Source organism: Microvirga ossetica (assembly GCF_002741015.1).
GTDB classification, from domain to species: Bacteria; Pseudomonadota; Alphaproteobacteria; order Rhizobiales; family Beijerinckiaceae; genus Microvirga; species Microvirga ossetica.
The window spans coordinates 3,707,038-3,761,796 of the sequence record NZ_CP016616.1 but is presented as its reverse complement, the minus strand read 5'-3'; the positions used below and the strand labels follow the sequence as shown (position 1 = coordinate 3,761,796).

Genomic DNA, 54,759 nt, shown 5'->3' with positions numbered 1-54,759 from the left:
CAAGCTGATCGGCATATGATGCCGACCCTGTAACTTCCTACAATATCCGCCGTCACCCGGATGCGCGAGGATTGCCCCATCAATGGAAGATTGGGGATTGCGCAAGATGACCAGAATCCACGTTATCGATAGAACAAATCGAGATTCATACCAAGACATCTTGGATGAATACTTCCGCCTTAGATACGAAATATTCGTGAACGAGCGAGGATGGCGCGATCTACACCAGATCGACGGGCGCGAGATCGATGATTACGACAACGATGATGCGATCTACCTGCTCGCCCTCGATGGAGACCGGGTGGTCGGCGGGCAGCGGCTCTACCCGACCGTTCTGCCGCACATGCTGAGCGAGGTTTTCGGCCATATGGCACCGCGCGGCCTCCCAAAGGCGCAGCATGTTCTCGAGTGGACGCGCTATTTCGTCGTTAAGGAGAGACGGATGGGCCGAACCGATTGTCGGCTTCTCGCAGCCATTCAGCAATTCTGACTCGAGGAGGGGATTACGGAGGTTACGGCGGTCGTCGAGATGTGGTGGCTGCCCCGTTGGCACCAGGCCGGCTTCAAGGTCAAACCACTGGGCCTGCCCACCGTGATCGAGGGCCAGCCATGCATCGCGGCCTCGATCGAGATTTCGCAGCAAAGCCTGGACCGCGTCTGCGGCCTCGCAGGACTGCGCAGTTCCGCCCTTGTCCGCAACGCGCCGCTGCGCGGCCCTCTGAATCGGGTGCCCCATGTCGCTGCCTGACGAGAACCTTCCCCTCGCCTCCTTCGTCCAGGAAGAGATGATCGACCGCGCATCGCAATCCCTGGCACAATGTCTCGCGCAGCTTCCTCCGATCGTGCGCCTCAGGCTTCTCGCCTTCATGCATCTGGTCGAATTTCCGGACACGATGAAAGCCGCGCTCGAGATTACGCCATCCGGCTCCATGCGCCTGATCCTGGATACGGAGGTTGCGCCGGACAATGCACATTGCCATTGAGACCTCATGAAAAAGGCTCCGCGCCCATCGGGAGCGCGGAGCCTTTAAAGGGCAGACCGCTATCAGGCAGCCTTCGTATTCACGCGGGCCTCGGCCAGCTTGGTCAGGAGCAGATCGGTCTTCTTCTCCTCCTGAAGGTTCTGATCGAGGAGCTTTGCGGCATCGCGCATGCCCAGTTCCTCAGCCCAGGTCTTCAACGAGCCGTAACGGGTGATCTCGTAATGCTCGACGGCCTGCGCAGCGGCGAGAATGCCGGCATCGAGCGCCGCGCTGTCGGCGAAGTCTTCCATGACTTCCTTGCCTTCCTCGATGAGGCCGTTGATCGCCTCGCATTGCACGCCGCGGGCCGGCTTGCCGAGCATTTCGAATACTTTTTCCAGCCGTTCGATCTGGCCCTGCGTTTCTTCGAGATGAGTCTCGAAGGCCTGCTTCAGCTCTTCGGATTCGGCGTTCTTCGCCATCTTCGGCAGCGCCTTCAGGATCTGCTTCTCGGCGTAGAAAATGTCCTTCAGCGTATGAAGGAAGAGATCGTTCAGAGTTTTTTCGCTTGCTGGCATCGTGACAACTCCATGGTTGAAGCGTGGACTCAACGAAGGTCAAGCTTTGAGGTTCCTGCCCCGGTCACGCCTGCGTCGCGCGGAACAACCGGGCTTCGCGTCGCGTTCGCCAAAGCCAAGCAAGGAGAACCGAAGTGATGAACGGAGAGCCCAATCTCAGCACCGCCGAACGCGGGGTCTACATGCTCGTGGGCCTTGGCCTCGCCGCCGCGGCAGCCAAGCCGCGCCCGAACCCGCTGCTGAGCGTGCTCGCGCTCGCCGGCGGTTCTTATCTGGCTTGGCGCGGATATGTAGGCAATTGCCCGGTCAAGGCGGCTATCACGGGCGGCCACGACAGCGAACGCCTCGTCTATCGGGGCTGAACGGGAAACGGCCGCAGCAGCGCTGCGGCCTTTCCGTCTAGACGCGCGTGAGAACTCAGTAGGACGAAGTGGAACGGCGTCCGGCGATCAGGCCATAAATGAACAGAACGACGATGGCTCCGACGATGGCACCGATAAAACCTGCCCCCTCATCGGCACGATACCAGCCCAGAGCCTGACCGAGATAGGTGGCGATGACGGCACCCACGATGCCGAGAATGGTTGTCATGATGAAGCCGGACGGTTCGTTCCGGCCTGGCATGATCCATTTCGCGATCAAACCAGCCACGAAGCCGATAATGATGGTCCAGATAATGCTCATGATGCGGTCCCTGTCAGTGTGTTGCCTTCTCAAGGAACGCACAGCTTCGGCTAAGGTTGCGGCGGAAAGCTTTCCCAGCCCCGCTTTTTCATCATCTCGCCTCACTTGAGGCGGACCCTCCCGGCTCGCAACGGAGACAGATGTCATGAACTCTGCCGGAGAACACTGGAATTATGAGGCCGTGCAGGCCCTCCTGGCCCTCGCCAGAGAAGGCGTTCCTGTCTCGGTCATCAGCCTGAAGCTGAAACGCCCGGTCACCGAGGTTCGCGCCAAGCTCGACGACCTCGGCGTCACGCCAGCCGCAGAGGTTTGAACCTCGATACTCCAATGCAGAACCTCGATACTCCAATGCAATGGCCAGGGGCTGCTGCGCGTGAACGAGCAGCGTCGAACCTTGCCTGCATCGTCAATGTAAGGAGAAAATGGCGCGCCCGAAAGGATTCGAACCTCTGACCCCCAGATTCGTAGTCTGGTGCTCTATCCAGCTGAGCTACGGGCGCTTGGTCGGCAGGTCGCTCTTGGGAAGCAACGTTGGCCGAGGCCGGTGACATAGAGGGATCTGATCCGGTTGGCAAGCCTCTTCGTGCAGAAGATATGCGGAAAGCCTCACTTTGCCGCTGCGGGTGAAAGCCGGTCCGGAATGGTGATGCGGAAGCAGGTTTTTCCGTTGCCTTCGTCGAGGCTGATCGTTCCGCCATGAAGCTGGACGAGCTCCGCGGCGATGGGCAGGCCGAGGCCTGTCCCACCCTTCTGGGCCGAGCCCTGGAAGGGCGCGAAGAGGTTGGCCCTGGCCCGCTCGGGAATGCCGGGCCCGTTGTCCCGGATCAGGATGACCACGGAAGCGCCCTCCCGAGAGGCGGACACGTCGATCCGCGGCGTGCCCTCGGGAGATCCCGCCTGGCTCATCGCCTGGACGGCGTTGCGGACCACGTTGACGAGGACGCGAGAGAGCTGATCCGGGTCGGCATCGACCATCAGGTCATCCGACACCTGCGCCTCGAACGTAATTCCCACCTCCGGGGCCAGATCCGTCAGGTTCGACAATTCGTCGATCAGGGGCGCGAGGGGGATCATACGCCGCTGCGGCAGGGGCTCCGTCGCCCGGCCATAGGCAAGGGTGGTCTCGCAGAAGGCGATGGCACGGTCGAGGGTGCTGACGAGCCGGGGCGCGATGCGCTGCACGCTCTCGTCGCTGACCCGGTCGAGGCGGTCGGTGAGAAGCTGCGCCGTCGTGAGCATGTTGCGCAGCTCGTGATTGATCTTGCTCACCGCAAGGCCGAGCTGGGCCAGGCGCCGCTTCTGGCGCAGCTCATCGGCAAGGGTGGTCTCCATGCGGGCCAGCGCCTGTTCGGCAAGCCCGATCTCGTCGACCCGGTCGGTCGGCCGGATCACCCGCGAGGCATCCTCGGGGTTGCTGGAGAACTCCGCGATATTGCCGGTGAGCCGCCGCACGGGACGCACGATCACCCATTGCAGGGTGAGATAGACGAGGCTCGCTGTGATGGCGGAGATGAACAGGGACAGGAGCAGGAGGTTGCGCGAGAACTCGATCATGGCATGGCGCAGGGGGCGCTGATCGAGAATCATCTCGACGAACTCGACTCCCATGCCCGAACCGATGACCCGGATCGGCTTGTCGGCGGGATTGAACAGGACCTCCATGGCGTCCCGGGCCAGGGTCATCCACTGCGCGTCGCGCAGATCGACCGTCTTGCTCACTTCCGGCGGGACATCGCCTGCGGCCAGGAGGCTTCTGCGCCCTCCCCCCTTCAAGGCGATGGCCCTTGCGCCGACGCCCTGCAGAAGGCGCATTTCCAGCTCTTCCGACAGGGTTTCCTCAGGCGCCGCATCGAGAACCATGGCGGCGATCTGCGCCGCCGCCAGTCGGTCGTTGAGCCAGGTCAGCCGGAAATTGGCGACCGAGGGCACATAGATGAGCACCTCCGCGATCATCACGAAGAGCACGGTCAGCAGGAGCAGGCGCGCAGAGAGCCCGAACTGGCTCAGGATACGCCCTGAAAAGGTGGTCTGCTCTCGGCTCATTCCCGTTTCATCTCAGGCGGCGCAGTATGACACAAGCCATAACATTCCATCGCCGCACCCTCATCCCATGGGAAAGACACGGGAAGGCGCCCTCTTCATCCCTCTCCACCTCCCCGTCGGCGCCAATATCTGAGTGCGACCGGGACCAGCGCCAGAATTCCCAACATGGAGAGAGCAGCGGTCAGTTGGGGCGTCAACAGGCTCGCGGCGCTGAGTTCGATCGCGCAATCGCTCCGGCCGGCTGCGAGGCATTGGGTGCGGAGGGCCTCGTGCCGGGCGATGACCTCGTCCAGGCCCGATCCTGCGAACGCAAAGGCGAAGCAAATCGGCAGCATGCCGATCTGGGTCGCGAGCAGGAAAGGCCGCAGGCGCATACCGAAGAAGGCGGCGGCCAGATTCGTGAGCCAGAACGGCATGACGGGGATCAGACGCAAGGAGAGAAGGTAGAGGAACGCCTGACCCCGAAAACCCGCGGCAAGGTTCTGGATCCGGGGCCCCGACCGCGACAGCAGGGGCTGGCCGATGGAGGTGCGGGCGATCAGGAAAATGTTTGCTGCCCCCAAGGTCGCGGCAACGGCGGCGACAAGGCCGCCGAGCGCCCAGCCGAAGAGATAGCCGCTGAGGGTGATCAGAAAGGCCGAGACCGGCAGCGACAAGGTCGCCGCTGCCACATACACCGCGGCGAAGAGCCCGAGCATCCTCATCGGGTGGGCTTCGACGAGATCCTGAAGCCAGGCTTGGTAGCGAAGGAAGGTCTCGAAGCTCAGGGACCGATGCAGCCCAGTCGCGAAGACAGCTCCGACCGCAACCAGGAACAGGACGAGGGGCAGGACCCGCCAGGGCAGGCCGGTCTCCTTTGCGCGGGCGGGATTCGGTTGTGTCGCAGCCACGGATTCTCCTGAATCGGCGTGTTATGTAGTGCCCGGAAGATGTGCGCCCACCGTCCCGCTCAGAGGACGACGGGCGCCGGGCCGATTGCCGCATAAAGACCAGAGCGGCGTTGACTTTGCCCATCCGTTCCGTCATAAGCCCGCAAGCTGACAGCGCTCTTCTGGGGCGCTGATCGTTTTTTCGAGACAGTTTCGGGGGAAACCCCATTCAAACCAGACGGGCGCGAGCCTTCGAGCACCGCTGCCCCATTCGACCGGAGATGTGCCGTGAAGAGGACGTATCAACCGAGCAAGCTGGTTCGCAAGCGCCGCCACGGCTTCCGTGCGCGCATGGCGACCAAGGGTGGCCGCAAGGTCATTGCCGCTCGCCGCGCCCATGGCCGCAAGCGCCTTTCGGCGTAAGCAGCCTAGGATAGCCCGATGCGCGAGCCTCGCGCAGAGCTGAGCCTCGGGCGTCTGACGAAAAGACCTGACTTCGTCGCGGCGGCCTCTGGCCGCCGCTTTCATACCGAGCGGATGTCGGTCCAGGCTCGGCTGCGCGAGGGATCGGGCCTCGGCCTGCGCTTCGGCCTCACGGTGACGAAGCGAGTCGGCCACGCCACCGAGCGCAACCGGATCAAGCGCCGGCTCCGGGCCGCCATCCCCACGGCAGGCCGGGACTACGCCATGATCGATGCGGACGTCGTCATCATCGGACGGCGCGACATCCTCTCCGCCGACTTCGACGTCCTCATCGACGATCTTCGGCGCGCGCTGCGGGCGGTCACCAGGCCGAAAAGCGCGTCTCCGGCAGAGCGTACCAAACCTTCCTCACCTCCCTCCAACGGCGAGCGTCGCGGACATTCCCATGCGTGAAGATAACAAAAACCTCATCATCGCCATCGCCCTGTCGCTGGCGGTCTTGCTGGGCTGGCAATACTTCTTTGCGGCTCCCCAGGCCGAAAAGCAGCGGCAGGCCGCGCAGCAGGCGCAATCCACGCAGGTCAATCCCAACGCACCGAATCCGCCCGCAAGCCCGAGCCAAGCCGGTGGCGCCTCGCCCACCGTGCCGGGAACGGTTCCGAGCACGTCGTCGGCTCCAACTGTTCAGACTCGTGAGGCAGCCCTCGCCAGCTCGCCGCGCGTCGCCATCGACACTCCCTCCATCGCCGGCTCCATCAACCTGCGCGGCGGCCGCATCGACGACGTGTCCCTGAAGAACTACCGCGAGACCGTCGATCCCAAGAGCCCGATCATCGTGCTCCTGTCGCCCACCGGCGCCCAGAACCCCTATTACGCGGAGTTCGGCTGGATCGGCGCACAGGCGGGCAGCCTGCCGAACCAGAATACGGTGTGGACGGCCGACAAGACTTCTCTGACTCCCGGCAGCCCGGTCACCCTGACCTGGCAGAACGAGCAGGGTCTGGTCTTCCGCCGCACGATCTCGGTCGACGACAAGTTCATGTTCGCGGTGAAGGACGCGGTCGAGAACCGCGGCACGGCGCCCGTGACCCTGCAATCCTACAGCCTCGTCTCCCGCCACGGCCGCCCGGTCACCCTCGGCTATTACGTGCTGCACGAGGGCATGATCGGTGTTCTCGGCGACGAGGGCCTGCAGGAGGTCACCTACGCGAACCTCGACAAGAAGGAGCCGATCTCGGGCGGCAATACGGTCGGCCAGATCTGGAACTCGGTCACCGGCGGCTTCCTCGGCATCACCGACAAGTACTGGGCCGCTGCCGTCATTCCCGACCAAACGCAGCCTTTCCAGGGTTCCTTCACTTCGCAGCAGGGCCAGACGACCGATCGCACCTATCAGGCCACGATTGCCGGCGCATCGCAGACGCTTCAGCCCGGTGCCACGACCGAAGTGAACCAGCGCCTCTTTGCCGGCGCCAAGGAGGTCGCGACCGTCGATGCCTATCACGAGAGGTACAGCATCAAGAACTTCGATCTCCTGATCGACTGGGGCTGGTTCTACTTCATCACCAAGCCGCTCTTTAAGGTGCTCGACTTCTTCTTCCACCTGTTCGGCAATTTCGGCATCGCGATCCTGCTCGTCACGGTGCTGCTGAAGATCCTGTTCTTCCCGCTCGCCAACAAGTCCTACCGATCCATGGCGAAGATGAAGGCGGTGCAGCCGGAGATGGCCTCCATCCGCGAGCGCTATGCCGACGACAAGATGAAGCAGCAGCAGGCGCTGATGGAGCTCTACCGCAAGGAGAAGATCAACCCGGTCGCCGGCTGCTGGCCGGTGCTGATCCAGATCCCGGTGTTCTTCGCGCTCTACAAGGTGCTCTTCGTCACCATCGAGATGCGCCACGCGCCGTTCTTCGGCTGGATCCGCGACCTCGCCGCGCCCGATCCGACCACGATCTTCAACCTGTTCGGCCTCCTGCCTTTCAATCCGGGCGCGGTGCCGGTGGTCGGCCACTTCCTCATGCTCGGCGTTTGGCCGATCCTCATGGGCATCACCATGTGGCTGCAGATGAAGATGAACCCGGAGCCGCCGGATCCGGTGCAGAAGCAGGTCTTCGCCTGGATGCCGGTGATCTTCACCTTCATGCTGGGCTCGTTCCCCGCCGGCCTCGTGATCTACTGGGCCTGGAACAACCTGCTCTCCGTGACGCAACAGGCCTTCATCATGAGGCGCAACGGCGTGAAGATCGAGCTCTTCGACAACCTGCGCAAGACCTTCAGCCGCAAGACCAGCCCTGCCAAGAGCTGAGCGGAAGAAAACCGAACATGATCATCCCCGGGCCTCGTCCCGGGGATTTTCTTTTCGGCGCCGGTCTCCCTCGTCGCGATGTTCTCCCGCCTCTCCGCCTCTATATGAAGAAGGGTCGAGACAGAGCGGTGACAGGTCATGAGTGCCCCCGAGAACCGGCTGAAGCGGAGTTCGAGATCGGACATCCCACCCCGGGAGATCGAGTTGAAGCTGGAGCTCGCCTCCGGCACCGCCGACGACCTTCTCACCCATCCGGCCCTGTCCCATCTCCGCCCTCTGCCCGACCAGGGCGGACAGCTCCATGCGGTCTATTTCGACACCGAGGATCATGCCCTGCACCGGGAGGGCATCAGCCTGCGCATCCGGCACCGCAACGAATCTGCCATCCAGACCATCAAGGCCGAAGGCGCCAAAGGAAGCCTCGCCATGGACCGCAGCGAATGGGAAACCCCGGTCAATAACGAGCTCGACCTATCCGCGGCCGCCGGTACGCCTCTCGAATCGCTCGTGGCGGATGAGGCGATGCGGGAGAGCCTCAAGCCTGTCTTTACGGTCGACACGGACAGGAAGGCCTTCGAAGCGGAATTCGACGGCGCCCTGATCGAAGTCGCACTCGACCGGGCCAAGGCCTCCGGCAAGCAGCAGGAGGTCGCGTTTTCGGAGGTCGAGCTGGAACTGAGGCAAGGCAGCCCTGCCGCCCTCTTCGCCTTCGCACGCCGCCTGAGCGAAACCGTTCCCCTGCGCCTCTCGACGGTGGCGAAATCGGAGCGCGGCTACCGCCTCCTCGATGCGGCCTCCGTTCAGCCCTTCCGCGCGGAGCCGATCGCGCTTCCGAAGAACGCCACCTGCGCCGAGGCCTTCCAGATCATCGCGCGGTCCTGCCTGTCCCAGATGCTGCAAAACGAAGCCCTCGTGCGGCAGATTCAGGATCCCGCGGTCCTGCACCAGATGCGCGTGGGCCTGCGCCGTCTGCGGGCCGCTCTCTCCCTGTTCGGAAAGCAGCTGCTGACCGATCCTGAAAGCGCGGCGATCAAGGACGACCTCCGCTGGGCCGGGCAGGCCATGGGCACAGCCCGGGACCTCGATGTCCTCCTGGAGCGGGTCAGCTCCACGAAGGCCGAATACGACAAGACGCAGATCCGGAAGATCAAGCGGCACCGGAGCGAGGCCTACCGCGACCTGCTGGAAACCCTCGAATCGCGCCGGTTCATGGATGTCATTCTGAAGGCTGCCGCCTGGATCGAGGCCGGAACCTGGGCGACCTTGGACGAGCCCGACATGAAGCGGGCCCGTGAGCGCCCCGCGCGGGATTTCGTTTCCGACGAATTCTCCCGCCGCTTCAAGCGCATCCGCAAGAGCGGGAAGCGTCTGCGCAAGCGCAGCGAAGAGGAGCGCCACAAGCTGCGGATCCGCATCAAGAAGCTGCGCTACGGCACCGAGTTCTTCGCCTCGCTCTTCCCCTCCAGCAAGGCGCAGAAGCGCCGCAAGAGGCTCGCGGCCAACCTGGAGGACCTCCAGGAGGGGCTCGGCGAATTGCACGATCTGGCGGTCGGCAGCTCCCTCGTTCCCTCGCTCGTCGAGACCTCGCCCAAACGGGCGAAGCAGCGGCAAGCGAAGCTTCTCGACAAGAGCAAGTCGGCCATGAAATCCCTCTCCAAGACCGACCCGTTCTGGATTTGAGGCGCTCGAAGCCCGGCAGGAAAGCGACCCGGCGCCTTGAACAATGCGATCCGAGCGCCGATAAGAGCCCCATGACCGAGACAAGCCCCCCGAACCAGGACACCGACCCCTTCCTCGAGATCGGCCGCAAGCTCTTTGCGGGCGAAGCCGATTTCATATGGGCCGCCAACTCCCTGCAGAACCTGCCGCCCATGAGCAAGGTAGAGATCGCCTTTGCCGGACGCTCCAATGTGGGCAAGTCGAGCCTCGTCAATGCGTTGACCGGGCGCAACACGCTGGCCCGGACGTCGCACACGCCGGGCCGCACCCAGCAACTCAACTTCTTCAACGTCAACGACCGCTTCCATCTCGTCGACATGCCCGGATACGGCTTTGCTGCCGTTGAGAAGCAAAAAGTTCAGGCCTGGACGCAGCTGATCCACGATTATCTGCGCGGAAGGGCGAGCCTCGCCCGCGTCTATGTGCTCATTGATGCCCGCCACGGCATCAAGCCGGTGGACGAGACGGTGCTGGAGACCCTCGGCACGGCAGCCGTGTCCTATCAGGTCGTGCTGACCAAGGCGGACGAGCTGAAGCCGGGCGAGCTCGAGAAGCGCATGGCCGACACCCTGCAGAAGATCGCGAAGCGGGCCGCGGCCTTCCCGGAGATCCTGCCGACATCAAGCCGGACAGGGCATGGCATCCCGGAACTGCGCGCAGGAATCGCCAAGCTTCTGAGCGAAAGAGGAGCGGTATGAACCTTGCCGCCCGCCTCCTGCTTGTGCTCGCCTCCCTGTCGGGCCTCCTCGGCGTCGGCCTCTCCGCCGCCGAGGAGGCCCATGTCACGGGCGGCAACCTCGAGACGGCGGCGCAGTTCCTCCTGTTTCACGCCCCTGCCCTGCTCGCCCTCGTCGCCCTGATCGCCGCTGGAGCCATCCACCCCGTCCTCGCCCAGATCGCCGGCTATATGCTGGTTCTCGGGCTCGTCCTGTTCTGCGGCGACCTCTCCCGCCGCGCCTTCTCGGGAGTGGCGCTGTTTCCGAGGGCCGCGCCTTCGGGCGGCATTCTCCTCATGCTCGGGTGGCTGCTGGTGGGCATCTCCGCCGTTCTTCGCCTGAGAGCCTGAAGTCTCTGTTTGCAGCGGCCCCGCCTTCGGCTAGAAGGCAGGCCGTTTGAACCCGATCACCGCGCCGGAGCCGTTCATGTCCGATCCGTCCACGCCTCTCCCCGACGTTCATGTGCAGGCCGAGGTGCTTGTGCAGGCCTTGCCGCACATGCAGCGCTACGACCAGCAGGTGGTGGTGATCAAGTATGGCGGCCATGCCATGGGCGACCGGGCGGCGGCCGAGGATTTCGCCGAGGACGTGGTGCTGCTCGAGCAATCGGGCATCAAGCCCATCGTCGTGCATGGCGGCGGCCCGCAAATCGGCAAGATGCTTGAGAAGCTCGGCATCAAGTCCGAGTTCAAGGGCGGGCTTCGCGTGACGGATGCGGCCACCGTCGAGGTGGTGGAGATGGTGCTCGCCGGCTCCATCAACAAGCAGATCGTCGGCTGGATCGGCGCCGAGGGCGGCAAGGCGGTGGGCCTGTCCGGCAAGGACGGAAACATGGTCACCGCCCGCAAGGTGACCCGCACCGCGGTCGACCCGGATTCCAATATCGAGAAGGTGGTGGATTTAGGCTTCGTCGGCGAGCCGGAGCACGTGAACCGGGCCGTTCTGGACCAGGTGCTCCAGGCCGAGCTGATCCCGGTCCTCGCCCCCGTCGCGACGGGCCAGGACGCCCAGACCTACAACGTCAATGCGGATACCTTCGCAGGCGCCATCGCAGGCGCCATGACGGCCAAGCGCCTCCTGCTCCTCACCGACGTTCCGGGCGTTCTCGACAAGAACAAGAACCTCATCCCGGAGATGACGATCGAGGATTGCCGCCGCCTGATCGCCGACGGCACCATCACCGACGGCATGATCCCGAAGATCGAGACCTGCATCTATGCCCTGGAAAAGGGCGTCGAGGCCGTGGTCATCCTCGACGGCAAGGTGCCTCACGCGGTGCTGCTGGAGCTGTTCACCGACCACGGCGCGGGCACCCTGATCCGCAGGGGGTAGGGCTTCGCCCTTCACGGGACGCCCGAGAACGCCTATATTCAAGTCAGTGGGGCCGCACGGCCCCATTGTCGTCTTTGGGATCCATGAACGCCAAGCCAGCTTTTGAGAACCACCTGTCCGCCGCAGATTCCCGGGTCTTCTCCCATGTGGAGACGTGGGTCTTCGACCTCGACAACACGCTCTACCCGCACTCCTCGCGCATCTGGCCGCAGATCGACCAGCGCATCACGCTCTACATCACGAATCTGTTCGGCCTCGACGGGCTGTCCGCCCAGGCGCTGCAGAAGTATTTCTACCACAAATACGGCACGACCCTGCGCGCGCTGATCGACGAATACGATATCGATCCGACCGACTTCCTCGATTTCGCCCACGATATCGACCACACGGATATCGAGCTGAACCATAGCCTGGGCGAGGCCATCCAGCAGTTGCCCGGCCGCAAGCTCATCCTCACCAACGGTTCGCGCAAGCACGCGGAGAACGTGGCGAGGAAGATCGGCATCCTCGATCATTTCGAGGACGTGTTCGACATCGCCGCCTCGAACTTCGTGCCCAAGCCCGACCGGCGCGCCTACGAGATCTTTCTCGACAAGCACGGAGTCGAGCCTGCGCGTGCGGCCATGTTCGAGGACATCGCCAAGAACCTGTCCGTGCCGCACGAGCTCGGCATGACCACGACCCTGATCGTGCCGAAGACCCTCGACCCGTTCCGGGAAAGCTTCGAGCAGGAAGCCGTCAAGACACCGGAAATCGACTACATCACCAACGACCTTGCGGATTTCCTGCGCGCTTATGCGTTGCCGGCGAAGTGAAGCCTAGGCCAATTTTGCGCCCGTCATCACCGGCCTCGTGCCGGTGATCTCGATCAGGCAAGGCGCAGCGCTTTTCAGAAGCGGGATGGCCGGGACAAGCCCGGCCATGACAGTCATGATCGACTTTGAACCCAAAACAAAAATGGCCTCCTTGCGGAGGCCATTTCCGTTCCAATGAACGAAGAGCTTAAGCAGCCTTCGTGTTGATCTTGCTCTCGGCGATCCGGCTGAGCTTCTGATCCGTGGATTTTTCCTGATCCAGGATCTGGTGCAGCACGCCGGCGCAATCCTCGCGGCCGAGCTGTTTCGCCCAGGCCACGAGCGTGCCGTAGCGGGTGATCTCATAATGCTCCACCGCCTGAGCGGCGGCGAGCAGCGCGGCGTCGAGGACCTCCGGGTCGTCGATGTCGCCGGCGATCTCCTGGGCCTCGTCGATGATGCCGTCGATGGCCGGGCAGGTCACGCCCTTCGGATCGTGGCCGTGCATGCGGAACACCTGCTCGACCAGCTGGATCTGCTGCTGCGTCTCGCCGAGATGGGTCTGGAAGGCCTGCTTCAGCTGCGGATCGCTCGCCTTCTCGATCATTTCCGGCAGCGCCTTCGTGATCTGCTGCTCCGCGTAGTAGATGTCCTGCAGGGTATGGATGAAGAGATCATCCAACGACTTGATATCCTTCGAAAAAAGGCCCATGGCGCAATCCTTCCCGGGTTCTGAGAAAGCCAATGTACGAGTGCCATCAACTTGGCGCCTCGTTCAGCTTGGGAAGAACGTTGCCGGTGGGAGGCGGTTCCCGCCTAATCCACGGCTCTCAGATTCCGGCCCTGAAGGCGCAGCCATTCGGCTCTCGCCTCCGTTTCTCCCTCGTCGAATTCCAGGGTCTCGATCCTCTCGCCGCGCTTCACGATCTTGTCGGCGGAGACCCTGATCTGCGAGACATCCTCCTGCGCTTGGCGGAAATGCGCATCGAGCTTCGCCACGCGGGAATCGAGCCGGGTCACGTCCTCAAGCAGCTTCTGCACCTCGACCTGGATCACCCGCGCCTCCTCGCGGATGCGGGCATCGCGCACCAGTGCCTGCATGACCTGGATCGCCAGGGTCAGGAGGGACGGCGAAACGATGACGATGCGGGCGCGATGGGCCTTCTGCACCACGTCGTCGAAATGCTCCGCAAGATCGGCATAGATCGATTCCGCAGGCACGAAGAGCATGGCGATGTCCTGGGTTTCGCCGGGGATCAGGTATTTCTCCGCGATGTCCTTCACATGGACCAGCATGTCGTTGCGCACCCGCGCCGCCGCGTGGCCCCGTGCCTCGTCCCCCTTCGCTTCGCGAAAGAGCGTAAAACCTTCGAGCGGGAACTTGGCATCGATGACGAGCCCGCGCTCGTCGCCCGGCAGGCGCACGAGGCAGTCGGGCCGGGTGCGGTTGGACAGGGTCGCCTGGAAGGCGAAGGCATTGGCCGGCAGCCCGTCGCGGACGATCGCCTCCATCCGCCCCTGGCCATAGGCGCCACGGGTCTGCTTGTTCGACAGGATATCCTTGAGCCCCACGATCTCGCCGGTGAGGTTGGTGAGGTTCTGCTAAGCGGCATCGATCACGGCGAGCCGTTCGTTGAGCTTGGAGAGGTTCTCGCTCTGGTGGCGCGTGGAGGATTCGAGCCCCTGGCCGACCCGGTGCTGCAGCCCGTCGATCCGCTCCGAGATCATGCGGGCGAAATCGCTCTGGCGCGAGCCGAACACCTCGGCCATCGTCCGCATCCGCCCGGTCATCTCCGACTGGATCCGGGTGAGCTCCGCCACCCTGTCGTCCATCTCCCGCGCCCGCTCGTCGGCGATGGCGGATTCCAGCGCCCGCTCCCGGCGGGTGCGCAGAAGCAGGATCGTGACGAGGAACAGGAGGACGAGGCTTAACGCAGCCATTCCCATGACGGCCTGCCCCCAGGTCAGGGAGGTCTTGCCCAGGATCAGGACGATGTCGTTCATGGAGCGTCAGGTTCCGGTTAACGGATGCATCCGAACACAAGTGCCTCGTGCGGAAAAGTGGATTCCGCTTTTCCGCGAGAACGATGCACTCATGAATGATAGGCATCGGATTAGTCCCAAAAGTGGACCCACTTTTGGGTCCGATGCTAGAGACGAACGATTTGACCATCCTCAGCTAAGCCCTTATCTCCCGCGATCATGAGCATCAGACCCCTCGTCATCCTTCCCGATTCCAAGCTCCGCCTGATCTCCGAGCCCATCAAGGAGGTCACGAACGAGATTCGCCGGCTGGCGGACGACATGCTGGAAACCATGTACGACGCACCCGGCGTGGGCCTCGCCGCGATCCAGATCGGCATGCCTTTGCGCATGGTGACCATGGACGTGTCGAAATCCGAGGACGAGCACCAGCCTTTGGTGCTCATCAACCCGGAGATCGTCTGGGCCTCGGAGGAAAAGCGTACTTATGAGGAAGGCTGCCTGTCGATCCCCGAATATTACGAGGAGGTCGAGCGGCCGGACCGGGTGCGATTCCGCTACGTGAACCTGCAGGGAGAGACCGTCGAGCAGGATGCGGACGGGCTGCTCGCCACCTGCGTGCAGCACGAGATCGACCACCTGAACGGCGTCCTCTTCATCGACTACTTGTCGAAGCTCAAGCGCGACCGGGTGATGACCAAGTTCAAGAAGGCGGCCAGGCGCGAGGCCGGGGCATGAGCCTGCGCGTCGTCTTCATGGGCACGCCGGATTTCGCGGTGCCCACCCTTTCCGAGATCGTCGGCCAGGGCCACGACGTGGTCGCCGTCTACACCCGCGCGCCTGCCGCCGCCGGGCGCGGCATGGAGCTGAAGCCCTCCCCTGTTCATAAAATGGCGGACCGCTTCGGCCTGCCCGTGCTGACGCCGAAGACCCTGCGCACGGACGAGGCTGCCGATATCTTCCGCAGCCACGATGCCGATGTCGCCGTGGTGGTGGCCTACGGCATGCTGCTGCCGAAGGCGATCCTCGAGGCGCCGGAACTCGGCTGCCTCAACCTGCATGCCTCCCTGCTTCCGCGCTGGCGCGGCGCGGCTCCGATCCAGCGTGCGGTCATGGCCGGCGACAGGGAAAGCGGCGTCGCCGTCATGAAGATGGAAGAGGGCCTGGATACCGGCCCCGTCGCCATGGTCGAGCGTGTGGCGATCGCGCCGGACATGAATGCGGGCGAGCTGCACGATCGGCTGATGGTGCTCGGCGCCGACCTGATGGTGCGGGCGCTCGCCGCCCTGTCGCGCGGCGGCTTGGGCTTCACGCCCCAGCCCGAGGACGGCGTGACCTATGCCCACAAGATCAGGAACGAGGAAGCCCTGATCGACTGGTCGAAGCCGGCCCAAGCGATTCATGACCATATCCGCGGGCTCTCGCCCTTCCCCGGCGCCTATTTCACCGCCGATTTCGGCAAGGGCCAAGAGCGGGTGAAGGTGCTGCGGGCGACGCTGGCGGCAGGTTCGGGCGCCCCCGGGACACTTCTCGACAACAATGGTATAATTTCCTGTGGCGACGGGGCGATCCGTCTGGTCCAGGTTCAACGAGCCGGCAAGGGGCCCGTGGCCTTCGACGAATTTCTGCGCGGCGTGAGGCTTGGTCCGGGCGCCCGCTTCGGGTGATGCATGACGACGATCCGTCTGGAGGAATCCACAGACTGGCCGGCAATCTATGCCATCTACGACGCCGCCTTCGCCCAGACGGCGGAAGCCGACCTCGTCCGCGACATGGAAAGCGAGGGGGATCTGATCCTCTCGCTCCTGGCTTATGACGGGAAGCCGGCGGGACATATCGCCTATTCCCACTTGGCCCTGCATGAAACCCCTTCCGTGCGAGCCTGCGTGCTGGCGCCGCTGGCGGTCTCGCCCGCCTTCCAGAACCAGGGCGTCGGGACGGCCCTCGTCCGGCGGAGCCTGCAACGCCTGACGGATGACGGATACGATCTCGTCGTGGTCCTCGGGGAGCCGTCCTTCTATGGACGTTTCAGCTTCGATCCGAAGCTGGCGGAGCGCCTGAAAACCCCTTATGACGGACCCTATCTCCAGGCGCTTGCCCTTTCCGACACCGGAAAACGGGCCCATGGTCCGGTCGCCTATGCCCGGGCCTTTGCAGAGCTGAAATAGACATGCCTCGCTACAAGCTTGTCGTCGAATACGACGGCACGCCCTTCACCGGTTGGCAGCATCAGACCAACGGTCTCTCCGTTCAGCAGGCGGTGGAGGATGCCATCGCGCGCTTCGCCGGCACGGCCGTGCGGATCCATTGCGCCGGCCGCACGGATTCCGGCGTTCATGCCACGCATCAGGTCGTGCATGTGGATCTGGACAAGGAGTGGCGGCCGGATACGGTGCGGGACGCCACCAACGCGCATCTGAAGCCGGCCCCCGTCGCGATCCTCTCGGCGCAGATCGTGCCCGAGACGTTCAATGCGCGCATCTCCGCCGTGAAGCGGCACTACGTCTATCGCATCCTCAACCGCCGGGCGCCGCCGACGCTCGATGCGAGCCGGGTCTGGCACGTCGCCTGGGCGCTCGATGCCGAGGTCATGCACGAAGCCGCGCAGCTGCTGATCGGGCGGCACGACTTCACCACGTTCCGCGCGGCCGAATGCCAGGCCAACAGCCCGATCCGCACGCTCGACCGTCTCGATGTGGAGCGGATCGGCGAGGAGATCCGCATCTATGCCTCCGCCCGCTCGTTCCTGCACCATCAGGTGCGCTCGATGACGGGAACGCTGGAGCGGGCAGGTGCCGGGCGCTGGTCGGCGGAGGATGTGCGTGCAGCCCTCGACGCGCGAGACCGCAAGCGATGCGGCCCGATGGCCCCGCCGACGGGCCTCTACCTGATCGGCGTCGATTATCCGGATTAGCGCATCGCGCGGACCCAGAGGGCCACGTCAGTGAAAAGTGGATCCGGTTTTCCGCTCCGGCGATGCGCTCATCAAAGAAGCAGCATCGGATGGATCCCAAAAGTGGTGTCCAATTTTGGGGCCGATGCTCTACCCTAGCAGGCCCCGCATCGCGCTCGCCACGACCGCATTGAGCAAGATCCCGAACACGACGATGCCGAGCGCCGGGAGGCTCGCGAGGCCAAGGGTAGACTTGGTGGCGAACCATTGCAGCCGGACGACAATGATCGCGAAGGCGAGGCTGAACAGGCTGGCAAGCCCCGGAGGCGCCCAGCCTACGAGCATGAGCATGGCCGGCACCGAGAGCACCAGCATGCCGATCACCGATATCCAGTTCGTCACGATGACGAAGGGCACATAGGCCTTCTCCAGCCTAAACCACCGTGCGATCCAGATCATCGCCACTGGCAACACGACGAAGCCGGCCACGTGACCGAAAGCGACGACGATGTCGACCCAGACATTGTCGAGCAGGGAGCGATCGGGCTGGAGCAGGCCGAGGCGAAGGCGCTCGAAGGCGAGGGAAACCACGTAGGCCGGCAGGGTCAGCCAGAGCGCGGTGAAGGAGCGCCAGAAGCCCCTCTCGCTCATGTCGAAGGATTTGAGTCCCTCCGCCCTGCTGTTGAGCAGGTCGAGCGTTCCTCTGAACGAGCGGTTGACCTCATCAGCCGTGACGATCATGAGCGGCCCCTTCGTGGCAGGCGATTGCCCACGAAAATGGACGGAAGCTTCAAAACGTTCCGGCTATTCTTCGACTTTAGTCTAAATAGTCAAGCTCTTCGCTCGATTTCAGGCGGCGAAATAAGCGTCGAGCACTTTTCGGTAAATCGTTGCGAGCCGGTCCAGATCGGCCACGGCCACGCGTTCGTCGATCTGGTGCATGGTCTGCCCGACGAGGCCGAACTCGACCACCGGGCAGTCCTTCACAATGAAGCGAGCGTCCGATGTGCCGCCGGTCGTGGAGAGCTTCGGCTTCGCGCCGGTCTCGGCCTCGATGGCCTCGGCGATGAAGCTCACAAAGGCATTCGGAGGGGTAAGGAAGGCGACCGCGTTGGTCGGCTCGACCTTCAGAGTGTAGTGCACGGTGTTGCCGGCGGCCTCGCGCAGGCGGCGCTCGATCTCCGCCTCCAGGCTGTGCGGCGTCCAGAGATCGTTGAAGCGGATATTGAAGGTCGCCTTCGCCTCGGCCGGGATCACATTGGCCGCCGGATTGCCTACGTCGATCGTGGTCACCTCCAGGTTCGAGGCATCGAAATGATCCGTTCCCCGGTCGAGCGGCTCCCTCAGGAGCCCGTCGAGCAGGCGCATCATGCCAGGGATCGGATTGTCGGCGAGATGCGGATAGGCCACGTGTCCCTGCTTGCCCTCGACTACGATCCGACCCGTGAGCGACCCGCGCCGCCCGATCTTGATCATGTCGCCGAGCTGGTTCGGGTTCGTCGGCTCGCCGAGAATGCAATGGTCGAAGCGCTCGCCGCGGCCCTTCGCCCATTCGAGGAGTTTTACCGTGCCGTTGACCGCCGGCCCCTCCTCGTCCCCCGTGATCAGGAAGCCGATGGAGCCCTTGAAGTCCGGGTTGTCGCGGATGAAGGCGAGCGCCCCCGCCATCATGCAGGCGATGCCGCCCTTCATGTCCACGGCGCCGCGCCCATAGAGTTCGCCGCCATGGATCTCGCCGCCGAACGGATCGTATTGCCACCGGCTCACGTCGCCCGGCGGCACCACGTCCGTATGACCGGCGAACAGCATGTAGGGCTGCCCTGTGCCGTAGCGGGCATAGAGGTTCTCCACGTCCGGCGTGCCGGGCTCGGAGAAGACCGGACGATGGACCTCGAACCCCGCCCCCTTGAGAACGCTCTCGATGAAGGCAAGCGCGCCGCCCTCCTCCGGCGTCACGGAGGGGCAGCGCAGGAGCGACTGGGCGAGAAAGAGGGGCGAGGGTTCCATCGGATCAGTCGCGCAACAGCTCGTTGATCCCCGTCTTCGCCCGGGTCTGCGCATCGACGCGCTTAACGATAACGGCGCAATAGAGGGATGGGCCGGGGGTGCCGTCCGGGAGCGGCTTGCCAGGGAGCGAGCCGGGCACAACCACGGAATAGGGCGGCACGCGGCCGACGAAGACCTCGCCGGTGTTGCGGTCGATGATCTTGGTCGAGGCCGAGATGAACACGCCCATGGAGAGCACCGAGCCCTCGCCCACGATCACGCCTTCCACTACCTCGGAACGGGCACCGATGAAGCAATTGTCCTCGATGATGGTGGGACTGGCCTGGAGCGGCTCAAGCACGCCGCCGATGCCGACGCCGCCGGAGAGATGCACGTTCTTGCCGATCTGGGCGCAGGAACCGACGGTCGCCCAGGTGTCGACCATGGTGCCCTCGTCCACATAGGCGCCGAGATTGACGAAGGACGGCATCAGGATGACGCCGGGCGCGATATAGGCGCTGCGCCGCACGATGCAGTTCGGAACCGCACGGAAGCCGGCTTCGCGGAAGCGGTTCTCGCCCCAGCCGTCGAACTTGGAGGGCACCTTGTCCCACCACGTGGCCTCGCCCGGCCCGCCCTTGATGATGCTCATGTCGTTGAGGCGGAAAGACAGCAGCACGGCCTTCTTCAGCCACTCATGCACCTGCCACTCGCCGCCGACCTTCTCGGCCGCGCGTGCCTTGCCGGAATCGAGGAGGTTCATCGCCTCCTCCACGGCCTCGCGCACGGCTCCCGTGGTGGAGGGGGTCACATTGGCCCGGTCTTCCCAGGCGGCGTCGATGGTTCGGGACAGGTCAGCATTGGACATGGGCAACTCGGGGCAAGGATTTCGTTGCCGCCTGATTATCAACGGCGCATGCAGCTGTCACCTGCAAGACGTCCGATTCAGAACGACGTGCGCTGCCGGATCGCGGCGGAGAGCGTGCCCTCGTCGAGGTAGTCGAGTTCGCCGCCGACCGGCACGCCGTGGGCGAGCTTCGTCACCTTGATGGGCAGATGGGCGAGAAGCTCGGTGATGTAATGGGCCGTGGTCTGCCCGTCGACCGTGGCGTTGAGCGCCAGGATCGCTTCAGCGACGCCGGGCTCGGAGGCGCGGGCAACGAGACTGTCCAGGTTGAGATGCTCGGGCCGCACGCCGTCGAGCGGCGAGAGCACGCCGCCGAGCACGTGATATTTCGCATTGACCGCGCCGGAACGCTCCAGCGCCCAGAGATCGGACACGTCCTCGACCACCACGAGGATGGACGGATCGCGCTTGGCGTCCCGGCAGATGGTGCAGGGATCCTGCGTGTCGACATTGCCGCAGGACGAGCACACGACGATGCGCTCGTTGGCGATGCGCATGGCATCGCTCAACGGGTTGAGCAGCGTCTCGCGCTTCTTGATGAGATGCAAAGCCGCGCGCCGCGCCGAGCGCGGGCCCAAGCCCGGCAGGCGGGCGAGCAGCTGGATCAGGCGCTCGATCTCAGGTCCGGCAACGTGCTGGGCCATTTAGGATGCTCAGAACAGCTTCAGGCCCGGAGGCAGCGGCAGGCCCTTGGTGATGCTCTCCATGCGCTCCTGCGCGGCGCGCTCGGCCTTGCCGCGGGCATCGTTCATGGCGGCCACGATGAGATCCTCGAGGATCTCCTTCTCGTCCGGGTTCATGAGAGAAGGGTCGATAGCGATGGACTTGAGGCTGCCCTTGCCGGTCACCTTCACGGTCACCACACCGCCGCCGGACGTGCCGTCGACTTCGAGAGTGTCGAGCTCGGCCTGGGCGTCCTGCAGCTTCTGCTGCATCGCCTGAGCCTGCTTCATCAATCCCATGATGTCCTTCATGACCGTATCCTTGAATTAAAACAGATCGTCGTCGTCTTCGGCCTCGTGTGCCGCAGCCGCATCCTCTTCGCCGAGGATCTCGGTTTCCGCGTCCTCGCCGGGCTTCTCCGTGCGCTCGATCACGTTGACGATCTGTGCGCCGGGAAATTTCGACAGCACCGCCTGCACGAGCGGATGGTTGGCAGCACCCTCCTTGCGCTCGCGCTCGGCGGCGGCTGCCTTCTCGTGCAGCGTCTGCTGCCCCTCTTCCGAGGAGAGCGCGACCATCCAGCGTTCGCCGGTCCATTGCTGGAGTGCGCGGGTGAGGTCGTTGGCGATGGTGCGGCTGCCGCCCTCGATGAGGCTGAGCTCGATGCGGCCCTCCTCGAAGCGGACGAGGCGCACCTCCCGTTCGAGCTGCGCCTTCAGCACGATCTCACGCTTCTCGCCGGCCAAGGCCACCACGTCCTCGAAGCGGCGCAGGCGCATGGTCGGCTCAGGTGCCGCGGATTGCGGGCGCGGCTGCGGATGAGCCTGCGACGTCGCCAGCGCCATATTGCCGGAAGTGGCGGGGCCGGAAGGCCGCGGCGCGGGAGCGGACGGACCGCCCGAGGGCACCGGAGCGCCGTCTTTCAGCGCGCGCAGGGCCTCGTCCGGCGTCGGCAGATCGGCCGCATAGGCGAGACGCACGATAACCATCTCGGCCGCCGCAATCGGGCGGTTCGACGCCTGCACCTCGGGGATGCCTTTCAGAAGAATCTGCCAGGCGCGCGACAGGGTGCGCACGGACAATTTTTGGGCGTAATCCGTGCCGCGGGTCCGCTCGATCTCGGAGAGAGCGGGATCCCTCGCAGCTTCGGGGATCAGCTTGAGGCGGGTGACGATATGCGAGAAGGCGGCGAGATCGGAGAGGATCACAGCCGGGTCCGCGCCGGCATCGTATTGCGAGCGAAGGCCCGCGAAGGCCGCCGGCACGTCGCCGCGCATCACCGTCTCGAACAGGTCGATGACCTGCGTGCGGTCGGCAAGCCCCAGCATGTCGCGCACGGTGTCGGGCGTCACGAGGCCGGCGCCATGGGCGATGGCCTGATCCATCAGGGAGAGCGAATCGCGCGCCGAGCCTTCAGCCGCACGGGCGATGGCGGCGAGCGCTTCCTGGTCGGCCTGCACGCCTTCGGCATCGCAGATGCGGCCCAAATGCGCCACGAGCTTGTCCGCCTCGATGCGGCGCAGGTCGAAGCGCTGGCAGCGGGACAGGATCGTGACCGGCACTTTCCGGATCTCGGTGGTGGCGAAGATGAACTTCGCGTGCGGCGGCGGCTCCTCCAGCGTCTTCAGGAAGGCGTTGAACGCCTTCTCCGAGAGCATGTGGACCTCGTCGATGATGTAGACCTTGTAGCGGGCCGATACGGGAGAATAGCGGATGCCGTCGATGATCTGGCGGACGTCGTCGATGCCCGTATGCGAGGCGGCGTCCATCTCGAGCACGTCCACGTGGCGCGATTCCATGATTGCTTCGCAATGGACGCCGAGCTCGGGCATGTGGATGGTCGGCTTCCCGGAGCCGTCGGCCTTCTGGTAGTTCAGGCCGCGCGCCAGGATGCGGGCCGTCGTGGTCTTGCCGACGCCGCGGACGCCGGTGAGCATCCAGGCCTGCGGGATGCGGCCTGTCTCGAAGGCGTTCGAAAGGGTGCGCACCATCGCCTCCTGACCGATGAGGTCGTCGAAGGTCTTGGGGCGGTATTTGCGGGCAAGGACGCGGTAGGGAGAGGCCGGCGCCGTGGGGGCCGGCGCGGCGGGGAAGCCCGGCAGGGCCGGCTCGTCGTTCAGGGGCGTGCCGGCTGTGGTATCGTCCATCGACTGCAAGGCTTTGGAGAAACTTTTAAGGTGGGAGGCTGGACGAAGACCCGTTCGGTCTCGTTAGGGCTGCTTCCTTCCGGACCTGACCCGATTGGCGAGTGAGACGTCCCTCGCCAACCTCCCACCGGCTATATGGGCGGTTCGGCCGGGAAACGCAAGTTGGAAACAGTTATCCAGAGGCTGTCATCCCGGGGCTGCGTCAGCAGAACCCGGGATCGCCGGACGAGAATGGCGCCTTGTCCGGCCTGCGATCCCGGATCTCCGCTTCGCTTCGTCCGGGATGACGTATGAGCGAGGCTGACATCGCGCCGCAGGCTCGGTTACATAGCCCCATGACATTCCAGCTCGATTCCCGGCTCGACGCCGACACGATCCCCGTCGGCGACCTCGCCCTCTCATCCGTCCTGCTTCTGAACGACGCACGTTTTCCCTGGTTCGTGCTGGTTCCGCGCGTCGAGGGGGTGAGCGAGATCACCGATCTCTCGGAGGAGCAATCCGCCCAGCTGATGCAGGAGATCCGCATCGCTACCAAGGTGATGCTGGAGCTGTCCAAGCCCGACAAGGTGAACGTTGGCGCGCTGGGCAACATCGTGACGCAGCTCCATGTCCATGTGATCGGGCGCTTCCGCTCCGATCCGGCCTGGCCCGGCCCGGTCTGGGGCCACGGCACCCGGACGCCCTATCCCGACCATGCGGCAAGTGCCTTGATCGAGCGTGCCGCCACTCTCTTCGCATCGGCCTGACCCCATGACCCGACCCATCGCCTATATCTCGAACCCGCTCGTGCGCCACAGTGCCGAGCGGGATCCGGAGGCTCTCGCCAAGGCCTTGCACGATCCCCGCGCCGCCATGATCATCCTGGCCGGCGACCTGCCGATCCTCCGGGCCGGGGAGCCTGGGACGAGCCTGCATCCGGCCGCCATCCTGAGCCGCCTCCCCGCCCATCGGGAACAGATCTTCCTCGGGACGTTGGGAGAGCGCCCCGTCGTGGCGACCCTGGCGGAACCCGAGGCGGCCGAGCCGTTCCAGGACGACCCGGCTTTCGCGGTCGTGGACCTGCGCTCGATCGCCGTGCGCGGCCTCGTGCCGGCGGAGGAGCTCGGGATGCTCGCCATGGCGAAATCCCTGCTCGACTGGCACCGGCGCCACCGCTTCTGCGCCAATTGCGGCGCGCCGACGCAAGCGGCCCAGGCCGGGTTCCGGCGCGACTGCGCGTCCTGCGGCACCCAGCATTTTCCGCGCACCGACCCGGTGGTGATCATGCTGATCGTGCGCGGCGACAAATGCCTGATGGGCCGACAGCCGCGCTTTGCCGAGAGGATGTATTCCTGCCTCGCAGGCTTCCTGGAACCGGGCGAGACCATCGAGGACGCAGTGCGGCGCGAGACCTTCGAGGAGGCCGGCATCCGGGTCGGCGCGGTGCGCTACATGACCTCGCAGCCGTGGCCGTTTCCGTCGAACATCATGATCGGCTGCATCGGCGAGGCGCTCACCGACGAGATCCGCTTCGACGGCGAGGAGCTGGAGGATGCCCGCTGGTTCACGAAGGACGACATCCGGCAGATGCTGGCGGGCACCCACGCGCATTTCAACGCCCCCGTCCCGATCGCGATCGCCAACCACCTGATCCGGGAATGGGTGAAGGATTAAGCGCCTGAAGTGGATCATCCCGGCCGGAGCGGGCGATCCAGGATCGCTTGGCAAGTGGGGCGCGTGAACCTCGACACTGTCATTCCTGCGGAAGCGGGAATCCAGAAACGCTGACGGTGCCGATGGTCGAAGGTCGTGGTTATGGATCCCGGCCTTCGCCGGGATGACAGCGCTTTATTCTGAAAGCGATCCCGGATCTCACTCCGCTCGTCCGGGATGACGCTGTTGGTTTGCCTGTCAAACAGCCAGCACCTATGGGCCCGGAGCTTTGGGCTCCGAGCCTTTCAGGTATCGAGGGTGGCGCGAAGGGCGGCCCGGCTCGCTGATGCATGGTGATGATGGAAGAGCCGGGAGGCCGCTTCGCGCACGGCTTTTTTAGGCGGACAGGCGGTGCCGGCTCAGTGACTGCCCGAGGCGGCGACCGCAAGGTCAGCGGCGGCCTCGACCCAATCCCTAGTCAGCGGCGCACAGCCTGGGCCTCCCGTCGACAGGTTTGCGAGACCTGTCACGGGACCGTGCCTGCTCCCACACTGCGACGCCTCGCGAGCGCGCCCCTCGTCAGGAGCAGATCTTGCGCAAGGGTATAGCCGAGGCTGGGACTATTGTCAAGAACAAAGTGAGAACATAACGTTGCCCGCGCTCTTCCGCTCGCCCCTCTCGTCGCCCTCTCGTCACACTCCCACTGTCTTGGCCGGCCTTGTGCCGGCCATCCCGATATGGACGAGCGCGGCGCCTTTCGCATCGGGATCACCGGCACGAGGCCGGTGATGACGTGGGCGGGTGGCTTTGACGGTTCAGGATGGGGGTAGCCGCGACACTTGGTATGATGAGGCGGGTGGCAAGCCGTGTCATTCCCGGCCGGAGATGGCGCAGCCATCGGAGGGGAAGGGAATCCAGCGCAACGCCATGAATCCCCGTCCCTCGCCGGGGATGACACCTGGCGAACTCACACCCGCTGCGCCAGCGCGAACCGGTAGGCGATTTCGACGACGTTCTGGCCGCGCACGTCGAAGGTCTGCTCGGGTCCCGGCGTGCCGCCGAGCGTTTCGTAGAAGCGGCGTGCGGAGAGGTTATCCTTCAGCACCCACAGGCCGGCCGAGCCCAAGCCCTGGCCGCCGAGATGGTCGAAGACACCGGTCATGAGCCTGCGGCCGATACCCTGCCGCTTGACCCTGTCGAGCAGGTAGATCGCGAAGATTTCGGCCTCCGTGCCGAGCAGCTCAGCCGTTTCGCTCCGGATCGGCCCGCCGCTGGCGAAGCCGACGATCTCGCCGGCGCCGGTCTCGGCCACGAGCGTCTTGGCCCGCGGATCGGGCCTGGCGAATGCACCCTGCCACATCCGCATGCGCTCCTCGACCGACAGGCCGGCGAGCGCCTCGGGACTGAGAAAGTCCTTGTAGGATTCGCGCCAGCCCTGGACGTGGACCCGGGCGATGCCCTCCACGTCGGCCTCGACCGCCTCGCGGACGAGGATCGTCACTCGGCCGCTTCCCGGACTTTTTCCCGGAACGGGTCGGCCGCGTAGACGCCGAGGATGCGCAGCTCGCGGGAGAAGAACTCGAGCTCCTCCAGCGCGCGCCGCAGGCCCGCATCCTCCGGATGCCCGTCCACCTCGGCATAGAACTGCGTCGCGGTGAAATCGCCTTCCAGCATGTAGCTTTCGAGCTTGGTCATGTTGACGCCGTTGGTGGCGAAGCCGCCCAGCGCCTTGTAGAGCGCCGCCGGCAGGTTGCGGACGCGGAAGACGAAGGACGTCACGACCGGCTCCGGTCCGGCCGGCGCCCATTGCGGCGCCTTGGAGAGGATGACGAAGCGGGTGGTGTTGTGCGCCTCGTCCTCGACGTTCTCGGCCAGGATCCTCAGGCCGTAGATGTCGGCCGCCATGCGGGGCGAGAGCGACGCCCGGCTCGGATCCTTCCACTCCGCCACCTCGCGCGCGGAGCCTGCGGTGTCGCCGGCCACATGCGCCTTCAGCCCGAGCTTGCGGATGATCTTGCGGCACTGGCCCAGCGCATGGACGTGGCTGTAGACGTCCTTGACGGTGCCGAGATCGGCCTCGGGGATGGCCATCAGATGAAAGTGGATCGGCAGGAAATGCTCGCCGACGATGTGCAGCCCCGAGGTCGGCAGCAGATGGTGGATGTCGGCGACACGGCCCGCGATGGAGTTCTCGATCGGGATCATGGCGAGGCCCGCCGGGCCCTCGTTCACAGCGGCGAAAGCGTCCTCGAAGGTGGGACATGGCAGCACCTCCCAGTCGGGACGCGCCTCCAGGCAGGCCGTGTGGGAATTGGCGCCGAGCTCGCCTTGGAACGAAATGATCTTGCTCATGATGTCCTCCTAGCGCATCGTGCGGATCCAGAGGGCCGCGTCAGCGAAAAGTGGTCCAGGTTTTACGCCCTGAACGATGCGCTGTTCAAAGAAGGGGCATCGGATCGCTCCCAAAAGTGGAAGCCACTTTTGGGTCCGATGCCCTTGCCGCGATGATGTCGCGCGCCCTGTCCAGATCGTGGGGAGTATCGACGCCGAGGGGCACGTCGTCGACCAGCACCGCATCGATGCGCATGCCGGCCTCGAGCGCCCGCAGCTGCTCGAGCCTCTCGCGCATCTCCAGCGGCGAGGGTTTGAGGCCGACGAAACGCTGCAGCGCCCTGCGGCGATAGGCGTAGAGGCCGATGTGATGATAGAGCGGTCCGTCGCCGTAAGGCGCCGTCGCCCGGGTGAAATAGAGCGCGCGGAAGCGGCCGGGCGCGATGGGGCTGCCCACCATCTTCACCACGTTGGGATTGGTCTTCTCCTCCTCGCGCTCGATGATGGCGACGAGGGTCGCGATATCGACTTCCCGATCCGCGAGCGGGACGATGGAGGCGGCGACGGCCGCCGGATCGATGGTCGGCAGGTCGCCCTGCACGTTCACCACCACGTCGTGACGGCCTTCCGGATCGAGCTTTTCCACAGCCTCGAAGATGCGGTCGGAACCGGAGGCGTGATCGTCCCGGGTCATGACGGCGATGCCGCCTACAGCCGCGATGGCCTCGGCGATGGCCGGGGCATCGGTCGCCACCGCGACCGGGCCGATTCCGGCCTCGAGCGCCCGGCGCCAGACATGGACGATCATGGGCTCGCCTGCGATCTCGGCCAGGGGCTTGTTGGGCAGTCTGGTGGCGGCGAGGCGAGCGGGAATGAGGACGATGGGATCGGACATGACGCGGTTCGTTCAAGGAAAACTGCGCGTGCTTAGAGCATCGGACCCGAAAGGGGAATGCAATTTTGGATCGATCCGAAACTTCCCGCGAGCCGAAACCGCGCCCGTCGGCCCTAGGGCGGGAACGGGACCTTCGGGCGAGCTCGAGCGTTGCAAAGCCGTGCTGCGACCACGAGAACGGCGAAAACTCCGGAAAACCCCATTGTCAAAACCCCATCTCTACGGCTAAGCAACGCCCCTGTCGCGGGTGCATGCTCGCGGATCCGTTCTGCTGCCTGGTTTCGCCGGTTGTACGAAGGCGAGGAGAGCTTCACTGATGAATATCGAGACCAATAAGATCGCGGGCGCCGTTTTCGGCTCGCTCCTCTTCGTGGTCGGCGTCAACGTTATCGCCGGCGGTCTGTTTGCCCCTCACAAGCCCGCCGTCCCAGGTTATGACCTTCCGGCTCCGGAAGAGGCCGCCGCCGGCGGTGGCGCCGCTGCTGCCGCCCCCGCCGAGCCGCTTCCGGTCCTCCTGGCCAGTGCCGATCCGACCAAGGGTCAGGCCCAGGCCCGCAAATGCGCCTCCTGCCACACCTTCGAAAAGGGCGGGCCGAACAAGGTCGGACCGAACCTTTACGGCGTCGTCGGACGCCCCGTCGCCTCGCACGAGGGCTTCAACTACTCGGCGGGCATGAAGGCCCATGGCGGCAACTGGAGCTACGAGGCCCTGGACGCCTTCGTCCATAATCCTAAACAGGCGACTCCCGGCACCATCATGGCCTTTGCCGGCCTTGCCGGGGCTAAGGACCGCGCGGACCTGCTGGCCTATCTGCGGAGCCTTTCCGACAGCCCGGTCGCGTACCCGGCAGCCCAGTAAGACTCTTTGCAGCGATCACATTTCGGAAAGCCGGGCCTCAAGCCCGGCTTTTCTTTTAGGGCTCTTGCCCTTTTCCGCGTTATCCCTTGCGCTTGCCCCGTTACGCACAAAATCTACCCTAGTGCATCGAGCAGACCCGAAGGGCAACCGAACGATGTGCCAGTCTATAAAGAGAAGCATCGGATGGATCCCAAAAGTGGGCTCCACTTTTGGGTCCGATGCTTGAACGACAGACGCCTCGCCTTTCCAGGAGACGCCTTGTGATCCGCACCCTTCTGCCGAGCTTCCTCGCGGCCTGCCTCGCCTTCTCTCCCCTCGCAGCCCAGGAAGCGCCATGGCGGCACGGTTCGGCCCTGCTCGACGAGCCGAAATACCCGCAAGGCTTCCCGCATTTCGACTACGTCAATCCGAATGCCCCGAAGGGCGGGCTGGTCCGCTTAGGAGCGCTGGGCACCTTCGACAGCTTCAACGTCGTCGTCGCCGGCGTGAAAGGATCCCCCGAACAGGGACTCGGCCTGATCTACGAGACCCTGACCGCCTCCGCTCTCGACGAGCCGAGCGCTTCTTATGGCCTGCTCGCCGAATCCTTCACCTATCCGGAGGATTATTCCTCCGTCAGCTTCCGCCTGCGACCGGAGGCGCGCTGGCACGACGGCAGGCCGGTGACGGTCGATGACGTGATCTTCTCGTTCGAGAGCCTGAAGACCAACAGCCCCACCTACGCCTTCTATTATGCCAACGTCACCAAGGCCGAGAAAACCGGCGAGCGCGAGGTGAAGTTCACCTTCGACGAGAAGGGCAACCGCGAGCTGCCGCAGATCATGGGGCAGCTGATGGTGCTGCCGAAGCATTGGTGGGAGGGTACGGCGTCCGACGGGCGCAAGCGCGACATCACGCAGACCACCCTCGAGCCGCCGCTCGGCTCCGGCCCCTATCGCCTGAAGAATTTCGACGCCGGCCGCAACGCTTCCTACGAGCGCGTGAAGGATTACTGGGGCGAAAAGATCAACGTGAATGTCGGGCAGAACAATTTCGACGAGATCCGCTACGAATATTATCGCGACGCGACGGTGCTGCTCGAAGCCTTCAAGGCGGACCGTCTCGATTTCCGCACCGAGAACAGCGCCCGCAACTGGGCGACGGGATACGACTTCCCGGCCCGGCAGGAAGGCCGCGTGGTGCTCGAAGAGTTTTCCTTCCGCGCCACCGGCGTGATGCAGGCCTTCGTGCTCAACATGCGGCGCGACAAGTTCAAGGACCAGCGCGTCCGCCGCGCCTTCAACCTCGCCTTCCCCTTCGAGGAACTGAACAAGACGATCTTCTATGGCCTCTACGAGCGCCCCTCGAGCTATTTCTTCGGCCTCGACCTCGCCTCCTCGGGACTGCCCGAAGGACGCGAGCGCGAGATCCTCGAATCCATCCGCGACAAGGTTCCGGCATCGGTCTTCACGACCGCTTACAAGAACCCGGTCAACGATTCGCCCGAGACGATCCGCAACAACTTGCGCGAGGCCGACCGCCTGCTCAAGGAAGCCGGCTGGGAGGTGAAGAACGGCCGCCGCGTCAATGCGAAGGGCGATGTCCTGACCGTCGAGCTGCTCAGCAGCAGCCCGAACGAGGAGCGCGTGTTCCTGCCCTACAAGGCCTCGCTCGACCGCCTCGGCATCATGGCGTCGGTGCGCACCGTCGACGACGTTCAATACACCAACCGCACCCGCGCCTTCGACTTCGACATCGCCACGGGCTTGTGGCCGCAATCGATGTCGCCGGGTAACGAGCAGCGCGAGTTCTGGGGCTCGCAGGCGGCTTCGCGCGAGGGTTCGCGCAACCTGTCCGGCATCGCCGATCCCGGCGTCGATGCGCTGATCGACAAGGTCATCTATGCCAAGGACCGCGACGAGCTGGTTGCGGCGACGAAGGCGCTCGACCGCGTGCTCCTCGCCCACGACTACGTTGTTCCGCAATGGACCTCGCTGAAGCAGCGCACCGCGCGCTGGAACCGCTACAGCCATCCGGAGACCATGCCGCGCTACGGCGGCGCCGCCTTCCCGACGATCTGGTGGTTCGACGAGGCCAAGGCCGCCAAGACGGGGGCGCCGCGATGACGACCCTCAATCGCCGCGCCATCCTCAAGACCGGGGCGGCAACGGCCGCCCTGTCCGTTCTGCCGCGCATCGGCTTCGCGCAGGAGGGCGAGACCGAAACGCACGGCCTGTCGAGCTTCGGCGAGCTGAAATATCCGCCCGACTTCAAGCATTTCGATTACGTGAGTCCCGCCGCCCCGAAGGGCGGCACGCTGGCGATCCAGATCAAGCAGACGCTCGGCAACCAGAACTTCGATACGTTCAACACCCTCCACGTCTTCGTGCTGCGCGGGGACGGCGCCGCCGGCATGACCGGCACCTTCGACACGCTGATGACCGGCTCGGCTGACGAGCCGGATGCGCTCTATGGGCTCGTTGCGAAGAGCGTGCGCATCTCCGACGACAAGCTCACCTACCGCTTTTCCCTGCGCCCGGAAGCGCGCTTCCATGACGGGTCGAGGCTGACGGCGAAGGATGTGGCGTTCTCGCTGAACATCCTGAAGACCAAGGGGCATCCGAACTTCAGCCAGCTCCTGACCCAGATGGCCTCGGCCGAAGCGGAATCCGAGGATGTCCTGCGCGTGCAGTTCACGCCGCAGCGCAGCCGCGACCTGCATCTCATCATTGCCGGAATGCCGATCTTCTCCGAGCGCTACTGGCAGGGCAAGGATTTCGAGGCCTCGACGCTGGAGGCACCGCTCGGCTCCGGCGCCTACAAGGTCGGACGCTTCGAGGTCGGACGTTACATCGAGTTCGACCGTGTGCCCGATTACTGGGCCAAGGATCTGCCCGTGAATGTGGGCCAGAACAATTTCGGGCATATCCGCTACGAGTATTTCCGCGACCGCGTCGTGGCCTTCGAGGCGTTCAAGAACGGCACGCTCAACTACAACGAGGAATATACGTCGCGCATCTGGTCGACCGGCTACGATTTCCCGGCCATTCGCGACGGCAAGGTGAAGAAGGAAGAGATCTCGAGCGACGCGCCGGCCACGATCCAGGGCTGGTACTTCAACATGCGCCGCGACACCTTCAAGGATCCGCGTATCCGCGAAGCCATCGGTCTCGCCTTCGACTTCGAATGGACGAACGCGAACATCATGTTCGGCCTGTTCAAGCGCACGACCTCCTATTTCGAGAACAGCGACATGAAGGCTTTGGGCAAGCCTTCGCCGGAGGAAGTGGCGCTGCTGGAGCCGTTCCGCGGCAAGCTTCCCGCTTCCGTCTTCGATGATCCCGTCCTGCCGCCCGTCTCCGACGGCTCCGGCCAAGACCGGCGCCACCTGCGCCGCGCGGACGAACTTTTGCGCGAAGCCGGCTGCAAGCGCGAGGGCGGCACCTTGAGGCTGCCGAACGGGCAGCCGTTCCGGATCGAGTTCCTCGACTTCCAGCCCTCGCTGCAGCCGCACACCCAGCCCTTCCAGGCCAACCTGAAGCGTCTCGGCATCGATGCCTTCTCGCGCATCGTGGATGCGGCCCAGTACCAGCGCCGCATGGACGAATACGATTTCGACATGGCGAGCCGCAACCTCGTCGGCTCCTCCACGCCCGGCGACAGCCTGCGCATCGTCTACGGATCGGAGTCCGGCAAAAGGCCGGGCTCGCGCAACATTGCGGGGATCGACGATCCCACGGTGGATGCGCTGATCGACAAGATCGCCAACGCCAAGTCGCGCCAGGAGCTGAACATCGCCTGCCGTGCCCTGGACCGGGTTCTCCGTTCGGGCCATTATTGGGTGCCCATGTGGTATCGGGCCAGCGAATGGCTGGCCTATTGGGACCAGTTCTCGCGCCCCGCGACCAAGCCCCGCCTTGCCTCGGGTGCACCGGGAACCTGGTGGTACGATGCCGAGAAGGCGAAGCGGATCGGGAGAGGATAGGGCTTGGACACACCAATGACGACGGGCAGGGAGGCGGACATGCCGCGCCTGCTTCTGCGCCTCGAGGGCCTCGCTCTCTTCGTCCTGGCGACACTCGCCTTTGCCTATACGGGCCTCTCCTGGTGGCTCTATGCCCTCCTCTTCCTCGGCCCCGACTTGAGCTTTGCCGCCTATAAGGCCGGGCCGAAGCCGGGGGCTATCGTCTACAACGCTCTCCACTCCACCCTCGGGCCTGCGCTGCTGGCCGGATGGGGACTGGCGGCAAACGAGCCTCTCTGTCTCGGTCTCGCCGCGATCTGGGCGGCGCATATCGGGTTCGACCGCATGCTGGGCTACGGCTTGAAATACGCGTCCGGCTTCCACGACACCCATCTCGGCCGCATCGGCCGGCAAGCAGCAGGCGCCTGATGCTGGCCTATATCGCACGCCGCGTGCTTCTCATGATCCCCACGATCCTCGGGATCATGCTCATCTCCTTCGTGCTTGTGCAGTTCGCCCCCGGCGGCCCGGTGGAGCGCATCATCGCGCAGCTGCAGGGGCAGGATTCGGGCGCCTCCTCCCGTATCTCCGGCGGCGGAGGCGATTTCGGCGCGCAGAGCCCCGGTGGCGCAGGCGCGGGTGCCGGCGACACCTCCTCCCGCTATCGCGGCGCTCAAGGCCTCGACCCGCAATTCATCAAGCAGCTCGAAACCCAGTTCGGCTTCGACAAGCCGGCCTACGAGCGTTTCTTGAAGATGATCTGGGACTATGCCCGCTTCGATTTCGGCAAGAGCTACTTTCGCGACATCTCGGTGCTGGAGCTCATCAAGGAAAAGCTGCCGGTCTCGATCAGCCTCGGCCTCTGGATGACGCTGCTCTCCTACGCGATCTCGATCCCGCTCGGCATCAAGAAGGCGGTGCGGGACGGCTCCTCCTTCGACATCTGGACCTCGGCCGTCGTCATCATCGGCTATGCGATCCCGGGCTTCCTGTTCGCGATCCTCCTGATCGTGCTCTTCGCGGGCGGCTCGTTCTGGCAGGTCTTCCCCTTGCGCGGGCTGACCTCGGAAAACTGGGACTTCATGCCCTGGTACTGGCAGATCGCGGATTACTTCTGGCATCTCGTTCTGCCCATCACCGCCATGGCGCTCGGGGCGTTTGCCACCTCGACCCTGCTCACGAAGAATTCCTTCCTCGACGAGATCCGCAAGCAATATGTGCTCACCGCGCGCATGAAGGGCCTATCCGAGCGCCAGGTGCTCTACGGCCATGTGTTCCGCAATGCGATGCTGATCGTGATCGCCGGCTTCCCGGGAGCCTTCATCGGCGCCTTCTTCGCCGGCGCGCTTCTGATCGAGACGATCTTCTCCCTCGACGGGCTCGGCCTGCTCTCCTTCGAATCCATCGTCAACCGCGACTACCCCGTGGTCTTCGCGAACCTCTACATCTTCTCGCTCGTGGGCCTCGCGGTGAACCTGCTTTCCGACCTCACCTATACCTGGATCGATCCGCGGATCGACTTCGAGACCCGGGAGGCGTGAGATGATGCATCCATCACACCTCAGTGTCATTCCCGGCTGGAGCGAAGCGACGGGGAAGGGAATCCATAGCGCTCCTCAATTGCAAAAGGCACTGCCTCTTTCCCCTCCCCCCTTGTGGGGGAGGGTCAGGGAGGGGGGTGCTGGCGCAGACCTTCATCGGCTATCGCTTACACCCCCCTCTCCAGCTCTCCCCCACAAGGGGGGAGAGGGCCTGTCGCGACAGGCCCGCGCTTCGTTCATGGGGATCACCCGATGAACGAGGCCATTCCCGTCGTCTCGCCGGCCTCGTCGCCCGTCGCGCCGCCCCTGCCGAAGGAGGGCTTCATCAAGCTCTCGCCGCTCAACCGGCGGCGGTTTGCGAACTTCAAGGCCAACCGGCGCGGCTACTGGTCGTTCTGGATCTTCATGGTCCTGTTCGTGCTCAGCCTGTTCGCGGAGCTGATCGCCAACGACAAGCCGATCCTCGCCTCCTACAAGGGCGAGCTGCTCTACCCGGCCTTTGTCGATTATCCGGAAGAGAAATTCGGCGGCTTCCTGGCGCAGACCGATTACCGCGACCCGGTCATTTCCAAGGAGATCCAGGAGAACGGCTGGCTCATCTGGGCACCGATCCGCTTCTCGTACAGCACGCACAACCTCGACCTTCCCGTGCCCGCGCCCGCACCGCCGACCTGGATGCTCACCGACCAGCAGTGCAAGCCGATCGCGGAGCGCACAGGGGGCACGGGCTGCAACGACATCGAATGGAACTGGCTCGGCACCGACGACCAGGGCCGCGACGTGGTCGCGCGACTGATCTACGGCTTTCGCATCTCCGTGCTGTTCGGCCTGACGCTTGCCGGCATATCCTCCCTCATCGGCATCCTGGCAGGTGCTGTGCAGGGCTATTACGGCGGCTGGACGGACCTGCTGTTCCAGCGCTTCATCGAGATCTGGACCGCGATCCCCTCGCTCTATCTTCTCATCATCATCTCGGCGGTGATCACGCCGAGCTTCTTCGTGCTGCTCGGCATCCTGCTGCTGTTCTCCTGGGTCTCGCTCGTCGGCGTGGTGCGCGCCGAGTTCCTGCGCGCCAGGAACTTCGAATATGTGCGCGCCGCGCGCGCCTTGGGCCTGTCCAACCCCACCATCATGTTCAAGCACTTGCTGCCGAACGCGATGGTGGCGACGCTCACTTTCCTGCCCTTCATCATCAACGGCTCGATCACGACGCTCACCTCCCTCGACTTCCTCGGCTTCGGCCTGCCTCCAGGCTCGCCCTCGCTCGGCGAGCTGCTCGCCCAGGGCAAGGCCAACCTTCAGGCGCCATGGCTTGGGCTCTCCGGCTTCTTCGTGATCGCCATCATGCTCAGCCTCCTCATCTTCATCGGCGAAGCGGTGCGCGACGCCTTCGACCCGCGGAAGACGTTTCGATGAGCCTATGGTAGTGTTTCCTCGAGGTATCCCATGAACAAGATCGTCAGAGAGCATTACCCGGTCGATAAGCTGCCGGAGGATCTACGGGAGCTGCTCGATCCGTCGAAGCCCGTAACCCTGGTCATCGAGCAGGACGACGAGGCTGCCCGTCCTGATCCGAAGAGGGAATTCATGCGCTTCTTCGGCGCAGCCAAGGAGCGCAACACGTCCGCTACGGAAGCCGTCCGGCGCATTCGCACGCTGCGGGACGAGTGGGAATAACGAAGGTGGAGAGCGTCAAGGCCGCTTATCTCGATACCAATGCGATCATCCGTTTCATCGAGAGCGAAGATGACGGCTTGCTGCATGTGTTCGAGCAGGCGGCTGCCGGCCAGCTGCGATTGGTGACCAGCGAGCTGACGCTGGCCGAGGTTCTCGTCGGCCCGCTCAAGGATGGCGATGCGAGATTGGTCGAAATCTATGAGGGGTTTCTTGCGGGCGGTGCTGGTCTGGAGATCCGACCGATCGATCGCGCGGTCTTGCGCCAGAGTGCCGAAATTCGCGCGACTCTCGGCAACAAGGGAGCCGACGCCATCCACATAGCAACCGCTCTCCTGGCCGATTGCAGCATCTTATTGTCCTCCGATCAGCGCTTGAGGCTGCCGAGCAGCCTGACGCAGATCGGGCTGAATCACGTTCGCGATCACGACAGATGGCCATGACAGAACCCCTCCTCTCCGTTCAGGACCTTTCGGTCGCCTTCCGCCAGGGCGGAGGCGACATGCTGGCGGTGGACCGCGTCTCCTTCGACGTCATGCCAGGCGAGACGGTGGCGCTGGTGGGCGAGTCGGGATCCGGCAAGTCCGTCACCGCCCTCTCGGCACTCAAGCTCCTGCCCTACCCGTCCGCGCATCACCCGTCCGGCCGCATCCTGTTCAAGGGCAAGGATCTGATCGCCGCCGACGAGGACGAGATGCGGAAGGTTCGCGGCGACGACATCACCATGGTGTTCCAGGAGCCGATGACCTCGCTCAATCCGCTCCACACCATCGAGCGGCAGGTCGGCGAGATCCTGAAATTGCACCGCGGCCTGTCCGACCGCCAGGCCCGGGCCCGCACGCTCGAGCTTTTCGATCTCGTCGGCATCCGCGACGCGGAAAGCCGGCTCGGCGCCTATCCGCATCAGCTCTCGGGCGGCCAGCGCCAGCGCGTGATGATCGCCATGGCTCTCGCCAACGAGCCTGACCTCTTCATCGCCGACGAGCCGACCACGGCGCTCGACGTGACGGTGCAGGCGCAGATCCTGAAGCTGCTCGCCGAGTTGAAGAGCAGGCTCAACATGTCGATGCTCTTCATCACCCACGATCTCGGCATCGTGCGCAAGATCGCCGACCGCGTCTGCGTGATGCTGAAAGGCAAGATCGTCGAGCAGGGAACGGTCGCGGAGGTCTTCGGCAATCCGCAGCACGCTTACACGCGGCGGCTGCTTGCCGCCGAGCCGAAGGGCCGCGCCAATCCTGTCGCCAATGATGCACCGGTCATCGTCGATGCCGGGCCGATCAAGGTCTGGTTTCCGATCAAGCGCGGCTTCTTCCAGAAGACCGTCGGCCATGTGAAGGCGGTCGACGGCGTCTCGGTGCGGGTGCGCAGAGGCGAGACCGTGGGCGTCGTGGGCGAGTCCGGCTCCGGCAAGACGACGCTGGGCCTTGCCATCCTGCGCCTCGTGCAGTCGGAAGGACCCATCGTCTTTCTCGGCAACCGCATCGACGGGATGCGCTCGAACGAGATCCGCCCGATGCGCAAGAATCTGCAGGTGGTGTTCCAGGATCCCTACGGCTCGCTGTCGCCGCGCATGTCCGTGGCCGAGATCGTGGAAGAGGGCCTGCTCGTCCAGACCAAGGGCCTCTCTTATGCCCAGCGCCGCGATATAGTGGCCAAGGCGCTGCACGATGTCGGCCTCGACCCTGCCACCATGGACCGCTATCCGCATGAATTCTCCGGTGGCCAGCGCCAGCGCATCGCCATCGCCCGCGCCATGGCGCTGGAGCCGCAATTCATCATGCTCGACGAGCCGACATCGGCCCTCGACATGTCCGTGCAGGCGCAGATCGTGGAACTGCTGCGCGACCTGCAGAAGCGGCGCAACCTCGCCTATATGTTCATCAGCCACGACCTCAAGGTCGTGCGGGCACTCGCAAACCACGTGGTGGTGATGCAGAACGGCAAGATCGTGGAAGAGGGTTCGGCCGAGAGCATCTTCGCCGCCCCGCGCACCGACTACACCAAGGCGCTCTTCGCCGCCGCCTTCAATCTCGAAACGGCGGCGTCGAACGCGGTTCGGGAATAAGGCAACGCGCACCGACCATGCATTCGCACCACGATCCGGCAGGCCATCACGATCACGGGCATTCCCACGCTCCGCCGGAAGGCCACGGGCGCGCCTTCGCTATCGGCATCGCCCTCAACCTCGCCTTCGTCGCCATCGAGGCAGCCTACGGGTTCTGGGCCGATTCCATGGCCCTGCTCTCGGATGCCGGCCATAACCTGAGCGACGTGCTCGGCCTCGCCATCGCCTGGGGTGCGGCATTGCTCGCGAGGCGCAGCCCGACCGAGCGCTTCACCTACGGCCTGCGCTCGAGCTCGATCCTCGCAGCGCTCTTCAACGCCCTCCTCCTGCTGGTGGCGACGGGCGGCATCGTCTGGGAATCCGTCCAGCGCCTGATCGAGCCCGCTCCTGTTGCTGCCGGCACCATGATGATCGTCGCCGGAATCGGCATCGTCGTGAACGGCTTCACCGCCTTCCTGTTCACGAGCGGCCAACAGGATCTCAACATCCGCGGCGCCTTCCTGCACATGGTCGCCGATGCCGCCGTGTCCCTCGGCGTGGTTCTCGGCGGCCTCGCCATTCTCTGGACCGGCGCGAACTGGATCGACCCGGTTCTCAGCCTCGTCATCGCCGCCGTCATCGTCTGGGGCACCTGGGGATTGCTGCAGCAATCGCTCACCCTCTCGCTGCATGGCGTGCCCCGCAGCATCGCCATGCCGGAGGTGAGAAAAGCCCTCGAGCGGATGCCGGGCGTCGCCCGCGTCCACCACCTCCATGTCTGGGCGGTGAGCACGACCGAGACGGCGCTGACCGCCCATCTCGTCATGCCGGGGGGACATCCCGGCGACCGCTTCCTGGCCGAGGCGCAGCGGGAGCTGAAGGCCCATTTCGGCATCGGCCATTCGACCCTGCAGATCGAGATCCACAGGCCGGGATCTCACGACCACGGCCCCGACTGCCCCCTCGACGGGAACGACCATGAACATGGAGATCATGCCCATGAGGGGCACGATCATGGCGGACACCCTCATAATCACGGGCCATCGCACCTTTCGCCGCGATGACGTATCAGTCATGATTCTGTTGGTTTGAAGGATCCTTGCCGATGCCTCGCGCTCTTCTCATCGTGCTCGATTCCGTCGGTATCGGCGGCGCGGAGGATGCGTCTGCCTATGGCGATGCCGGCGCCGATACGCTCGGGCATATCGCGGAGGCCTGCGCCGCAGGGCGGGGCGACCGGGCTTCCTTACGCGAAGGGCCGCTTCGCCTGCCGAATATGGCAGCGCTCGGCCTCGGGCTTGCCTGCGAGGCCTCGACGGGGCGCATGCCGCCGAACCTCGCGCCGCAGGGTAAGCTGAATGGCGCCTGGGGCTACGGCGTCGAGACTTCCAAGGGCAAGGACACGCCTTCGGGCCATTGGGAGATCGCGGGCGTCCCCGTCACCTTCGACTGGGGCTATTTCCCCGACACGGTTCCGGCCTTTCCGAAGGAGCTGACGGCCGCCTTCATCGAGCGCGGCAATCTTCCCGGCATTCTCGCCGACAAGCATGCCTCCGGCACGACCGTCATCGACGAATACGGCGCGGAGCATATGCGCACCGGCAAGCCGATCTTCTACACCTCGGTCGACAGCGTGCTGCAGATCGCGGCGCACGAGGAGACGTTCGGGCTCGAGCGCCTCTACGAGCTGTGCCGCATCGGACGCGAGCTCTGCGACGCCTACAAGATCGGCCGCGTCATCGCGCGGCCCTTCATCGGCTCGCCCGAGACCGGCTTCAAGCGCACCGGCAACCGCAAGGATTTCGCCGTGCCGCCGCCGGCCGACACCATCCTCGACACGCTGACGAAGGCGGGCCGTTCCGTCGTCACGGTGGGCAAGATCGGCGACATCTTCGCCCATCGCTCGACGGGCCGGGAGATCAAGCCCAACGGCAACGATGCCTGCCTGTCGGCTGCCGTCGAGGCGCTGAAGGATCTGCCCGACGGCGGTTTCGTCTTTGCCAATCTAGTCGATTTCGACAGCGAGTTCGGCCACCGCCGCGACATCGCCGGCTATGCCGCCGCGCTGGAAGCCTTCGACAGGCGTATTCCGGAGATCGCGGCGGCGCTTCGGGACGGAGACCTCGTCATCATCACCGCCGACCACGGCAACGACCCCTCATGGCGCGGCACCGACCATACCCGCGAGCACGTGCCGATCCTGAGCTTCGGACGAGGCGTGCCGCAGGGCGCCATCGGGCGGCGGGAGAGCTTTGCCGATATCGGAGCGAGCGTTCTGGATCATTTGGGCGTGCCCCATGGCGGCAAGGGAGCCTCGTGGCTCTAGGAGCGCCGATTGCGCAGGCTGCGAGCCGTAATGGTCCGGGCCTCAAGCTTTGCAAGCCGTTTGATGGTAATCTGTCGGTGACAGGGATTTCGGGTTCATAGTCCCTCTATGGCTGACACGGCAAATACCGCCCACGTCATCATTCGGCCGCCGCTTGCATGGGGGCTCGCCGTCATTGCCGGGCTTGCGCTCAACTGGCTCCTACCCCTGCCGTTCCTGCCGGCCGACCTGCCGAAAGGCTTCCTCGGCGCATTGGTGTTCATCCTCGCGCTGGCGCTGCTCGCCTGGGCCATCGTGACGATGACCAGGGCCGGCTCGAACGTTCCCACCAACCGGCCGACCACCACCATCGTCGAGAGCGGGCCGTACCGCTTCACGCGCAACCCCATCTATCTCGGCATGGTCCTGGGCCTGATCGGCTTAGGCATCGCTTTCGACAATCTCTGGCTGCTGATCGCCTTGCTGCCCTTCGCGCTCGTCATCCGCTACGGCGTCGTGGCCCGAGAGGAAGCCTATCTCGAGCGCAAGTTCGGCGATGTCTATCGTGGCTACCGCTCGCGCGTACGGCGCTGGCTGTAGCGTCTCCGCCGACGCACCGTCCAGATAGCCACCTTGACCATTCCACCCATGGCACCAACCTTCGTCGCCCCTTCAGGCCAAGCTGCCGCACCCTACGCCCGCGCCATTGACGGCCCCGAAACTTTGGATCACTCTCCCATAGATCGTATGGAGGCTCTCCGACGATCGGTTGAGGGAGTCTTCCCGTTTTTGCGTGGAAGTCATTCATGAGCTCGCCTAACCGCTCGACCCATATCCGGCTCACCTCACACCCCGAGCCGAACACAGGCACCATCAAGCATCCGATCAAATGGGGGGCGAAGGACCCCAAAGAGCGCGGCCCGATCGTCGGCACCGTGACCAATCCGGCCGACCGCAACGTGATCGGCGCCCATGGCGGCTCCTATTCGCTCTACCGGGCGCTCGCCATCTCGGCCCGGGCGCTCAACCCGCTCGCCCGGCCAGACCTGCACAACACCCACCCGACCGCCGAGATCGGCCCGCATCCGCAATGGTTCGAACCGGGCAGGATCGTCTCCCTCGACCCCTGGGGCCATATGGTCGGCGAGGTCTACAAGAAGGAGATCGCCGGCGGCCTCGACATCCGTCCCTCGATCGCGGTGACCAAGGCACGCCTCAACATGCCCGAGATCCTCGGCGCCATGGGGGCGAAGCGCTTGCACGCCGATGGCGGCTTCCTGCATGACACGGGCGACATCTCGGTCACGAAGATCGCCGTCGATCCCGTCTGGCATCTGCCGGGCATCGCGCAGCGCTTCGGCTGCTCCGAGGGTGAATTGCGCCGCACCCTGTTCGAGCAGACGGGCGGCATGTTCCCCGAGCTCGTCACCCGGCCCGACATGAGCGTGTTCCTGCCGCCCATCGGCAACATCACGGTCTACGTGGTCGGCGACGTGTCGCGCCTGAGCGATCCGAAGACCCGCATCGCCTGCCGCGTCCACGACGAGTGCAACGGCTCAGACGTGTTCGGCTCCGACATCTGCACCTGCCGTCCCTATCTCGTGCACGGCATCGAGGAATGCGTGCGGGAAGCGCAAGGAGGCGGCGTCGGCGTCATCGCGTATAACCGCAAGGAAGGCCGCGCGCTTGGCGAGGTCACCAAGTTCCTCGTCTACAACGCGCGCAAGCGGCAGGAGGGCGGCGACCAGGCCTCCACCTATTTCGAGCGCACCGAATGCGTGGCGGGCGTGCAGGATGCGCGCTTCCAGCAGCTCATGCCCGACGTGCTGCACTGGCTCGGCATCCGCCGCATCGACCGGCTCATGTCCATGTCGAACATGAAGTACGATGCCATCACCGGCTCCGGCATCGAAGTGGTTGAGCGCGTGCCGATCCCGGCCGAACTGGTGCCGCAGGATGCGCAGGTGGAACTCGAGGCGAAGAAGGCCGCCGGCTACTACACGCCGGAGGGAGCGCCGGACGCATCCGACCTCGACCGCGTGAAGGGCCGCGACCTGGAGCGGTTCTGAAGCTTTTGCATTGCAAGCGGATGCCGGCTTGCCGTCGGCATCCGCTTCGTTTTTAACCTTGCCGCCAGACGGCCCGTCTTGCGAATGCCGGGCGTCCCCGACATTGTGCTATCGCATCTCCAACAGAGAGAACCGGAGCCCTGCGTGACCGACCAGCCTGACCTGTCTTCCGAGACGAAAGCGGCCTTGAGCCTCCTGTCCGCTGCCGCGGTGCGGGAGCGGTCGCATCAGCTTCTGCAGGCCGGTCTCGACGGTCGTCTCAAGCATTTCACGGTCGATCTCGACCGGCTCGAGCCCTGCGCCGACGAGGTCGTGACGACGATCCGGGAGGCCTATCCCTCTCTCGACATTCCGTTCCATGCCCGCTGGCGCCATTTCGCTGCCGGCGGCCATGACCGCTGGGACGCGGTGATGCACGGCGCCCCATGGGAAACGGCGGCCGACATGGCCCGCTCCGCCTTCGACCTCGCCATCGTCTCCGTGCTGCTCGATGCGGGCGCGGGCGCGCAATGGCGCTACGAGGAAGGCCGCACCGGCGAAATCTATATCCGCTCCGAGGGCCTGGCCGTGGCGAGCTTCGACATGTTCGTGAGCGGCGCCTTTTCGAGCAGGGCGGAGGACCCCTTCCGGGTCGATGCGGATGTGCTGATGACCCTGACGGCGGAGGATCTCGCCGAAGGCTTCCAGGTCTCTCCCGACAATCCGCTCGTCGGCCTCGAAGGCCGCGCGGCGCTTCTCAACCGCCTCGGCCGCGTCGTCGCGACGAACCCCGACATCTTCGGGCAGCATGACGATCCGAGGCCCGGCGGGCTCTTCGACGTCATCGCGGCCACCGCCGAAAACGACAGCATCAGGGCAACCGCGATCCTGGAGGCTCTGCTCACCCACCTCGGCCCGATCTGGCCGGGCCGCATCACCCTCGGCGGCACCGATCTCGGCGATGCCTGGCGCCACCCGCTCGTCGAGGCGCCGGATGCCACGAAGGGGCTCATTCCCTTCCACAAGCTGTCGCAGTGGCTCTCCTATTCCCTGATCGAGCCGCTCGAATGGGCAGGCTTCACCGTGGTCGAGATCGACGGGCTCACCGGCCTGCCCGAATACCGCAACGGCGGGCTTTTCCTCGACACCGGGGTGATCGCCCTGAAGGATCCGGCCGATGCCGCCAAAGCCCATGCTGTGGATTCGCAGCTCGTGGTGGAGTGGCGCGCCTTGACGGTGGCTCTTCTCGACCGCATTGCCGAACCGATCCGCGCAAAGCTAGGATTTGCCGCGGAGGATTTTCCCCTGGCCAAGGCGCTCGAAGGCGGCACCTGGGCGACGGGGCGGAGATTGGCGAAGGAGAAGCGCGGCGACGGCTCGCCCCCTCTCAGCGTGATCAGCGACGGGACAGTGTTTTAGATGAATCGGCTAACGACGATCAAAGAGGAAAAAAGCATGCAGGGCGTTACGGTGGTCGGTCATCCGCTGGTTCAGCACAAGCTGACCCTGATGCGGGACAAGGAGCGCTCGACGAAGGGCTTCCGCCAGCTCCTCAACGAGATCGGCATGCTGCTCTGCTACGAGGTCACCCGCGACCTGCCCATGGAGCGGATCGAAATCGAGACGCCGCTGACGACGATGGAAGGCGCGCAGATCGCCGGCAAGAAGCTGGTCTTCGCCCCCATCCTGCGCGCCGGCGTCGGCTTCCTCGACGGCATGCTGACCCTCGTGCCGGCGGCGCGCGTCGCTCATATCGGCCTCTATCGCGATCCGGAATCGCTCCAGGCCGTGGAATATTACTTCAAGGCCCCGTCCGATCTCGCCGACCGCATGGTGCTGGTGCTCGACCCGATGCTCGCGACTGCCAACTCCGCGGTGGCGGCCATCGACCGGCTCAAGGAGCGCGGCGCCAAGGACCTGCGCTTCGTTTGCCTGCTCGCCGCGCCCGAGGGCATCGAGAAACTGCGCGGCGCGCATCCGGACGTGCATATCTGGACCGCCTCCATCGACGAGCGCCTCAACGATCACGGCTATATCGTGCCGGGCCTCGGCGATGCCGGCGATCGCATGTACGGTACGCGCTGACCCGTCACTGAAGGATCATTCGCCTTGCGCTTCATCGTCGCCGATTGGGGAACGACCCGCTTCCGCGGTTATCTGCTCGAGAACGAAACCATCCTCGACCAGGTCTCGTCGAACGAAGGTGTTTCGGCTTTGCAGAAGGGCCAGCATCGCGACGTGTTCCTGCGCCAATGCGGACATTGGCTGAAGGCCGAGCCCGACGCGCCGGTGCTGCTGGTCGGCATGGTGGGAAGCCGCGAGGGCTGGGTCGAGGCGCCTTATGCCAACTGTCCTGCGGGCCCGGCGGAAATCGCCAAGGCCCTCGTGCCGGTGGATCTCGAGAGCGGCCGCAAGGGCTACATCATTCCCGGCCTGTTCTGCGAGCCCGCCCCGGGCGCCGCGGATGTGATGCGCGGCGAGGAGACGCTGGTTCTCGGCACCGGCATCGAGAACGGGCTGATCTGCGCCGCCGGCACGCATCCCAAATGGATCGAGATGAAGGACGGGCGCATCGCGCGCTTCGCCACCTACATGACCGGCGAGATGTATGCGCTCCTGCGCGAGCATTCGATGATCGGACGCCCGGCCACCGAGCCGCAGGACCCGAAGGGCTTCGACCTCGGCCTCGATGCCGCCGAGCGCAACAGCGGCAGCGAACGCGCCGGACTCCTGCACCTCCTGTTCAGCGCCCGCGCGGCGGTCGTCTCGCGGCGCATGGACAGCAGCCTGCTCGCTCCCTACCTGTCGGGCCTTCTCACGGGCGACGAGATCAACGGCGCACTCGCCCAGTTCGGCCGCCCCTCCTCCGTCACCATCCTCGCCGAGCAGGGCCGTGCCGATCTCTATGTCCATGCCCTGAAGCGTCACGGCATCGAGGCGGAGTTCAAGGTTCCGCAACAGGCGCTGATCGCAGGCCTCACGCGCATCGTGCGCCAGCATGCATTGGGATGACTGGCACGCGTCATCCCGGACGAGCGAAGCGAGATCCGGGATCGCATGTAGGATAGAGCGCTGTCATTCCGGGGCCGCGCAAGCGGAGCCCGGAATCCATAACCACGACCTTCGCCCGGTTCGGCACTGTCAGCGGTTATGGATTCCCGCCTGCGCGGGAATGACAATGTTGAGCTTCTTGCGCCTCATCCTGTTCACGATCCCGGATCGGCTGCGCCGTCCGGGATGACACGCTCTGCCTCAGCCCTTAAAACTGCCTGCAAACTCCTCCACTGGTAGGTCAATATTCATGCCCCATCCCCTCCTTGCCTCAGCGACCGACGCCTCGAAGCCGATCTGGCTCGTGACCGAAAAGACCTGGTCCGAGATTGCCGGAGGCCTGCCGCCCGTGGCGCAGGGCTTCGCGAAGGCGCAGGGGTTCGAGGGCAAGGCGGGGGGCCATTGCCTGCTGCCGGATGCGGACGGAAACCTCTACGGCGTCGCCTTCGGCCTCAACGGCGCCGATGCCAAACGCAACGATCCGTTCCTCGTCGGCAAGCTACCCACCCTGCTGCCCGAGGGCGTCTATCGCTTCGAGACCGAGGCGCCGGACCCGACGCTCGCCGCCCTCGCCTGGCTTCTGGGCAGCTACAGCTTCAACCGTTACCGCAAGCGCAGCGAGAAATCCGTTCGCCTCGTGACGCCGAAGGGCGTTGATGCCGAGGAAGTCTCGCATATCGTGAATGCGGTCATCGCAAGCCGCGATCTCATCAACACGCCGACGAGCGATCTCGGGCCCGACGGCATCGAGGCGGCGGCGCGCGCGCTGGCGGAGCGGCACGGCGCCTCCTTCACCAGCATCGTCGGCGAGGATCTGCTGACGCAGAACTTTCCGATGATCCACGCGGTCGGCCGCGCCTCGGCCACGCCGCCACGCCTTATCGATTTCACCTGGGGCAAGGCGGATGCGCCGCGCGTCACCCTCGTGGGCAAGGGTGTCGCCTTCGACACCGGCGGCCTCGACATCAAGCCCGCCTCCTCCATGCTGCTCATGCGCAAGGACATGGGCGGCGCGGCGGCAACCCTCGCGCTCGCCTCCATGATCATGGACGCGAAGCTGCCCGTGCGTCTGCGCGTGCTGATTCCGGCCGTCGAGAACTCCATCTCCAGCAACGCCTTCCGTCCCGGCGACATTCTCTCCAGTCGCAAGGGCATCTCGGTCGAGATCGGCAACACGGATGCGGAAGGACGGCTCATCCTGGGCGACGCCCTGGCGCTCGCCGACGAGGAAAGCCCCGATCTCATCGTCGATTTCGCCACCCTCACCGGTGCGGCCCGCGTGGCGCTCGGCCCCGAGCTGCCGCCCTTCTACACCGATGACGACGCGCTTGCCGCCGACATCGCCCGGCACGGTTTGGCTGAGAACGATCCGGTCTGGCGCATGCCGCTCTGGTATCCCTACCAGAGCCAGCTCGATTCCAAGTTCGCCGACATGAACAACACCGGCGGGCCCATGGGCGGCTCCATCACCGCGGCCCTGTTCCTGCGCCGCTTCGTCGAGGCGGCCAAGGCCCATGTGCATTTCGACATCTTCGCCTGGAACAGCTCGACCAAGCCTGCCCGCCCCGAAGGCGGCGAGGTCCAGGCCGCGCGCCTGATGTATGCTCTCCTCAAGGAACGCTACGGTGCCTGACCGATGGCGGAAACGCCTCGGAGAGGGTAGACAACAGCATGATCGTTCAGGAACCACCCCTATGAGCTTCGACCGCCGCATCACCCCCATTCGAGCCGATCTCGCCGACGAGCGCCTGCGCGGGCAGATCGAGGTCGAGCGGTTCACGGCCGGAACGCTGAAACGCGTCGTTGCCTCCTTCTCGCCCCTGCACCGCCATCCTTCCCGCGAAGCGCCGGTCGATACGCAGGCGATCTTCGGGGAAAGCGTGACCGTCTATGACGAGCACGAGGGCTGGGCCTGGGTGCAGCTCAACGACGACGGCTATGTCGGTTACCTGCCGAGCGAAGCCCTGGGCGAGCCAGGAGCGGAGCCGACGCACAGGGTGCGCGCGATCCGGACCTTCATCTATCCGGGCCCGAACCTGAAGCTGCCCTATCGGGATTACCTGACCCTGAACGCGAGGGTCACTGTCACGGCAACCGAAGGCGACTATGCCCGGCTCGCCACCGGCGGTTGGGTCTATGCCCCGCATCTGGCAGGCCTCGATGCGTTCGAGGCGGATTATGTGAGCGTCGCAAAGCGCTTCCTGCACACGCCCTATCTCTGGGGCGGCAAGACGAGCCTCGGCGTCGATTGCTCGGGGCTGGCGCAGACGGCGCTAATGGCCGCCGGCATCGCGGCGCCGCGCGACAGCGACATGCAGGAGCGCGCGCTGGGGACATCGGTCGACGTCACGCCGGCCTTGAGCGGCTTGCGACGCGGCGATCTCGTGTTCTGGAAGGGCCATGTCGGCCTGATGATGGACGCGTCAAACTTCATCCACGCCACCGGCCACAGCATGACCGTGATGATCGAGCCTCTGGCAATCGCCGAAGAGCGCATCCGCCGCACGAGCTACGGGCCGATCAGCGCGATCAAGCGGTTGGGATGAACTGCACTGTCATTCCGGACGGAGCGCAGCGGAGATCCGGAATCGCTGGACGAGTGTAATGCCTTTCACCTCTCCTTGAGGGAGAGGTCGCGCCGGAGGCGCAGGTGAGGGTTACAGCTTTATCCGGAAAGGACACTGGAGCATCGGACACAAAAGCGGGTCCACTTTTCACTGGCGTGGCCCTTCGGGTCGCTGACGCGGCCCTCCGGGTCCGCACGATGCGCTGGCTGGAACTCTCGCAATCGATCAAGGCGGATCCCTTCGAACCGGCGCCCAAAAGACCGAAGCGATCCCGCGCTTGGAACTGCCTAGCTTGAACCAGCGTTTTGTCCTGCGCAGCTCAATTCCAGGTGACCCTTGATCCGTGCCTTCCTCTACGATGCCGACGGCCATGACCAGGAGGTCGACCTCAACGCGCAATGCATCGCCGAGCTCAATGAACGAAGCCTGCTGTGGATCGACGTCCAGGGGCGCGAACGTGGGGAGATGGAGCAGCTTGTCGGCCTCTTCTCTCTCGACCGAGGCTCGCTGCGGGAGCTGCTGAACCCGCAGGAGGCGCTCTATCTCGACAATTACGGTGAGTACTTTCAGTTCGACGTCATCGGGCTTGCCGACGCAGCGGAAGGGAATGGCGAGCGGGCGCTCACCAAGCGGCACCCGGAGCATCTGGAATTTCTGGTCGGACCGCGGTGGATTGTCACCGTGCACGAGGGTGAGCTTCCGTTCCTGCAAGCCTTTCGCGACCAGAACAAGGGCGAAACCCTGATCGGAGCGCTCAGCCCGCCGGCGCTGGCGGCTTCGCTCCTCGACTGGCACCTGACCACTTACTTCGAGGCGGTAACGGAGCTTGAGGCGCTTCTCGATCGCCTCGACGAGGCGCTGCTGGGCGGCTCTGGTCGCAGAAGTCTTCTGGCCGGCGTGGTTGCCACGCGGCGGCGTGTCTCGGAGCTGCGGCATCTGCTCGCCGTGCAGCGACCCGTGTTCTACGGGCTCTCCCGTCCCGACTTTGCCCAGGTCGTCGAATCCGATGCGGCAGCTCATTACCGATCCCTCGAGCGACGTTACGAGCGGGCGGTCGATGCGGTTGACCATGCGCGTGAGCTGGTGAACGGCTCGTTCGATCTTTTTACGACCCGCACCGCGGAGGCCACGAACGACCTCGTCCGTCGCCTGACCTTCATCACCATGATGCTGGGCGTCGCGGGCGCCGTTGCGGGCATCTTCGGAATGAACTTCGAAACACCCTACACCCAGACGGGCGTTCCCGGGTTCTGGGCCGTGCTTGGAGGCCTGACCGTCTTCATCGTGGCGGCGATCGTCATCGCCCGGCGCAGGGCTTGGATCTGAACCAGCCGAGACAGGTCAAGGGACGTCTCCGCCAGGGTATGCGTCCGTTTAACTGTCCGACGCTCTAACCCCTCACCCCAACCCCCTCCCTCAAGGGGAGGGAGACCAGCGTTTCATCCTGTACCCGATCCCGGATCGGCTTTCGCCGTCCGGGATGACATGCTTCCCTCAATACCCCCGCTTCCGGTCGACCGCATTCTCGAACGCCTCCCCCGCCTCATACCGGCGGATCTGCTGCGCGATGTAGCGGGCCGTCGCTTCCGGCTCGCTCGTCGCCGAATTGTGCGGAGTGACCGTGACGCGCGGGTGGGTCCAGAGCGGCGAGCCTTTCGGCAGCGGCTCGGTCTCGAACACGTCGAGGGTGGCTGCCTGCAAGGTGCCGTCGTCGAGGCAGGAGAGGATGTCCGCCTCCACCTGCAGCTTGCCGCGTCCCGCATTGATCAGGACCGGCCCGCCGAGCGCGCCGCCCCGCGCGAGTTTCTGGAACAGGGAGCGGTTGAGGATTCCTTGCGTGTCCGGCGTGAGCGGCATGAGAGCGATGAGGATGTCGGTGCGGTTGAGGAACGGCGTCAGGCCTTCCTCCCCCGCATAGACCTCGAATCCTTCGACGGATTTCGGCGTGCGGCTCCAGCCGGCGACGTCGAAGCCCATCGTTTTCAGCTTGCGGGCGGAATCCTGACCCAGCACGCCGAAGCCCATGATGCCGATGCGCACATCGCCTGCGATGGGCGGCGCACGGTCGGGTCGCCAGCGCTTCGCCTTCTGATCCTCGTCGAAGCGGCGCTGATCGCGCAGGTGCATGAGGCAGTGCAGCACCATGTACTCGCTCATGCGATGGGTGAGATCGTCCTGCGCCACGCGCACGATCGGCACATCCGGCAGATCGGGATAGCTCATCAGATGATCGACGCCGGCGCCGAGCGAGAAGAGCGCTTCGAGATTGGGCAGGCCGGAGAGGCTTCCCGGCTTCGGACCCCAGGTGGCCACATAGCGGATGGCGGATCTGTCGAAATCCTCGCCCAGCACGACGATGTCGCGATCGGGCAGGTGCCGCCGGAAGCGCTCGACCCAGGGCTGCGTCTCCCAGGTGACGGCAACGAGAAGGCTCATGCTTTGGCCTCGATCCGTTCGAGAACGCTCGGCGCGGATGCGGCCGGCGCATCGCCGATGCGATAGGATTCGCGCACGGTGCGCGCTGCCGCCTCCGCCTCCTTCTCGCTGCGCGCATGCACGATGGCGAGCGGACGCGAGGCATCGACCGTGTCGCCGACGGAGGCGAGAGCCGTGAGGCCGACGGCGTGATCGATCGGATCCTGCGCACGCGTGCGGCCGCCGCCGAGCGCAACGACCGCAACACCGACATGGCGCGTGGCGATGCTCTGCACGATGCCCGAACGCTCCGCATGAACCGGACGGATCACGGGTGCCGCCGGCAGATATTTTTCAGAGTTCGCGACGAAATCGGCGGGACCGCCGAGCGCTGCCACCATATGCTGGAAAACTTCCGCCGCCTTGCCAGAAGAAATCGCGTGCTCGATCTTCGCCCGCGCCTCCTCGATGGTGGTGGCGAGCTTGCCGAGCAGCAGCATCTCGGCGGAAAGTTCCACCGTCACCTCGTGGAAGCGCTTCTCGCGACGGCGCCCTGTGAGGTAGTCCACGGCATAGGCCATCTCGACCGCGTTGCCGGCGGCGGAGGCGAGCGGTTCATCCATGTTGGTGAGAACCGCAGCCGTCGGGAGGCCGGCGCCGTTGGCGACGAGCACGAGGCTCTCGGCGAGCTTGCGCGCGTCGTCGGCGTTGTCCATGAAAGCGCCCGAACCGACCTTCACGTCCATCACGAGGCCGTCGAGGCCGGCGGCGAGCTTCTTCGACAGGATGGAAGCGGTGATGAGATCGATCGATTCCACCGTCGCCGTCACGTCGCGGATGGCATAGAGGCGCTTGTCGGCGGGAGCGAGATCGGAGGTCTGCCCGATGATGGCGCAGCCGACCTCCCGCGTCACGCGGCGAAAGGTTTCGATGTCCGGCTGCGTGACGTAGCCCGGGATGGAATCGAACTTGTCGAGGGTGCCGCCCGTATGGCCGAGGCCGCGTCCCGAGATCATCGGCACGAAGCCGCCGCAGGCCGCGACGGCGGGACCGAGCGGGAGGCTTACCGTATCGCCGACGCCGCCGGTCGAATGCTTGTCGAGCACCGGTCCGGGCAGGTCCCATGTGAGCACCGTGCCCGAATTCACCATGGCGCGCGTGAGCGCCACGCGCTCCGGCACGGTGAGGCCCTGGAAGAAGATCGCCATGGCGAAGGAGGCCGCCTGACCTTCCGTGACATGGCCTGCGGTCAATCCCTCGATGAAGTGCTCGATATGCTCGGCATCGAGCGTGCCGCCGTCGCGCTTGTGGCGGATGATTTCCTGCGGAAGACGGACCATGTCAGTAAGCCCCGGTAGCGGCTGCGCCGGTCCGGCCTTCGATGGCGGCGATCAGCGCGTCGTAGACGCTGCTCGCGCCGATGCGGAACGTCTTCGGCGTGGCCCAGCCCGGCCCCATGATGCGGTCGGCGAGATCGAGATAGATCTTCGCATCGGCCAATGTGCGAATGCCGCCGGAGGGCTTGAGACCGACGGGCCTGCCCGACGCCTTGATGGCGTCGAGCATGATCTCGGCCGCTTCCGGCGTTGCGGAAACCGGCGTCTTGCCGGTGGAGGTCTTGATGAAATCGGCACCCGCTTCGATGGCGATGCGGCTCGCCGCATCGATGAGCTTCGGATCCTGCAATTCGCCGGTTTCCAGAATGACCTTGAGCAGGCGATCCCCGTCGACGAGGTCGCGCACGGCTTCCACCATCTCGACGGCAACCGCACGATCGCCGCGACGCAGAGCGTTGTAGGGCAAAACGAGATCGATTTCGTTGGCGCCATCGGAGAGTGCTTCCTGCGTATCGTCCGTGACGCGGCTCACATCCTCGCCGCCGGCGGGAAAGTTCACCACCGTCGCGATGCGCACCGGCGAGCCTTTGAGGTTCGCCTGCGCCCGCTTCACGAATTGCGGCCACACGCACACGGCAGCCACAGGCCCGCGCGGATCGAGCGCTTTCTTGCACAACGCGTCGATGGCCTGATCGGAGCAGGTTTCGTTAAGATCGGTGAGGTCGAGACTGCGCAGGGCGCGCACGGCGATCTGCTCATCAGACATGGGACAGCTCCGCAACGAAGGACCGGATGAGAGTCTTGAATTTTTCAGAGGCTTCCGCCGCCGTGTCCTTGGTCTCCTGATGCGAGGGCGACGCGCCCTCGATGCCGGCGGCAAGGTTGGTGACGACGGAAATCGCGGCGACCTTCAGGCCGTAATAGCGCGCGAGGATCACCTCGGGCACCGTCGACATGCCGACGAGATCGCCGCCGAGTGTCTGCACCATCCGGATCTCGGCCGGCGTCTCGAAGCTCGGGCCCGAGAGCCAGGCATAGACGCCTTCCGGCAATGCGATGCCGCTTTTCTTCGCCGCCCGCTGCAGCACCTGGCGCAGATCCGGATCGTAGGCATCGGTGAGCGAAACGAACCGGCCTTCGGTATGATCGCGCAGCAGCGGATTGGCGCCCGACAGGTTGAGGTGATCGTTGATCGCAACGAGGCTGCCGGGACGGATGTCGGCGCGCACGGAGCCTGCCGCATTGGTGGCGACGAAGACCGGAACGCCGAGCGCCTGCACGAAGGCCACGGGCAGGCGCATCGCGCCTGCATCGCCCGTCTCGTAGTAATGCGCGCGGCCCTGGAACAGCAGCACGCGCTTGCCTTCGAGCGTGCCGGCGACAAGCTTGCCCGCATGGCCGGAGACGCCGCTTTTCGGGAAATGCGGAATGTCGGCATAGGCGAGGCTCACCGCATCGCCCACCTCGTCGACGAGGGGCCCAAGCCCCGTGCCGAGCACGAAGGCCGCATCGAAACGGCCGTCGAAGCCGCGGCTGCGCACGAACTCGGCAGCCTCCTGAATCATCTGTTGCATCGTCATCGCTTCAGGCCTGAAAAGCAGGCCTTCCTTCCATCGTAAAAGTGGTCGGACCGGCCTAGCGGTCCGTCAGGTTGTCGGGTCCGAAGGAGAAGGGCAGCAGCTCGTCGAGGGTGAAGCTCTTCCGGATGCCTTCGGGGCCGGCGATATGGATCGGCGTGTCGGGTGACGCGAATTCGCGGATGCGCTGGCGGCAGCCGCCGCAGGGCGTGACGAGATGCTCGCCATCGCCCATCACCACGATCTGCGCGATGCGGCCTGCGCCGCCCGCGATCATGGCCGAGATGGCGCCGGCCTCCGCGCAGGCGCCGACGGGATAGGCGGCGTTCTCCACGTTGCAGCCGGTGAAGACCTGGCCGTCCGTGGTGGCGATCGCAGCGCCGACCTTGAAGCGGGAATAAGGCGCATAGGCCTTGGCCTGGATCGCCCTGGCCGCCTCGAACAAGGTGTCGAGCGAGGGCATGCTCAACGCTCCTTCACATAGGGCACGCCGGCGGCACGCGGCGGGATCGCCTTGCCGATGACGCCCGCGAGCAGGATCACGGTCATAAGATAGGGCAGCGCCTGGATCGCCTGTACCGGCACCTCGCCGATTCCCGGCAGCGAGAGGCCCTGGAGCTGGTTGGCGCTGGCATCGAGCAGGCCGAAGAGGAAGCAGGCGCCGAGCGCCGGCCAGGCTCGCCACTTGGCGAAGATCAAGGCGGCGAGCGCGATGAAGCCGCGGCCCGCGGTCATGTTGGGCAGGAAGCCTGCCGCCTGGCCGACCGAGAGATAGGCGCCGGCCAGCCCGCACAGCACGCCGGCGATGATGACCGCGGTGTAGCGCAGGCCCGCCACGGAAATGCCGGCGGTGTCGACCGCGGCCGGGTTCTCGCCGACCGCACGCAGGCGCAGCCCGAAGCGGGTGCGGCCGAGGACGAACCAGGTGACCGGCACGGCCAGCAGCACCACGTAGACCAGGGCCGAGTGTCCGAAGAGCACGGCTTCGAAGCGCTGATCGCCCTCGAGCGGCGGCGTGCGCCCGCCCTGCCCGTACCAGGCATTGCCGACGATCGCGGTCAGGCCCGCGGCCAGCATGTTGATGGCCACACCCGAGACGATCTGATTGCCGCGCTGGCTGATGGAGGCGAAGCCGTGAACGAGCCCGAAGGCGACGGATGCCAGGATGCCGGCGAGAAGGCCGAGCCAGGCCGAGCCGAAGGCATAGGCGCCGGCGGCGCCGGCGAAGGCCGCCACCAGCATCTTGCCCTCCAGCCCGATATCCACCACGCCGGAGCGCTCGGACCAGAGACCGGCAAGGCAGGCGGCGAGCAGCGGGATCGAGAGCCGCAGGGCCGAGTCGAAGATCGTGACGAGAATGCCGAGATCCATGGTCTCACGCCCTCGCCAGCTTCTGGCGCGCAAAGAGATGCGCCACCGCGCGGCGGAACAGCCCGTCGAGCGCGCCGGCAAACAGGATGATGATGCCGCCGATGACCACCACCATGTCGCGGGTGATCGCCGGCTGCTCGAAGGCGAGCTCAGCGCCGCCCT

The 54,759-nt window shown here is 65.0% G+C and carries 60 protein-coding genes, 1 tRNA gene, 1 other RNA gene and 1 pseudogene (2 of these 63 cut by a window edge); 39 read left to right on the top strand and 24 right to left on the bottom strand.

Annotation, left to right across the window (positions count from 1 at the left end; genetic code table 11):
- The 4 genes from BB934_RS17885 to BB934_RS17875 form a co-directional block, all read left to right on the top strand.
- Positions 1 to 19: the final stretch of a LuxR family transcriptional regulator gene (locus tag BB934_RS17885; protein ID WP_099510843.1), read on the top strand. Its footprint begins 719 nt before the window's first position; 19 of the gene's 738 nt are visible here — the last part of the coding sequence; its start codon lies off the left edge, out of view; the stop codon is at positions 17 to 19.
- A 177-nt stretch (positions 20 to 196) separates the two neighbouring features.
- Positions 197 to 490 (top strand): acyl-homoserine-lactone synthase, encoded by a 294-nt coding sequence (locus tag BB934_RS49150; RefSeq protein WP_237050005.1) that lies wholly within the window; start codon positions 197 to 199, stop codon positions 488 to 490.
- Between the two features lie 39 nt (positions 491 to 529).
- On the top strand, positions 530 to 748 hold the full coding sequence (locus BB934_RS49145) for a hypothetical protein (RefSeq protein ID WP_237050004.1): 219 nt from the start codon (positions 530 to 532) through the stop codon (positions 746 to 748).
- The gene (locus BB934_RS17875) at positions 735 to 983 is read left to right on the top strand and encodes a hypothetical protein (RefSeq protein ID WP_099510842.1); all 249 of its coding nucleotides are present in this window, start codon (positions 735 to 737) and stop codon (positions 981 to 983) included. The genes BB934_RS49145 and BB934_RS17875 overlap by 14 nt, the downstream gene beginning before the upstream one ends.
- A 62-nt stretch (positions 984 to 1,045) precedes the next feature.
- Here the strand turns inward: BB934_RS17875 and BB934_RS17870 are convergent, their stop codons facing one another.
- On the bottom strand, positions 1,046 to 1,540 hold the full coding sequence (locus BB934_RS17870) for a YciE/YciF ferroxidase family protein (protein WP_099510841.1): 495 nt from the start codon (positions 1,538 to 1,540) through the stop codon (positions 1,046 to 1,048).
- Between the two features lie 137 nt (positions 1,541 to 1,677).
- On the opposite strand from BB934_RS17870, the gene BB934_RS17865 reads away from it, so the two are divergent.
- Positions 1,678 to 1,902 (top strand): YgaP-like transmembrane domain, encoded by a 225-nt coding sequence (locus BB934_RS17865; RefSeq protein ID WP_099510840.1) that lies wholly within the window; start codon positions 1,678 to 1,680, stop codon positions 1,900 to 1,902.
- A 55-nt stretch (positions 1,903 to 1,957) separates the two neighbouring features.
- On the opposite strand, the gene BB934_RS17860 is transcribed toward BB934_RS17865, so the two are convergent.
- Positions 1,958 to 2,224 carry a GlsB/YeaQ/YmgE family stress response membrane protein gene (locus tag BB934_RS17860; RefSeq protein ID WP_099510839.1) on the bottom strand — a complete coding sequence of 89 codons (267 nt, stop codon included), beginning with the start codon at positions 2,222 to 2,224 and terminating at the stop codon, positions 1,958 to 1,960.
- A 145-nt stretch (positions 2,225 to 2,369) separates the two neighbouring features.
- On the opposite strand from BB934_RS17860, the gene BB934_RS48560 reads away from it, so the two are divergent.
- A complete protein-coding gene (locus BB934_RS48560; RefSeq protein WP_173909464.1) occupies positions 2,370 to 2,537 on the top strand; it encodes a hypothetical protein in 168 nt (55 codons plus the stop codon).
- Between the two features lie 110 nt (positions 2,538 to 2,647).
- Here BB934_RS48560 and BB934_RS17855 read toward each other — a convergent pair.
- From BB934_RS17855 to BB934_RS17845, 3 genes are all read right to left on the bottom strand, one after another.
- Positions 2,648 to 2,724 (bottom strand) — tRNA-Arg (locus BB934_RS17855).
- 106 nt (positions 2,725 to 2,830) lie between these two features.
- Positions 2,831 to 4,267 (bottom strand): sensor histidine kinase, encoded by a 1,437-nt coding sequence (locus tag BB934_RS17850; protein WP_099510838.1) that lies wholly within the window; start codon positions 4,265 to 4,267, stop codon positions 2,831 to 2,833.
- Between the two features lie 95 nt (positions 4,268 to 4,362).
- The gene (locus BB934_RS17845; RefSeq protein ID WP_099510837.1) at positions 4,363 to 5,157 is read right to left on the bottom strand and encodes a TVP38/TMEM64 family protein; all 795 of its coding nucleotides are present in this window, start codon (positions 5,155 to 5,157) and stop codon (positions 4,363 to 4,365) included.
- A gap of 267 nt (positions 5,158 to 5,424) precedes the next feature.
- Here BB934_RS17845 and rpmH point away from each other — a divergent pair, with 267 nt between their 5' ends.
- The 8 genes from rpmH to BB934_RS17805 all read left to right on the top strand — a co-directional run bounded on the left by rpmH (position 5,425) and on the right by BB934_RS17805 (position 12,446).
- A complete protein-coding gene (gene rpmH, locus BB934_RS17840) occupies positions 5,425 to 5,559 on the top strand; it encodes a 50S ribosomal protein L34 (protein WP_027314822.1) in 135 nt (44 codons plus the stop codon).
- An 18-nt stretch (positions 5,560 to 5,577) separates the two neighbouring features.
- Positions 5,578 to 6,012 (top strand): ribonuclease P protein component, encoded by a 435-nt coding sequence (gene rnpA / locus BB934_RS17835; protein ID WP_099510836.1) that lies wholly within the window; start codon positions 5,578 to 5,580, stop codon positions 6,010 to 6,012.
- On the top strand, positions 6,005 to 7,864 hold the full coding sequence (gene yidC / locus BB934_RS17830; RefSeq protein WP_099510835.1) for a membrane protein insertase YidC: 1,860 nt from the start codon (positions 6,005 to 6,007) through the stop codon (positions 7,862 to 7,864). The genes rnpA and yidC overlap by 8 nt, the downstream gene beginning before the upstream one ends.
- Before the next feature lie 138 nt (positions 7,865 to 8,002).
- Positions 8,003 to 9,544, top strand: coding sequence for a CYTH and CHAD domain-containing protein (locus BB934_RS17825; protein ID WP_099510834.1), 1,542 nt, complete (start codon positions 8,003 to 8,005; stop codon positions 9,542 to 9,544).
- A gap of 71 nt (positions 9,545 to 9,615) precedes the next feature.
- Positions 9,616 to 10,281 (top strand): ribosome biogenesis GTP-binding protein YihA/YsxC, encoded by a 666-nt coding sequence (gene yihA / locus BB934_RS17820; RefSeq protein WP_099510833.1) that lies wholly within the window; start codon positions 9,616 to 9,618, stop codon positions 10,279 to 10,281.
- Complete coding sequence (locus tag BB934_RS17815; protein ID WP_099510832.1) at positions 10,278 to 10,649, top strand: DUF423 domain-containing protein; 372 nt, start codon at positions 10,278 to 10,280, stop codon at positions 10,647 to 10,649. The genes yihA and BB934_RS17815 overlap by 4 nt, the downstream gene beginning before the upstream one ends.
- A 76-nt stretch (positions 10,650 to 10,725) precedes the next feature.
- Positions 10,726 to 11,631 carry an acetylglutamate kinase gene (gene argB / locus BB934_RS17810; RefSeq protein WP_099512985.1) on the top strand — a complete coding sequence of 302 codons (906 nt, stop codon included), beginning with the start codon at positions 10,726 to 10,728 and terminating at the stop codon, positions 11,629 to 11,631.
- 83 nt (positions 11,632 to 11,714) lie between these two features.
- Complete coding sequence (locus tag BB934_RS17805; RefSeq protein WP_099510831.1) at positions 11,715 to 12,446, top strand: pyrimidine 5'-nucleotidase; 732 nt, start codon at positions 11,715 to 11,717, stop codon at positions 12,444 to 12,446.
- 187 nt (positions 12,447 to 12,633) lie between these two features.
- Here BB934_RS17805 and BB934_RS17800 read toward each other — a convergent pair whose 3' ends face one another.
- Both BB934_RS17800 and BB934_RS50925 read right to left on the bottom strand, forming a co-directional pair.
- Complete coding sequence (locus BB934_RS17800; RefSeq protein ID WP_099510830.1) at positions 12,634 to 13,137, bottom strand: YciE/YciF ferroxidase family protein; 504 nt, start codon at positions 13,135 to 13,137, stop codon at positions 12,634 to 12,636.
- Between the two features lie 104 nt (positions 13,138 to 13,241).
- Positions 13,242 to 14,429, bottom strand: a pseudogene (locus tag BB934_RS50925) (DNA recombination protein RmuC).
- 198 nt (positions 14,430 to 14,627) lie between these two features.
- Between BB934_RS50925 and def the strand changes: the two are divergent.
- Genes def through truA form a run of 4 tightly spaced genes read left to right on the top strand, consistent with a single transcriptional unit; the run spans position 14,628 to position 17,322 of the window.
- Positions 14,628 to 15,146, top strand: a complete 519-nt coding sequence (gene def / locus BB934_RS17790) for a peptide deformylase (RefSeq protein WP_099510829.1) — start codon at positions 14,628 to 14,630, stop codon at positions 15,144 to 15,146.
- A complete protein-coding gene (gene fmt / locus BB934_RS17785) occupies positions 15,143 to 16,075 on the top strand; it encodes a methionyl-tRNA formyltransferase (RefSeq protein ID WP_099510828.1) in 933 nt (310 codons plus the stop codon). Before def ends, fmt begins: the two co-directional genes overlap by 4 nt.
- Before the next feature lie 3 nt (positions 16,076 to 16,078).
- Positions 16,079 to 16,576: a GNAT family N-acetyltransferase gene (locus BB934_RS17780; protein WP_099510827.1), complete on the top strand. Its 498-nt coding sequence runs from the start codon at positions 16,079 to 16,081 to the stop codon at positions 16,574 to 16,576.
- A 2-nt stretch (positions 16,577 to 16,578) separates the two neighbouring features.
- A complete protein-coding gene (truA, locus tag BB934_RS17775; protein WP_099510826.1) occupies positions 16,579 to 17,322 on the top strand; it encodes a tRNA pseudouridine(38-40) synthase TruA in 744 nt (247 codons plus the stop codon).
- Between the two features lie 129 nt (positions 17,323 to 17,451).
- Here the strand turns inward: truA and BB934_RS17770 are convergent, their stop codons facing one another.
- The 7 genes from BB934_RS17770 to ffs form a co-directional block, all read right to left on the bottom strand.
- Positions 17,452 to 18,042, bottom strand: a complete 591-nt coding sequence (locus tag BB934_RS17770; RefSeq protein WP_099510825.1) for a hypothetical protein — start codon at positions 18,040 to 18,042, stop codon at positions 17,452 to 17,454.
- Positions 18,043 to 18,150: 108 nt separating this feature from the next.
- Positions 18,151 to 19,308: a succinyl-diaminopimelate desuccinylase gene (dapE, locus tag BB934_RS17765; protein ID WP_099510824.1), complete on the bottom strand. Its 1,158-nt coding sequence runs from the start codon at positions 19,306 to 19,308 to the stop codon at positions 18,151 to 18,153.
- Between the two features lie 4 nt (positions 19,309 to 19,312).
- Positions 19,313 to 20,155 carry a 2,3,4,5-tetrahydropyridine-2,6-dicarboxylate N-succinyltransferase gene (gene dapD, locus BB934_RS17760; protein WP_099510823.1) on the bottom strand — a complete coding sequence of 281 codons (843 nt, stop codon included), beginning with the start codon at positions 20,153 to 20,155 and terminating at the stop codon, positions 19,313 to 19,315.
- 77 nt (positions 20,156 to 20,232) lie between these two features.
- On the bottom strand, positions 20,233 to 20,838 hold the full coding sequence (gene recR / locus BB934_RS17755; RefSeq protein WP_099510822.1) for a recombination mediator RecR: 606 nt from the start codon (positions 20,836 to 20,838) through the stop codon (positions 20,233 to 20,235).
- Positions 20,839 to 20,847: 9 nt separating this feature from the next.
- Positions 20,848 to 21,168 carry a YbaB/EbfC family nucleoid-associated protein gene (locus tag BB934_RS17750; protein WP_099510821.1) on the bottom strand — a complete coding sequence of 107 codons (321 nt, stop codon included), beginning with the start codon at positions 21,166 to 21,168 and terminating at the stop codon, positions 20,848 to 20,850.
- Positions 21,169 to 21,183: 15 nt separating this feature from the next.
- Positions 21,184 to 23,004, bottom strand: coding sequence for a DNA polymerase III subunit gamma/tau (locus tag BB934_RS17745; protein ID WP_099512983.1), 1,821 nt, complete (start codon positions 23,002 to 23,004; stop codon positions 21,184 to 21,186).
- A 29-nt stretch (positions 23,005 to 23,033) separates the two neighbouring features.
- Positions 23,034 to 23,130, bottom strand: an RNA gene (gene ffs / locus BB934_RS17740) — signal recognition particle sRNA small type.
- A gap of 164 nt (positions 23,131 to 23,294) precedes the next feature.
- Between ffs and BB934_RS17735 the strand changes: the two genes are divergently transcribed.
- Entirely contained in the window at positions 23,295 to 23,750 is a 456-nt protein-coding gene (locus BB934_RS17735; RefSeq protein ID WP_418294704.1) for an HIT domain-containing protein, read from the top strand.
- 4 nt (positions 23,751 to 23,754) lie between these two features.
- Positions 23,755 to 24,657 (top strand): NAD(+) diphosphatase, encoded by a 903-nt coding sequence (gene nudC / locus BB934_RS17730; protein WP_099510820.1) that lies wholly within the window; start codon positions 23,755 to 23,757, stop codon positions 24,655 to 24,657.
- A gap of 946 nt (positions 24,658 to 25,603) precedes the next feature.
- Here the strand turns inward: nudC and BB934_RS17725 are convergent.
- The 3 genes from BB934_RS17725 to BB934_RS17715 form a co-directional block, all read right to left on the bottom strand.
- Positions 25,604 to 26,137, bottom strand: coding sequence for a GNAT family N-acetyltransferase (locus BB934_RS17725; protein WP_099510819.1), 534 nt, complete (start codon positions 26,135 to 26,137; stop codon positions 25,604 to 25,606).
- Positions 26,134 to 26,988, bottom strand: a complete 855-nt coding sequence (locus BB934_RS17720) for a prephenate dehydratase (RefSeq protein WP_418294703.1) — start codon at positions 26,986 to 26,988, stop codon at positions 26,134 to 26,136. The genes BB934_RS17725 and BB934_RS17720 overlap by 4 nt, the downstream gene beginning before the upstream one ends.
- Positions 26,989 to 27,073: 85 nt before the next feature.
- On the bottom strand, positions 27,074 to 27,862 hold the full coding sequence (locus tag BB934_RS17715) for a 3-deoxy-manno-octulosonate cytidylyltransferase (RefSeq protein ID WP_099510817.1): 789 nt from the start codon (positions 27,860 to 27,862) through the stop codon (positions 27,074 to 27,076).
- A 316-nt stretch (positions 27,863 to 28,178) separates the two neighbouring features.
- Between BB934_RS17715 and BB934_RS17710 the strand changes: the two genes are divergently transcribed.
- The 19 genes from BB934_RS17710 (at position 28,179) to BB934_RS17620 (ending at position 49,223) form a co-directional block, all read left to right on the top strand.
- Complete coding sequence (locus tag BB934_RS17710; protein WP_418294702.1) at positions 28,179 to 28,721, top strand: c-type cytochrome; 543 nt, start codon at positions 28,179 to 28,181, stop codon at positions 28,719 to 28,721.
- Between the two features lie 218 nt (positions 28,722 to 28,939).
- On the top strand, positions 28,940 to 30,826 hold the full coding sequence (locus BB934_RS17705; protein WP_418294701.1) for an extracellular solute-binding protein: 1,887 nt from the start codon (positions 28,940 to 28,942) through the stop codon (positions 30,824 to 30,826).
- The gene (locus BB934_RS17700; protein ID WP_099510815.1) at positions 30,823 to 32,685 is read left to right on the top strand and encodes an extracellular solute-binding protein; all 1,863 of its coding nucleotides are present in this window, start codon (positions 30,823 to 30,825) and stop codon (positions 32,683 to 32,685) included. Before BB934_RS17705 ends, BB934_RS17700 begins: the two co-directional genes overlap by 4 nt.
- Before the next feature lie 15 nt (positions 32,686 to 32,700).
- Positions 32,701 to 33,093 carry a DUF4260 domain-containing protein gene (locus BB934_RS17695; protein ID WP_237050001.1) on the top strand — a complete coding sequence of 131 codons (393 nt, stop codon included), beginning with the start codon at positions 32,701 to 32,703 and terminating at the stop codon, positions 33,091 to 33,093.
- On the top strand, positions 33,093 to 34,205 hold the full coding sequence (locus tag BB934_RS17690; RefSeq protein WP_099510814.1) for a microcin C ABC transporter permease YejB: 1,113 nt from the start codon (positions 33,093 to 33,095) through the stop codon (positions 34,203 to 34,205). Before BB934_RS17695 ends, BB934_RS17690 begins: the two co-directional genes overlap by 1 nt.
- A 252-nt stretch (positions 34,206 to 34,457) precedes the next feature.
- On the top strand, positions 34,458 to 35,621 hold the full coding sequence (locus tag BB934_RS17685) for an ABC transporter permease (protein WP_099510813.1): 1,164 nt from the start codon (positions 34,458 to 34,460) through the stop codon (positions 35,619 to 35,621).
- A 30-nt stretch (positions 35,622 to 35,651) separates the two neighbouring features.
- A complete protein-coding gene (locus BB934_RS17680; RefSeq protein WP_099510812.1) occupies positions 35,652 to 35,882 on the top strand; it encodes a hypothetical protein in 231 nt (76 codons plus the stop codon).
- A 5-nt stretch (positions 35,883 to 35,887) separates the two neighbouring features.
- On the top strand, positions 35,888 to 36,322 hold the full coding sequence (locus tag BB934_RS17675) for a type II toxin-antitoxin system VapC family toxin (protein ID WP_157934213.1): 435 nt from the start codon (positions 35,888 to 35,890) through the stop codon (positions 36,320 to 36,322).
- Positions 36,319 to 37,947: an ABC transporter ATP-binding protein gene (locus BB934_RS17670; RefSeq protein WP_099512977.1), complete on the top strand. Its 1,629-nt coding sequence runs from the start codon at positions 36,319 to 36,321 to the stop codon at positions 37,945 to 37,947. Before BB934_RS17675 ends, BB934_RS17670 begins: the two co-directional genes overlap by 4 nt.
- A 17-nt stretch (positions 37,948 to 37,964) precedes the next feature.
- The gene (locus BB934_RS17665; protein WP_099510810.1) at positions 37,965 to 38,990 is read left to right on the top strand and encodes a cation diffusion facilitator family transporter; all 1,026 of its coding nucleotides are present in this window, start codon (positions 37,965 to 37,967) and stop codon (positions 38,988 to 38,990) included.
- Between the two features lie 41 nt (positions 38,991 to 39,031).
- Positions 39,032 to 40,252, top strand: a complete 1,221-nt coding sequence (locus BB934_RS17660) for a phosphopentomutase (protein ID WP_099510809.1) — start codon at positions 39,032 to 39,034, stop codon at positions 40,250 to 40,252.
- Between the two features lie 108 nt (positions 40,253 to 40,360).
- Positions 40,361 to 40,831 carry a methyltransferase family protein gene (locus tag BB934_RS17655; RefSeq protein WP_099510808.1) on the top strand — a complete coding sequence of 157 codons (471 nt, stop codon included), beginning with the start codon at positions 40,361 to 40,363 and terminating at the stop codon, positions 40,829 to 40,831.
- A gap of 206 nt (positions 40,832 to 41,037) precedes the next feature.
- A complete protein-coding gene (locus BB934_RS17650) occupies positions 41,038 to 42,300 on the top strand; it encodes a GTP cyclohydrolase II (RefSeq protein ID WP_099510807.1) in 1,263 nt (420 codons plus the stop codon).
- 144 nt (positions 42,301 to 42,444) lie between these two features.
- Complete coding sequence (locus BB934_RS17645; RefSeq protein WP_099510806.1) at positions 42,445 to 43,698, top strand: URC4/urg3 family protein; 1,254 nt, start codon at positions 42,445 to 42,447, stop codon at positions 43,696 to 43,698.
- A 36-nt stretch (positions 43,699 to 43,734) separates the two neighbouring features.
- The gene (gene upp, locus BB934_RS17640) at positions 43,735 to 44,364 is read left to right on the top strand and encodes a uracil phosphoribosyltransferase (protein ID WP_099510805.1); all 630 of its coding nucleotides are present in this window, start codon (positions 43,735 to 43,737) and stop codon (positions 44,362 to 44,364) included.
- A gap of 24 nt (positions 44,365 to 44,388) precedes the next feature.
- Positions 44,389 to 45,291, top strand: coding sequence for a 2-dehydro-3-deoxygalactonokinase (locus BB934_RS17635; RefSeq protein ID WP_099510804.1), 903 nt, complete (start codon positions 44,389 to 44,391; stop codon positions 45,289 to 45,291).
- Between the two features lie 289 nt (positions 45,292 to 45,580).
- Positions 45,581 to 46,963 carry a leucyl aminopeptidase family protein gene (locus tag BB934_RS17630; protein ID WP_099510803.1) on the top strand — a complete coding sequence of 461 codons (1,383 nt, stop codon included), beginning with the start codon at positions 45,581 to 45,583 and terminating at the stop codon, positions 46,961 to 46,963.
- A 61-nt stretch (positions 46,964 to 47,024) separates the two neighbouring features.
- Positions 47,025 to 47,876: a C40 family peptidase gene (locus tag BB934_RS17625; protein ID WP_099510802.1), complete on the top strand. Its 852-nt coding sequence runs from the start codon at positions 47,025 to 47,027 to the stop codon at positions 47,874 to 47,876.
- Positions 47,877 to 48,233: 357 nt separating this feature from the next.
- Entirely contained in the window at positions 48,234 to 49,223 is a 990-nt protein-coding gene (locus tag BB934_RS17620; protein WP_099510801.1) for a magnesium transporter CorA family protein, read from the top strand.
- A 168-nt stretch (positions 49,224 to 49,391) separates the two neighbouring features.
- On the opposite strand, the gene BB934_RS17615 is transcribed toward BB934_RS17620, so the two are convergent.
- The 7 genes in view from BB934_RS17615 to BB934_RS17585 are tightly spaced (at most 55 nt apart) and all read right to left on the bottom strand, a layout consistent with a single transcriptional unit that may run on beyond the window.
- Positions 49,392 to 50,333, bottom strand: a complete 942-nt coding sequence (locus BB934_RS17615; protein WP_099510800.1) for a 2-hydroxyacid dehydrogenase — start codon at positions 50,331 to 50,333, stop codon at positions 49,392 to 49,394.
- Positions 50,330 to 51,652 carry a thymidine phosphorylase gene (deoA, locus tag BB934_RS17610; protein WP_099510799.1) on the bottom strand — a complete coding sequence of 441 codons (1,323 nt, stop codon included), beginning with the start codon at positions 51,650 to 51,652 and terminating at the stop codon, positions 50,330 to 50,332. The genes BB934_RS17615 and deoA overlap by 4 nt, the downstream gene beginning before the upstream one ends.
- A 1-nt stretch (position 51,653) precedes the next feature.
- Positions 51,654 to 52,415 (bottom strand): deoxyribose-phosphate aldolase, encoded by a 762-nt coding sequence (gene deoC, locus BB934_RS17605; protein WP_099510798.1) that lies wholly within the window; start codon positions 52,413 to 52,415, stop codon positions 51,654 to 51,656.
- Positions 52,408 to 53,229 carry a purine-nucleoside phosphorylase gene (locus tag BB934_RS17600; RefSeq protein ID WP_099510797.1) on the bottom strand — a complete coding sequence of 274 codons (822 nt, stop codon included), beginning with the start codon at positions 53,227 to 53,229 and terminating at the stop codon, positions 52,408 to 52,410. The genes deoC and BB934_RS17600 overlap by 8 nt, the downstream gene beginning before the upstream one ends.
- A 55-nt stretch (positions 53,230 to 53,284) precedes the next feature.
- Positions 53,285 to 53,689: a cytidine deaminase gene (locus BB934_RS17595; protein ID WP_099510796.1), complete on the bottom strand. Its 405-nt coding sequence runs from the start codon at positions 53,687 to 53,689 to the stop codon at positions 53,285 to 53,287.
- 2 nt (positions 53,690 to 53,691) lie between these two features.
- Positions 53,692 to 54,597 carry an ABC transporter permease gene (locus tag BB934_RS17590; protein ID WP_099510795.1) on the bottom strand — a complete coding sequence of 302 codons (906 nt, stop codon included), beginning with the start codon at positions 54,595 to 54,597 and terminating at the stop codon, positions 53,692 to 53,694.
- A 4-nt stretch (positions 54,598 to 54,601) separates the two neighbouring features.
- A protein-coding gene (locus BB934_RS17585; protein ID WP_099510794.1) for an ABC transporter permease crosses the window boundary here: on the bottom strand, positions 54,602 to 54,759 show its 3' portion. The gene runs 946 nt beyond the window's last position; the window shows 158 of its 1,104 coding nt (coding positions 947-1,104); its start codon lies beyond the right edge, outside the window — the gene reads right to left on this strand; it ends in the stop codon at positions 54,602 to 54,604.

Coding starts and splice junctions, on each gene's coding strand:
- BB934_RS17655 (WP_099510808.1), top strand. CDS start 40,361: ATGGCTGACACGGCAAATACCGCCCACGTCATCATTCGGCCGCCGCTT.
- BB934_RS17800 (WP_099510830.1), bottom strand. CDS start 13,137: ATGGGCCTTTTTTCGAAGGATATCAAGTCGTTGGATGATCTCTTCATC.
- BB934_RS17630 (WP_099510803.1), top strand. CDS start 45,581: ATGCCCCATCCCCTCCTTGCCTCAGCGACCGACGCCTCGAAGCCGATC.
- argB (WP_099512985.1), top strand. CDS start 10,726: ATGTCCGATCCGTCCACGCCTCTCCCCGACGTTCATGTGCAGGCCGAG.
- dapD (WP_099510823.1), bottom strand. CDS start 20,155: ATGTCCAATGCTGACCTGTCCCGAACCATCGACGCCGCCTGGGAAGAC.
- BB934_RS17595 (WP_099510796.1), bottom strand. CDS start 53,689: ATGCCCTCGCTCGACACCTTGTTCGAGGCGGCCAGGGCGATCCAGGCC.
- yidC (WP_099510835.1), top strand. CDS start 6,005: ATGCGTGAAGATAACAAAAACCTCATCATCGCCATCGCCCTGTCGCTG.
- BB934_RS17665 (WP_099510810.1), top strand. CDS start 37,965: ATGCATTCGCACCACGATCCGGCAGGCCATCACGATCACGGGCATTCC.
- BB934_RS17720 (WP_418294703.1), bottom strand. CDS start 26,988: ATGAGCAAGATCATTTCGTTCCAAGGCGAGCTCGGCGCCAATTCCCAC.
- BB934_RS17770 (WP_099510825.1), bottom strand. CDS start 18,042: ATGATCGTCACGGCTGATGAGGTCAACCGCTCGTTCAGAGGAACGCTC.
- BB934_RS17875 (WP_099510842.1), top strand. CDS start 735: ATGTCGCTGCCTGACGAGAACCTTCCCCTCGCCTCCTTCGTCCAGGAA.
- fmt (WP_099510828.1), top strand. CDS start 15,143: ATGAGCCTGCGCGTCGTCTTCATGGGCACGCCGGATTTCGCGGTGCCC.
- BB934_RS17715 (WP_099510817.1), bottom strand. CDS start 27,862: ATGTCCGATCCCATCGTCCTCATTCCCGCTCGCCTCGCCGCCACCAGA.
- BB934_RS17825 (WP_099510834.1), top strand. CDS start 8,003: ATGAGTGCCCCCGAGAACCGGCTGAAGCGGAGTTCGAGATCGGACATC.
- BB934_RS17625 (WP_099510802.1), top strand. CDS start 47,025: ATGAGCTTCGACCGCCGCATCACCCCCATTCGAGCCGATCTCGCCGAC.
- nudC (WP_099510820.1), top strand. CDS start 23,755: ATGACCCGACCCATCGCCTATATCTCGAACCCGCTCGTGCGCCACAGT.
- BB934_RS48560 (WP_173909464.1), top strand. CDS start 2,370: ATGAACTCTGCCGGAGAACACTGGAATTATGAGGCCGTGCAGGCCCTC.
- BB934_RS17700 (WP_099510815.1), top strand. CDS start 30,823: ATGACGACCCTCAATCGCCGCGCCATCCTCAAGACCGGGGCGGCAACG.
- BB934_RS17660 (WP_099510809.1), top strand. CDS start 39,032: ATGCCTCGCGCTCTTCTCATCGTGCTCGATTCCGTCGGTATCGGCGGC.
- upp (WP_099510805.1), top strand. CDS start 43,735: ATGCAGGGCGTTACGGTGGTCGGTCATCCGCTGGTTCAGCACAAGCTG.
- BB934_RS17670 (WP_099512977.1), top strand. CDS start 36,319: ATGACAGAACCCCTCCTCTCCGTTCAGGACCTTTCGGTCGCCTTCCGC.
- truA (WP_099510826.1), top strand. CDS start 16,579: ATGCCTCGCTACAAGCTTGTCGTCGAATACGACGGCACGCCCTTCACC.
- BB934_RS17650 (WP_099510807.1), top strand. CDS start 41,038: ATGAGCTCGCCTAACCGCTCGACCCATATCCGGCTCACCTCACACCCC.
- BB934_RS17780 (WP_099510827.1), top strand. CDS start 16,079: ATGACGACGATCCGTCTGGAGGAATCCACAGACTGGCCGGCAATCTAT.
- recR (WP_099510822.1), bottom strand. CDS start 20,838: ATGGCCCAGCACGTTGCCGGACCTGAGATCGAGCGCCTGATCCAGCTG.
- rnpA (WP_099510836.1), top strand. CDS start 5,578: ATGCGCGAGCCTCGCGCAGAGCTGAGCCTCGGGCGTCTGACGAAAAGA.
- BB934_RS17710 (WP_418294702.1), top strand. CDS start 28,179: ATGAATATCGAGACCAATAAGATCGCGGGCGCCGTTTTCGGCTCGCTC.
- BB934_RS17690 (WP_099510814.1), top strand. CDS start 33,093: ATGCTGGCCTATATCGCACGCCGCGTGCTTCTCATGATCCCCACGATC.
- BB934_RS17735 (WP_418294704.1), top strand. CDS start 23,295: ATGAGCGAGGCTGACATCGCGCCGCAGGCTCGGTTACATAGCCCCATG.
- dapE (WP_099510824.1), bottom strand. CDS start 19,308: ATGGAACCCTCGCCCCTCTTTCTCGCCCAGTCGCTCCTGCGCTGCCCC.
- BB934_RS17815 (WP_099510832.1), top strand. CDS start 10,278: ATGAACCTTGCCGCCCGCCTCCTGCTTGTGCTCGCCTCCCTGTCGGGC.
- BB934_RS17750 (WP_099510821.1), bottom strand. CDS start 21,168: ATGAAGGACATCATGGGATTGATGAAGCAGGCTCAGGCGATGCAGCAG.
- BB934_RS17865 (WP_099510840.1), top strand. CDS start 1,678: ATGAACGGAGAGCCCAATCTCAGCACCGCCGAACGCGGGGTCTACATG.
- BB934_RS17870 (WP_099510841.1), bottom strand. CDS start 1,540: ATGCCAGCAAGCGAAAAAACTCTGAACGATCTCTTCCTTCATACGCTG.
- BB934_RS17615 (WP_099510800.1), bottom strand. CDS start 50,333: ATGAGCCTTCTCGTTGCCGTCACCTGGGAGACGCAGCCCTGGGTCGAG.
- BB934_RS17745 (WP_099512983.1), bottom strand. CDS start 23,004: ATGGACGATACCACAGCCGGCACGCCCCTGAACGACGAGCCGGCCCTG.
- BB934_RS17705 (WP_418294701.1), top strand. CDS start 28,940: ATGCTTGAACGACAGACGCCTCGCCTTTCCAGGAGACGCCTTGTGATC.
- BB934_RS49145 (WP_237050004.1), top strand. CDS start 530: ATGTGGTGGCTGCCCCGTTGGCACCAGGCCGGCTTCAAGGTCAAACCA.
- yihA (WP_099510833.1), top strand. CDS start 9,616: ATGACCGAGACAAGCCCCCCGAACCAGGACACCGACCCCTTCCTCGAG.
- BB934_RS17695 (WP_237050001.1), top strand. CDS start 32,701: ATGACGACGGGCAGGGAGGCGGACATGCCGCGCCTGCTTCTGCGCCTC.
- BB934_RS17805 (WP_099510831.1), top strand. CDS start 11,715: ATGAACGCCAAGCCAGCTTTTGAGAACCACCTGTCCGCCGCAGATTCC.
- BB934_RS17860 (WP_099510839.1), bottom strand. CDS start 2,224: ATGAGCATTATCTGGACCATCATTATCGGCTTCGTGGCTGGTTTGATC.
- BB934_RS17680 (WP_099510812.1), top strand. CDS start 35,652: ATGAACAAGATCGTCAGAGAGCATTACCCGGTCGATAAGCTGCCGGAG.
- def (WP_099510829.1), top strand. CDS start 14,628: ATGAGCATCAGACCCCTCGTCATCCTTCCCGATTCCAAGCTCCGCCTG.
- BB934_RS17590 (WP_099510795.1), bottom strand. CDS start 54,597: ATGGATCTCGGCATTCTCGTCACGATCTTCGACTCGGCCCTGCGGCTC.
- deoC (WP_099510798.1), bottom strand. CDS start 52,415: ATGTCTGATGAGCAGATCGCCGTGCGCGCCCTGCGCAGTCTCGACCTC.
- BB934_RS17600 (WP_099510797.1), bottom strand. CDS start 53,229: ATGACGATGCAACAGATGATTCAGGAGGCTGCCGAGTTCGTGCGCAGC.
- deoA (WP_099510799.1), bottom strand. CDS start 51,652: ATGGTCCGTCTTCCGCAGGAAATCATCCGCCACAAGCGCGACGGCGGC.
- BB934_RS17685 (WP_099510813.1), top strand. CDS start 34,458: ATGAACGAGGCCATTCCCGTCGTCTCGCCGGCCTCGTCGCCCGTCGCG.
- BB934_RS17850 (WP_099510838.1), bottom strand. CDS start 4,267: ATGAGCCGAGAGCAGACCACCTTTTCAGGGCGTATCCTGAGCCAGTTC.